Genomic DNA, 57671 nt, shown 5'->3' with positions numbered 1-57671 from the left:
CGACACGGTCGCCGACCCCGACAGCACCGAGCAGGCGACCAACGAGGCGCTCGACCGCAGCCTCACCGCGCAGGCGTTCCGCAGCCTGCCATCACGCTGGCAGGAAGTGCTCTGGTACACCGAGATCGAGCAGATGAAGCCGCAGGCCGTCGCTCCGCTGCTCGGCATGAAGGCCGGCGCGGTGTCGCAGCTCGCCTTCCGCGCCAGGGAGGGCCTCCGCGAGGCCTGGATCCAGGCCCATCTGCGCAGCGCTGCTCCCGGCTCCGACTGCCAGTGGACGATCGAGCACCTCGGCGCATACTCGCGCGGCAACCTTAGCACGCGTGACCACAACCGTCTCGAGGCCCACCTCGACGAGTGCGCCCGCTGCATGATCGTGGCTGCCGAGGCCAAGGACGTGTCGATGCGACTCGGGCTCGTGCTCCTGCCGCTCGTGCTCGGCATCACCGGTTCCGCCGGATACCTCGCCACGCTGCAGGGCAACGGCGCGCAGGTCGCCGCCCTCGCACCGGCCGTCGTGCCGGCCGCGGTGTTCGCCGCCGATCCTGGTGTCGCGGCTGGAGCATCCGGCGCGCTCGCCTCGGCGCACGCTGCCGGTGGCAGCGGTGGTTCCACGGCGGGAGGCGCTGCCGGCAGCGCTGCCGGCGGGACCGCAGCCGGCGGAGGCGCAGCCGCCGGCATGCTCACCGGAATGGGCGCCCTCGTCGGAGTCGGCTCTGCCGCACTCGTGGTCGCCGGCGTCGTCGTCGCCGCGGCGGTCGTGCCGGGACTCGCCGGCGCCGGCCCGTCGGCGTCGCGGCCGAGCGCGGGCGACTCCGACTCCTCGTCGATCGCGTCGGACATCGGACCCGACGCCTCGATGTCGCTGGATGAGCCGGTCATCATCGAGACGCCCGCTCCAGCTCCGACGCCGGACGAGAAGGTCGCGCCGATCGCGGAGGAGGCGGATGCCGCAGATCCTGCGCCCGCTGAGCCGACCCTCCCCGTCGTGGTGCCGCCGACTCCCGTGACGCCGGTCGTCCCGCCAGTGCCGACCGATCCAACGGATCCTGTCGACCCTGTCGACCCTGTCGACCCTGTCGACCCCGTCGACCCCGTCGATCCGCAGCCCACGCTGCCGGAGGGGGCACCGAGCGTGATCGGCGCCGAGGTCTCCCTCGTCGGCCTGACCACGAACTACCGCGTCTCGTTCAGCGGCGCTGCGGGGTCCACCGTGCAGGCGCAGATCGACGGCAGCGGCCCGCGGACGACCGCGCTGACCGGCGCAGAGGGAGCGGACGTCGCCACCGGTGCGATCGACCTGCACCCCACCCTCGCCCAGCTCTGCGGCAACGCAGCCGTCAGCTTCGCCTACATCGCGGGCGACCAGGTCGGCGTGCCGACCACGACGACCCTGTGGGAGCTCGGCCCGATCCCGCCGATCGCCGCGCTGCTCTGCGATCTCGGTCTGGGCGACGAGGCCGCGACCACCGTGCCGGACACCGCCTCCGCATCGGAGCCCGCTGGCGGGACCTCCGATGCCACCGCGTCCGACGCGGTGGCTCCTGCCGCTGATGTCCCGGCCGTCGGCGATGACAGCGCCGCTTCAGCGGCTCCTGAGCAGCAGCCCGCCCCACCGGCGCCGCCCGTGGTCACCGAGCCGCCGGCTGTCCCTGCACCGGCCGAACCTGCACCGGCCGAACCTGCACCGGTCGAGCCGGTGACGGTCGACGACGCCCTCGTCGGCGCAGCAGCACCCGCCGACGCGCTCGCGGACGAGGCACCGGCGACCGCCGAATAGACTGGAGCCATGTCTCCGGATCCCGCTCCCGTACCCGGCGTCGAGCGTCCGGTCATCACGGTTCTCGACGTCGTCCGCGCCATCGTCCTGGTGCTCGCGATCGCTTCACTCGCCCTGTGGGGCTTCGCGACCTGGGCGTTCCCGTGGAACGTCGTGCTCGGCATCGGCGCGCCGGTCGTGGTGCTGCTGGTCTGGGCGCTCTTCCTCTCGCCGAAGCCCGTGCTGCGGGTGCATCCGTACCTCAGGGCCGTCGTCGAGCTGCTGATCTATGTCGGCGTCACGATCGCATGGTGGTCGATGGATCAGGCGCTGATCGGCTCGGCCTTCGGCGTCGTCGCGATCGCGGCAGGCGTCATCAGCGGGCGGCGCGCGCTGTCGTGAGCGTCCTGGCGCAGCTCACGGCGGCCCTCGGCGATCTCGTCGACGTCGACGACGCAGCGCTGGAAGCCGCCAGGGCGGATCGATCGGGTCATGCCGCCGCAGGCCGCCCGATCGCGATCGTGCACGCCGAGACCGTTGCGCACGTGCAGGAGACCATGCGCCTCGCTACGGCGACCCGCACGCCGGTGGTCGTCCGCGGAGCCGGTACCGGCCTTGCGGGCGCAGCGAACGCCGGCACAGGCGAGATCGTCCTCTCGACCATGCGGATGAATGCGCTCACCGAGGTCCGCCCCGATGACCTGCTGGCCGTCGTCGAGCCAGGCATCCTGAACGCCGACCTCAACCGTCAGCTCGCCGCGCACGGCGTGTGGTGGGCACCGGATCCGGCCAGCCGCGACATCTCGACCGTCGGCGGCAACATCGCCACCGGCGCCGGCGGACTGCTGTGCGCGAAGTACGGCGTCGTGCGCGATGCGGTGCTCGGCGTCGACCTGGTGCTCGCGGACGGACGGCTGCTGCATCTCGGCCACCGCAGCGTGAAGGGTGTCACGGGTCTCGACCTGACCTCGCTCGTGATCGGCTCGGAGGGGACCCTTGGCGTGGTCGTCGGCGCCACCCTGAAGCTCCGTCGGCTCGTCGAAGGCGCCACCTGCACCGTGACCGCGACGTTCCCCGATGTCCGCACTGCGGCCGCAGCCTCCGCAGCGGTGACCGCATCCGGCGTGCAGCCCGCGATCATGGAGCTCATGGATGCGGCGAGCCTCGCCGCCGTGCACGCCCTGCTCCTGCTGCCCGCTCCCCCGGCCGGCGCAGCCCAGCTGACCATCCAGACCGACGGCCCTGCTGCGATCGCAGAGGCCGAGACGATCGCGGCGGTGCTGCGCGCCAACGCCGGCACGGCCGCACTCACCCAGGATGCAGCGGAGGGCGAACGACTGCTCGCGATCCGACGCTCGATGCACGCTGCGATGGCCTCGCTCGGGACGACGCTGATCGAGGACGTGTCGGTGCCACGCAGTGCGATGCCCGAGATGTTCGACGAGATCGCGCGCATCGAGCGCGAGTACGGGCTCGTGATCCCGACGGTCGCCCACGCCGGCGACGGCAACCTGCACCCGAACTTCATCTTCGAGGGCACCGAGACCCCTGCGCACGTGTGGGCGGCGGCCGACGAGCTCTTCCGCGCCGCGATCCGTCTCGGGGGCACCCTGACCGGCGAGCACGGGATCGGCGTCCTGAAACGACGCTGGCTGGCCGAGGAGCTCGGCGACGCGCAGTGGGAGCTGCAGCGGCAGATCACGCGCGTCTTCGACCCGCTCGGCATCCTCAACCCGGGCAAGGTCTTCCAGCAGACAGGTGATGCAGATGCCTGACATCCACGTGAGCGCGGCCGTCATCGTCGACGAGCGCGATCGTGTGCTCGTCGTGCGCAAGCAGGGCACCGTGCGCTTCATGCAGCCGGGCGGCAAACCGGAAGCGGGAGAGTCCCCGGCGCAGACGCTCATCCGCGAACTCGAGGAGGAGCTCGGCCTGCAGCTCACCGAGAGCGACCTCACCCCGCTCGGCACATTCGTGTCGGCGGCGGCGAATGAGCCGGGGCACCGCGTCGTGGCCGATGCGTTCTCGGCGTCGATCGACCCGCGCACGGTCACGGTGCAGGCCGAGCTCGCCGAACTGCGCTGGATCACGCCCGCAGACGTCGAGACGCTCCCCCTGGCTCCCCTCAGCCTCGAGCACCTGCTGCCGCTCGCGTGGCCGGCGCTGCGAGGCTGAGCGGGCTCAGATGCCCTGCCAGGCCGGCTTGTTGGCGAAGGTGTAACGGTAGTAGTCGGCGAGCTTCAGGCGCGATGCGGCTGCCTCGTCGACGACGATCGTGGCGTGCGGATGCAGCTGCACCGCGGACGCCGGCAGCATGGCGGTCAGCGGTCCCTCGACGGCATCGGCGATGGCCTGCGCCTTGCCCTCGCCGAATGCCAGGAGCACGAGGTGACGTGCGCGCAGGATCGTGCCGAGCCCCTGCGTGATGCAGTGGCGCGGCACGTCGTCGATCGAGTCGAAGAAGCGTGCGTTGTCCGCACGGGTCTGCTCGGTGAGGGTCTTCACGCGCGTCTGCGATGCGAACGAGGAACCGGGCTCGTTGAAGCCGATGTGACCGTCGGTGCCGATGCCGAGGATCTGCAGGTCGACGCCGCCGGCCTCGGCGATCGCCGCCTCGTAGTCGTCGCCGGCGTGCTGGATGGTCGCCTCGGCGCCGTTGGGCACGTTGATGCGCTTCGGGTCGAGACCGAGCGGCTCGATGACCTCGCGGGTGATGACCGAGCGGTAGCTCTCCGGATGCGCCGGGTCGATCCCGACGTACTCGTCGAGCGCGAAGCCGCGCACGAGCGAGAGGTCGCGACCGTCGCGCTGCTGGCGCAGCGCCTCGTACACGGGCAGCGGCGTCGAGCCGGTGGCGAGCCCCAGCACTGCGTCAGCGCGCTGCGCGATCAGCTCGAAGATCTCGGTGGCGACGAGAGACCCTGCGGCCTCCGCGCTCTCGACGATGACGACCTCAGCCATGGGAAACGATCTCCTTCTCGGTGACGGATGCGCCGACGAGTGCGGCGCCGAATGCTGCAGCGGGTGATCCTGGGGCGAGCAGTTCGATCCGCTCCTCCAGGTGCAGTGAACGCATGAACGGAGACGTCTCGGCGTCGGCGCGCAGCGAGGTGCGGATGCCGAGCTCCAGGCGTTCGCCGAGCGCGGTGAGCCCACCGCCGATGATCACGGTCTCGACATCGGCTGAGAGCACGAGCACCCGCACCGCGGCGGCTGCGCCGTGATGGAGGTCTGCCCGCAGCGCGAGCGCCGTCACGTCGCCCGCATCTGCGGCGTCGAAGATGTCCTTGACCGGCAGCGCACCGGGTCGACCCCACGCGCGCGACAGCGCACCGCCGCCGCAGAAGGTCTCGACGCAGCCGCGCTGGCCGCAGCCGCACAGGCGTCCGTTCGGATCCACCGAGATGTGCCCGACCTCGCCGGCGGTGCCGCGCGCACCGCGCCAGATCCGACCGTCCACCACGATGCCGGCTGCCACGCCGGTCCCGAGGTTGAGGTACGCCATGGAGCCGGTCACGCCACGCAGCACTGCGGCTCCGAGCGCTGCGGCCTTCACATCGTTCTCGACACGGAAGGGCACCCCGAGCGCCTGCTGCGCCCGCACGGCCAGGTCGAGCGACTCGACACCGAGGTTCACGGCATGCAGCACACGACCGGTGTCGGCGTCGACCAGACCGGGGATGCCGATCCCGACGGACCCGATGTCGGACACCTCGAATCCGGTCTCGTCGGCCAGAGCGCCGACGGCGAGCACGATGCTCTCGACGACCGCGTCGTCGCCCCAGCCGGTCGGGCGGCGGAGGCGTCCGAGGATATCCCCTGACGGCGAGACCGCGACCGCGTCGATCTTGGTACCGCCGACGTCCAGGCCCACGCGTATCTGCCGACCGTCGAGGTCGGCGAAATCAGCACCCTTCATCGGATGCCGCTCCCGGTGCGGGTCATGGCGGAGATCACGAGACGCCCAGCTGCGCGGAGAGGACCATCACAGCGGCGCCGCGCAGCACGATGTCCTCCTGACGGGTCAGGCGGATGAGGGTGTCCTCGAAGACCCCCTCCAGTGTTCTGGCATGCAGCGTCTCGATCGCGGAGTCGATCAGGATGCCGTCGAGCAGATCTGCTGGACCCGATACGACGACCTCGGAGAGATCGAGCGCTGCGACGATCGGGGCGATCGCGATCCCCATCCTGGTGCCGGCATCGCGCAGGATCGCGTCACGAGCCGTCGGCTCGTCGGTGAGCGCATCGCGGAGTCGGCTGACGCTGAGCCAGGCCTCGAGGCATCCGTCCTTGCCGCAGGCGCACCGCGGACCGCCGTCGGTGCCGACCACGACGTGACCGATCTCGCCGGCGGCGAAGCGGCTGCCCAGCAGCGGCTGGCTGCCGGTGATCAGACCCGCACCGACACCCCGGCCGATCTTGATCAGCATGAAGTCGGCCTTGGCATCGCCGAAGGTGTACTCGGCGAGCACCGCCGCGTTCGCGTCGTTGCGTGCGAGAACGGGCAGGTCGAGGTCGGCGCCGAGTTTCGCCTCGAGCGGGAAATTCGTCCAGCCGAGGTTCGGAGAGCTCAGCACGAGGCCGTCAGGGCGCACGACGCCGGGGGTGCCGATGCCCGCGCCGAGCAGCGGCTGCGTGGACGCCGCCACCAGCTGCCGTGCGAGATCGAGGATCGCGGCGTAGACCGCGTCGCCGTCGGGCCCGTCGGGTCGCGCGACCTCACGCCGTTCGAGCACATCGCCGTCGAGGCTGAGCACCGCACCGACGAAGGCGCTCGGACCGGAGAGATCGATTCCGATGATCTGGTGTCCGACGCGATCGATGTCGATCAGGATCGGCGGCTTGCCAGGACCGACGGTCTCCCGCACGCCCATCTCGATCACGATGCCGTCTGCGATGAACTCGGCGACGAGATCCGAGATCGTCACACGGGTGAGGCCGGTCTCCCTGGAGAGGTCGGCACGGCTCATGGCCCCGGCGTGATACAGCGTCTGCAGCACGAGTGCGCGGTTGTGTCCGCGCGCGTGTTCGGGAAGCACCTTCGAGCGGGAGCGCAGGTGGCGCCCAGGGCCGAAGGCATGGCTGTTCCCGCCGACGTACTCTGCCGTCATGGCGGGACGCGATTCATCCGAAGCGGACATGTTTGTTAGTAGACCTTACGAACAAAAATTGTGCAACCTCTGCCGCGCGACGCGCGGTGAGGGTTACCGAAACGTTACTTAAGCTGCGAAGCCGTGTCGACCGATTCCCCGGCCCTGGCGACCAGCCTCTCGACCAATCCGGCGACGATCTCCTCCCGAGCCGCGATCGTCATCGGCTTCTCCGGCACCCCGGGACGCCGCTGGTCCGGCGTCGGACCGTCGAGGGGACGATACCGCACACCGGCAGCCGAGAGTCGGATCAGATGGGTGGGCAGTCGTCGCGCGAAGTCCGAGAAGTCCCCCGTGTCCCCGCCTTCCCAGAGGCGCTCAGCGATCGCAGCGAGCCGAGGGAACACGGCGAAGTCGACGCGGTCCCTCGTCGGGAGGTGCTCGGTCCAGACGTTGGCCTGGCCGCCGACCGATCCGTCGGGCACCCGCAGCGTGTACGCGCGCTCGATGGTCAAGGGCGGCCCGACCCTGATGGGTTCCTCCGCCGACTCGGACTGCGCGTAGTCGAGGTAGACCTCGAGATCGGGGCAGGCGACGACCGGGATGCCGCGCCGCAGCGCCTCCTGCATCGCGACCGGCCCTCTCCAGGCCAGGACCCGCACACCCTCGGGCACATCGCCCTCGAGCACCTCGTCCCAGGCGAGCGCCGTGCGTCCGCGGCTGCGCACATGCGCCACGAACTCGGCCGTGAACCATGGCTGCACGTCGTGCGGCGTCGCGAGGCCGAGCTCGCGCATCCGCTCCTGCGCGGCAGCGCTCTCCGCCCATTCGGTGACCGGCACCTCGTCGCCGCCGATCCCGATCCACTCGGAATCGAAGACGTCGCAGAGCGCATCGATCACGGCGCGTCCGAAGGCGAGTGCCTCCTCGGTCGGGGCGAGCGTGCGGGGGTTGACCCCGAACCGTTCCCATGGCGCGGTGACCGGGCCGCCGACATCGGCGTTGCCGAGGTGCGGGTAGGCCGCGAGCGCCGCCTGGATGTGGCCGGGCAGCTCCACCTCGGGCACCAGCGTCACGAACCGCTCACGTGAGTACTCGACCAGGTCGCGCAGTTCGGCGGTCGTGTAGTGCCCCTCGTGCACGCCGGGTTCGACCGTCGCGTGCACGCCGTGCCCGAGCTGCGTCGCCGCGCGGGTCGCGCCGACCTCGGTGAGCAGTGGGAAGCCCGGTACCTCGTAGCGCCATCCCTGATCGTCGGTGAGATGCAGATGCAGGACGTTGAGATGATGATCCGCGAGCACGTCGATCAGCCGTCGGATGTCGTCGGCCGGACGGAAGTGCCTGGCGACGTCGAGCATCGCACCACGCCAGGAGTACGCCGGTGCGCCCTCCCACACGCCAGCGGGCAGGACGGCCGTCTCCGCACCAGGGGCGCGGAGCTGACGAAGCGTCGTGGCTCCGCGGAACGCGCCGGCCGCAGTCGCACCGACGATGTCGATGCCGTGTGCGGTGATCGTCAACCGGAACGCCTCGTCGCCGACGCGACCTGCGGCGAACGCCTCCGCCGCCACTGCCGCGTCCACGCGCAGTCGGATCGGCGGCTCGCCGACGACGACGCGGGCATCGCCGGTCAGCCTCGCGACGATGTGCGCGAGTTCCGCGTCGGCCAGCACCGGGGTGCGGGCGGTCCAGGTGAAGCCGTGCGTCGATGGATCGATCAGGGCATCGATCTTCGGCAGCGTCGCACGGTGCGGGGCCGGAGCCATCCGCAGGGCTCGACCTGGCGTTCGACCGGTGACCTCGCCCGATGCGACGACGGCGACGCCGTTCACCAGCACCTCGATCACACCGATGGGCTGTTCGAGTGGAGACTCGAACGTCGCGCCGGCCGCGATCGTGCGCGGATCGAACAGCACGAGATCCGCCGTCGCGCCAGTGCGGATGACGCCACGCGGCGCATCGCCTCGATCGAGGCCGAGCCGCGCAGCCGGCGTTGCGGACAGATGCCGCACGGCCTCCTCCAGCGTGAGGATGCCGAGTTCACGCACGTAGTGGCCGAGGTAGCGGGGGAACGTGCCTCGTCCTCGTGGATGCGGTCTGGCACCGATCAGGATGCCGTCGCTGCCGGCGGTGTGGCGGGGATGGCGCATGATCTCGCGCACGTTCCCCTCGTCACCGATGTGCATGAGGATGCCGGTGGCTCCCCCGTCCGCGACGATGGTGTCGATCACGACGTCGACGGCACGACGTCCGTCGGACTCGGCGATCTCTGCGATCGTGCGGCCCACGAGATCGTCGAGCGCCGGATCGGCGGTGCCGGAGATCTGGATCGCCGTCCAGTCGGCCCGCTCGCCGTGGAAGCCGTCGCAGCCGATCTCCTCCAGCTCGACCCGCACGCGCTCGCGCCCATCGGCATCGAGGGCGGCGAGCACGCGCACGAGATCGCCGCCCTCGGCGAGCCGGCTCGGCAGCAGCGCCGCCAGCGTCGTCGCGCCGGGGAGGTACGGGTAGGTGTCGAGCGTCACGTCGACGCCGTCGGCGATCGCCTCGTCGACCAGCACGAGCAGCTCGCGCGCCCTGCCCCGGTTCGGGACGAAGTTCATGGTGGCGTGCGTGAGATGGATCGGGCAGCCGGTGCGCCGACCGATGTCGAGCGCCTCGCGGTATGCGTCCAGCGCTCCCCCGCCGTAGCTGCGAGTGTGCGGAGCCCAGTAGCCACCGCGCTCGCCGACGACGGCGCACAGCGCCTCGAGCTCCGCCGTGTCGGCGTACATGCCCGGTGTGTAGGTGAGGCCGCTCGACATGCCGAAGGCGCCTGCATCGAGGGCGTCGCCGAGCAGCTCGCACATCGCGGCGATCTCTTCGGTGGTGGCCGGACGGTTCTCGTGACCGACGACCATCATCCGCAGGTTGCCCTGCGGCACGAGCACGGCGGCGTTCGCGACGGCCGTCTCGTCGATCGCCTGCAGCAGGTCGCCCATGCTGCGCCAGGGCGCCGCTGCCGGCATCCCGTTCCAGCCGGCGATCTGCGCTGGGATGACGGATGCGGTCACGTCGTCGAGCGGTGCATAGCCGAGACCGTCCTGACCGAGCACCTCGGTCGTGACGCCCTGCCGGATCTTCGCCTCGTGCGCCGCTCCGCTGAGCACCGCGAGCTCGCTGTGCGCGTGCATGTCGATGAAGCCGGGGGCGAGCACGAGTCCGCGCGCGTCGATCTCGATCGCGCCGTCCGGCAGCTCGAGCGTCGCGCGCGCAGGATCGTCGCGGCGCAGGATCGCGACGACCCGCGGTCCCTCGACCGCGACGTCGGCGTCGTATCTGGCGCCACCGGTGCCGTCGACGACCACGGCACCGCGGTAGACGCGGACCAGTCCCTCGGCCGCCTTCTCAGCGCTCAGAAGCATGTCGCCACCGCTCCGATCACACGGGGGTCATCCGCATCGGGATCGTCGATCACGGCGACCACGCGCCACTTGTCGAAGGCCGTGCACGGGTGCGAGAGCCCGAGGCGAACGACATCGCCGACGACCACCGACGCTCCGGCGGCGAGCTGCAGGAACGCGTGCTGATCGTTCAGGGCCGTGATCTCGCCGGCCACCGACTGCGGCGTGGGCAGATCGATGTCGAAGGGCACGTCGCGGCGCCCGGCGTCGAGCAGGGCGAGCCCATCTTCCGGCTGCGACAGCACTCGGGACCATGCGTGCATGGCGGAGCGCAGCGGCGCGGTGCCCGTCACTGGTCCGAACGGGGACATCCGGGAGTAGAACCCGTCGTCGTGGATCTGGAAGGCGCCGGAGCGCAGCACCACATCAGCCGTCTCCCGCTGAGAGGACAGGACGGCCGCAGCACGGTCGGGGAACGAGCTGCCCCCTGCGCTGAGCACCGGACGGATGCCGTCGGGGTAGACCAGCTTCTGATGCAGGGCCACGATCGTCTCGAGGTAGGCGTCGACCGCAGCGACCGAGTCAGCATTGCGATCAGGCCCGAACGGCCCCTCGTAGCCGGTGACGCCGGCGAGACGGAGCCCCGGTGCGGCGGAGATCGCCGCGGCGATGCGCTCGCCCTCCTCGACCGTCCGCGCGCCGGTGCGACCGTGCGCGCCGCCGAGCTCGACGAGCACGTCGAGCGGACGGGTCGCGTCGGCGAGTGCCGCCGCGAGGATGTCGACGGTGGCGACCGAGTCCGCCCAGCACAGGATCCGGAGGTCGTGGTCGGCAGCGAGCAGTTCACCGAATCGTGCCGCCGCCGCGGCATCCGTCACCGCGTTGGCGATCAGGACCGTGTGCACACCGGCCTCGATCGCGACCTCGGCCTGCCACGGCGTCGCGAGCGAGATGCCCCAGGCACCGGCATCCAGCAGCCGCTGCCACATCGCAGGAGCCATCGTGGTCTTGCCGTGCGGCGCGAGGTGCACGCCCAGATCACCGGCCCAGCCGAAGACCGTCTTCTCGTTGTGTGCCAGCGCCGCCTCGTGCACCGTGAACACGGGGGTCGGCAGGTCGGAGAGGCGGAGCCCCGCGTCGGCCACCTCCGAGAGCCGGAGTCCGGCAGCCCGAGTCGGGAAGCCCTTCGCCCAGGCACCGAGAACGGGATCGGGAATTTGTAGAGGCATCTAACAAGGCTACTAGGCTGGGATCATGACTGCGAAGACCCGCGTTGCGACCGACGCCGCCCCCGCCCCCGCCCACACGTTCTCCCAGGGCATCCGCAAGGGCCCGTTCGTGCAGGTCTCCGGCCAGGGGCCGGTCGATCCGGTGACGAACGAGTACCTCTTCCCCGGCGATGTCGCGGCGCAGACCACCCGCACGCTCGAGAACGTCAAGGCGATCGTCGAGGCATCCGGCGCGACGTTCGACGACGTCGTCATGCTGCGCGTCTACCTCACCAAGCGCGAGGACTTCCCGATCATGAACGACGCGTACGGCGAGTTCGTGACCGCGCACACCACGAACGGCGTGCTGCCGTCGCGCACCACGGTCTTCACCGGCCTCCCCCGCGAGGAGATGCTGGTCGAGATCGACGGCATCGCGATCGTCGACTGACGGGTGGGCGGGTGCGCCCGCACGACCGTTGCCTCCCCGTTACCTCCCATCACGTACCATTGTCAAATAGGACACGTTTGATGAACCGGGGGGTGAGTGCGTGACCGATCTGATCTCCGCGCAGAATGAGAAGACCGAGTCGTTCGGCGACGGCCTCGCGACGACTCCGCTGACGCCCGCTGAGACATCCGACAACGCGCAGCCGCCGACAGGCGACCAGCCGCTCGCCTGGGCACCCATCGAGCCGAAGCCCAAGAAGCGCCGCCTCGGTCTCTGGATCGGCCTGGGCCTCGGCGTCGTCGCCATCGGCGCGGGTGCCGCATCGATGTTCCTCATCGCCCCCGGCACCACGGTCGCCGGCATCCCGGTGGGCTTCCTGACGCCCGGCGCCGCAGCCGACGCCGTCGACGCGCACCTGGCATCGACCGAGATCACGCTGACCGGCGCAGGCGAGGGGACCGTGCTCTCCGGCACCGACCTCGGCGCCACGATCGATGCGAAGGCACTGGCTGACGAGGCATTCGCGGAACGCCCGTTCTGGAACGTGACCACCTGGATGGGCGACGCGGTCCCGGGCGAGATCACGCTCGACGCCGCCGCCGCGACCAGTGCGCTTCGCGCCGCGGTCCCGAGCAGCTACGTCGACCCGGTCGACGCCGGCGTGACGTTCGACGCAGCGACGCAGCAGTACATCACGACGCCGGCAGAGGCAGGAACCGGCATCGATATCGCCGACCTCACCGCGGCGATCACCGACGCGGTCGCCGGCGGCGCACGCACGCTCGAGTATCCCGGCGGCCCTGCCGAGGCGCCTGCCGCGATCTCCGACGATGACGCGACCACCACGGCCGCGTCGCTGAACACGATGCTCTCGACGGCCGGGTTCTACATCGGCGAAGAGCGCACCGTCCCTGTCACTCCCGATGTCATCGCCACCTGGCTGACGGTCGTCGACGATGACGGACAGCTGCGCATCGAGGCCGACGCCGCCGCGATCCAGCCGAGCATCGACGCGCTGCCCGGTCTCGTCGACCGCGCACCGGTGAACGAGACGAACATCGTCGACTCCGCAGGCACGGTGCTCCGCCAGGAGCAGGCGGGCGCGACCGGACGCACGGTCGGCGACACCTCCGGCATCGCCGAGGACTTCGCCGCGCAGCTGCAGACCGGCAACGGCAACTTCGCTCTCACCGTCTCCGAGACGCCGTTCGAGGTCGTGTCGCTCGCTCGACGCATCGACATCGATCTCGGCTCGCAGCGCGCGACCCTGTACGAGAACGGCAACGTCGTGCAGTCCTGGGCGGTCTCGACCGGCCTCCCCGGCACGCTGACCCCGACCGGCAACTTCAAGGTCTTCGCACACACGCGCATGCAGGACATGGGCTGCTACCCCGGCGCCCCGTACTGCACCGAGGACGTGCCGTGGATCACCTGGTTCACCACGAACATCGGCTTCCACGGCACCTACTGGCACAACAACTTCGGCAATCGGATGAGCCACGGCTGCGTCAACCTGCCGGTCGACCTGGCCAAGTACGTGTACGACTGGTCGCCCGTCGGCCTCGAGGTCGCTGTCCACAACTAGGCGACCGGCACAGCTCGTCGACACGGCTCGCCCGCACACACGAAGAAGGGCGGATGCTTCGCAGCATCCGCCCTTCTTCGTGTCTCCGTGTCAGCTGAGGGCGTCGATGATCCCGTTCAGCGTGACCGACGGACGCATGATCGCAGCGACCAGTGCGGCGTCGGGACGGTAGTAGCCGCCGATCTCGACCCGCGTGCCCTGCACCGCGTTCAGCTCGCCGACGATCTTCTGCTCGTTCTCCGCGAGGGTCGCGGCGATCGGAGCGAACGCCGCTGCGAGGTCGGCATCCTTCGTCTGCTTCGCCAGCTCCTGCGCCCAGTAGAGGCCGAGGTAGAAGTGGCTGCCGCGGTTGTCGATCGTGCCGAGCGCACGACCGGGCGAACGGTCCTCCTCGAGGAAGGTGCCGGTCGCAGCGTCCAGCGTCTCCGCCAGGACGCGCGCCTTCTCGTTGCCAGTGCGGTCGGCGAAGTGCTCGAGCGACGCCGCCAGCGCGAAGAACTCGCCGAGCGAGTCCCACCGAAGGTAGTTCTCCTCGACCAGCTGCTGCACGTGCTTCGGCGCCGATCCGCCCGCGCCCGTCTCGAACAGTCCGCCGCCCGCGAGCAGCGGCACGATCGAGAGCATCTTGGCGCTCGTGCCGACCTCGAGGATCGGGAACAGGTCGGTCAGGTAGTCGCGCAGCACGTTGCCGGTCACCGAGATGGTGTCGAGGCCGTGACGCATGCGCGCCAGCGTGTAGCGCGTCGCCTCCTCGGGCGCGAGGATCGTGAGCGTCAGGCCGTGCGTGTCGAGCAGCGCGAGGCCCTGGTGCACCTTCGCGATGATCTGCGCGTCGTGCGAGCGGTTCGCGTCGAGCCAGAACACCGCAGGCGATCCGGAGGCGCGGGCACGCGTGACGGCCAGCTTGACCCAGTCCATCACCGCGATGTGCTTCGTCTGCGTCGCACGCCAGATGTCGCCTGCGCCCACCTCGTGCTCGATCAGCGCGTTGCCCTCGCTGTCGAGGACCTGCACGACACCGGCTGCGGCGATCTCGTAGGTCTTGTCGTGGCTGCCGTACTCCTCGGCTGCCTGCGCCATGAGACCGACGTTCGGCACGGTGCCGATCGTGGCTGGGTCGAGCGGGCCGTTCGCGATCACGTCGTCGATCACGGCCTGGTAGACACCGGCGTACGAGGAATCGGGGATGACGGCGATGGTGTCGCCCTCGCCGCCGTCCTGGCCCCACAGCTTGCCGCCGTTGCGGACGAGCGCGGGCATCGAGGCGTCGACGATCACGTCGCTCGGCACGTGCAGGTTGGTGATGCCCTTGTCGGAGTTGACGTAGGACAGACGGGGCCCCTCGGCGATGGCCGTGTCGAACGCCGCCGCGATCTCGGAGCCCTCGGCGAGGTTCGAGAGACCGGAGAGGATGGATCCGAGTCCGTCGTTCGGCTTGAGGCCCGCCTCCGTGAGCTTGTCACCGTACTTCGCGAACACGTCCGCGAAGAAGGCCTTCACGACGTGACCGAAGATGATCGGGTCGCTGACCTTCATCATCGTGGCCTTCAGGTGCACCGAGTACAGCACGTCCTCTGACTTCGCCTGCTCCAGAGTCTCGGACAGGAAGGCGTCGAGCGCTGCGGCCGACAGGAAGGTCGCGTCGATGATCTCGCGCGGCAGGACCTTGAGACCCTCCTTCAGCACCGTGACGGTGCCGTCGGCGGCCGTGTGGCGGATGCTGAGCACGTCGTCGCTCGCTGCGACCCACGACTTCTCGTTCGACTTGAAATCGTCGTGCCCCATCGTCGCGACGCGGGTCTTGGATCCTTCGGCGAAGGGCTTGTTGCGGTGCGGGTGCTTCTTCGCGTAGTTCTTCACCGCCAGCGGCGCACGACGGTCGCTGTTGCCCTCGCGGAGCACCGGGTTCACCGCGGAGCCCTTGATGCGGTCGTAGCGCGCTCGCACGTCCTTCTCCTCGAGCGACTCCGGGTCGTCGGGGAAGGAGGGGATGTCGTAGCCCTGCTGCTGCAGTTCGGCGATCGCCGCCTTCAGCTGCGGGATGGATGCCGAGATGTTCGGCAGCTTGATGATGTTCGCCTCGGGGAGCGTGGCGAGGCCGCCGAGCTCTGCGAGGGAGTCGCCCACCTGCTGTTCAGGGGTGAGCTTCTGCGGGAAGGCCGCGAGGATGCGGCCGCCGAGCGAGATGTCCCGAGTCTCGAAGTCGATGCCGGCCTGGCCGCTGAAGGCCTGGACGATCGGAAGGAACGAGGCGGTGGCGAGCGCCGGTGCCTCGTCTGTATAGGTGTAGATGATGGCGTCGTCGGTCACCGGGAGGTTCTCCGTTCACGAGGTCGATTTGTCTCGATACCAAGATACCTGAGCGGCCTCCGGCCCGCGTTCCGAGCGTCCGACACGGCGTCCGGCCATCGTCATCCCTCAGACGGATTTCTTCACGCGATGCGTGTGCGCCCGTGCCCGAGGGGTTAGCCTGGGGTCATGTCCGAACTGCGCATGGTCGAACTCTCCGCCGCGACGATCGTCGCGGTGAACAACCTGTCGCTCAAGCCCGGACAGGAGCAGTTCCTCGCTCCGGTGTCCTACGGCATCGCAGCGACCGTGATCAATCCCCAGACCTCCTGGCAGCGGGTCGTGCTCGACGGCGACACCGTCGTCGGGTTCGTCAGCGCCAATTTCGACGACGAGGCCCCGGAGGAGCACTTCCGCTCCGTGCTGTGGCGCATCAACGTCGACGCCGACGACCAGGGTCGCGGCATCGGCCGCTTCGCGGTCGAGAGCCTGATCGGCGAGGCGCGCAACCGCGGCGTCGACCACGTCGACGTCATCTACGAAGCCGGTGACGACGGCCCGGAGGCCTTCTTCCTCAGGGTCGGATTCACCCCGGTCGGCGAGACCGAGTACTCCGAGGTCATCGCCTCGATCCGCATCGACTCCTAGGCCGGCGGCGGGGCCCCGAATCCCCTCCCCCATCGAGACCCCGTCGCCCTCCTGATCGGCGTCTCCGATGCGGATGGCGATGCGCTGCGCTGGTCATCGGCCATCAATATGTTGCCAGGAACCACAAAAAGCTTGCGCTCACTCGCGCAGGCTGTCTATCATCGCTGAAGGGCCCGAAGCGAAGCGCTTCGACGGCATAGGCAGAGCGACGATGGAGTCACGATGACGACGATTCACGAGGTGGCAGCCGCCGCCGGTGTGTCGATCAGCACCGTCTCCTACGCACTGAGCGGCAAGCGCCCCGTCTCGGAGAAGACGCGACGACGGATCGAGGATGCCGCGCAGTCACTCGGCTACCAGCCGGATGCCGGAGCCCGCATGCTCGCCGGTCGACGCACGAACATCTTCGCGCTCACCGAGCCGCTTCGCGCCGACACCCACGCTCCCACGCACATGGCGTTCGTGCTCGCGACCGCCGTGGCGGCGCGGCGCCGCGGCTACGACATCCTGCTCCTCACCGACGAGCAGACCTCGGAGGGCATGAACCGCGTCGCCGCGAGCAATCTCGTCGACGCGATCCTCGTGCTCGACGTCGCGCCGGACGACGAACGGGTGGAGATCTCCCGCTCCGTCCGCACACCCACGATCTTCATCGGCCTGCCGGACGATCAGCGCGAGCTGACCTGCGTCGACCTGGACTTCGAGGCCGCGGGCCACCTCGCGGTCGACCGCCTGGCGGACGCCGGCAGCGACCGCATCCTGCTGCTCGGCCAGACCGATGTCTCCTATCGCAAGTCGAACTTCCCTCGACGCCTCCTCCGGGGCGTGCAGGAGCGCAGCGATGCGCGGGCGGTCGAGCTGACCTGGACATCGTCGGGTGGGCTCACCACGGAGTCCGCGGTCGTCCGTGCGGCTGTCGCCGCCGCACTCGACGACGGCATCCGCGCCTTCATCGTGCACGCGGTGAACGATGTGCACGAGATCCTCCTCAGCATCCTCGCCGAGCGAGGACTGCGGGTGGGCGTCGACGTGTCGATCGTCTCGGCTGCGGCATCGTTCGACACCGCCATGCTCCCCACACCGATCGACACGATCCCGCTCGTTCCGCAGGATTCGTGCGAACTCGCCGTCGAGATCGCTGTGCAGCGACTCGAGGATCCGCGTCTGCCGGCGCAGATCCACCTGATCCCGCCCACCTACCGCCCAGCCGGCTCGGTCGCTCCCGCACGGGAGTGACACCGGCGGGCCTCGCTTCGCCATCGTCGTTATCGAAACGCTTCGACGATTGCACCTCCCACAACTGAACACCCCGACCCAGTGAAGTGTCCGGCCCCATGGGCCACCGAGAAAGGAGTGCCGACGATGGCACGGAACATCCGCAGGACGAAGACCCTGACAGCAGTGGCCGCCCTCGCAGCGGCGGGAGTCGTGCTGAGCGGCTGCACCGCCGGATCCGACGGCGACAGCGGCGGTGGCGACACCCTCAAGCTCTGGCACTACGAGGGTGCCGACAGCGCCATGGGCAAGGCCTGGGCCGAGGCGATCAAGATCTTCGAGGAGGAGACCGGCGCCAAGGTCGAGTTCGAGGAGAAGTCGTTCGAGCAGATCCAGAAGACCGCGAGTCAGGTGCTCGACACCGACGCGGCCCCTGACCTCATGGAGTTCAACAAGGGCAACGCCACCGCGGGCTTCCTCGCATCGACCGGGCTGATCACCGACATCTCGGATGCCGTCGAGGAGTACGGGTGGGCCGACAAGCTCGCACCCTCGCTGCAGACGACCGCCAAGTACTCGGAAGACGGCGTGATGGGCGGCGACACCTGGTTCGGCGTGCCGAACTACGGCGAGTTCGTCGGCGTCTACTACAACGAGAGCGCATTCGCCGAGGCCGGGCTCGCGATCCCCACGACCTACGACGAGTTCGTCGACGTGCTCGACGCCTTCGTCGCCAAGGGGATCACCCCGCTGGCCGAGGCCGGCGCCGAGTACCCGCTCGGCCAGCTCTGGTACCAGCTCGCACTCATGGAGGGCGACCGCGGCTTCGTGGACGACTACCAGCTGTACAAGAACCCGGTCGACTGGCAGGGCCCCGAGATCACCTCGGCGACCGAGACGCTGCAGGAATACGTCGACAAGGGCTACATCGCCTCCGACGTCTCGTCGGTCAAGGCGGAGGACGCCGGTGTCTCATTCATCAACGGCACCTCGCCGATCTTCGTGTCGGGTTCCTGGTGGTTCGGCCGCTTCGTCTCCGAGGCGACCGGCTTCGACTGGAGCATGACCGCCTTCCCCGGCGCCGACCTCTCGCTCGGCTCCTCCGGCAACCTCTGGGTCGTCCCGGAGAACGCAGCCAACAAGGACCTCGCCTACCAGTTCATCGACATCACGATGCGTCCGGAGATCCAGGCGATCATCGGCAACAACGGCGGTCTTCCCGTCGCCGCCGACACCGCCGACATCACCGACGAGAAGAGCGCCGCGCTGATCGAGACGTTCAACGGCGTCCTCGATGCAGACGGCCTGGCGTTCTACCCGGACTGGCCCGCCCCCGGTTTCTACGACGTGATCGTGCAGGAGCTGCAGGGTCTCATCACCGGCGTGCAGGATGCCGCGACCACCGACGCCAACCTCGGTGAGCAGTACGACGAAGGCACGGCGGACTTCCGCTGATCCGCACTCGCGGGGGCGGCAGCCACGACGGGGCCGCCCCCGCACTCTCCAGGAGTTGAACATGTCTGTCGACACCCGCCAGCGCCGCCGCACGGCGCTCCCACCGGAACAGCCGTCGATCCCGCAGCGCAGCGGCGGCACCGGCGCCTACTGGATCTACCTGCTCCCCGGCTTCGTGCTGCTGCTCGTCATCGTCATCGTGCCGCTGATCTGGAACGTCTACCTCACCTTCACGAAGTGGAAGGGCGTGCGCACCCCCGAGTTCATCGGCCTCGAGAACTGGCAGAAGCTCTTCACGGACAGCGACTTCTGGACCTCGTTCACGAACTCGGTCTGGATGATCCTCGCGATGGTCGTGGTCCCCACGATCGTCGGGCTCATCGTGGCAGCCCTGCTGTTCGACGTCGTCGGCCGCAAGTTCGGCGGCAAGGTCGGCAGCTTCCTGCGGGCGACCTACTACCTGCCGCAGATCCTGCCGATCGCGGTCGCCGGCATCGTGATCGGATGGATCGTCCGCCCCGGCGGCGACGGCGCCCTGAACCAGATCCTCGGCGCCTTCGGCATCCCCGCCTACGACTGGCTGGGGCAGATGCCTTCGGCGCTGATCGTGCTGATGCTCGTGATGGTCTGGGTGCAGCTCGGCTATCCGGTCGTCGTGTTCATGGCTGCACTGCAGCGCGTGGACCCGGAGCTCTACGAGGCGGCCGAGCTCGACGGTGCGAACTGGCTCCAGCGCTTCACCGCCATCACCATGAGCATCATCCGACCGGAGATCTTCGTGGTCACCCTGACCTGCACGATCGCCGCGCTCAAGGTGTTCGGCCCGGTCTACATCATCACCCGCGGCGGACCGGCCGGCGCCACCCTGGTGCCCGCGTACTACGCCTATCAGGAGTTCTTCACGAAGCGGAACGTCGGCTACGGCGCCACGATCGCCACCGTGCTCACGATCGTCGTCGTGATCGTGTCGATCATCTTCATCCGCGTCCAGAACTCGCTCGAGCGCAAGGAAAGGGCGGGACTGTGATGCACGCCACCACTGCCATCGTCACCGGCACGCCGGGGAAGACGCGCCCTCGCGGCGGCATGACCAAGAAGCGGCCGATCGACTGGCTGCTGCTCGCGCTCGTCGTGATCGGCGCGCTGCTCATCATCGCACCGTTCTACCTCGTGCTCGTGAACTCGTTCAAGTCGCCGGTCGACTACGCGACCTCCGGGCCGCTCGCCTTCCCCGAGACGCTCGACTTCGGCGGCATCACCAAGTTCTGGGAGCGTGTGAACTTCCCGGAGAAGGTCTGGAACTCGATCTTCATCTCCGGCATCGTCGCGGTGCTCGCCGTCGTGATCTCGATGCTCAACGCCTTCGCGATCGGGATCGGCCGCGTGCGAGGACGCTCCTGGATCGTGCTGCTGTTCCTGCTCGCCAACCTGCTGCCGCAGGAGGCGCTGCTCTACCCGCTGTACTACATGTTCAAATCGGTCGGCCTGTACGACAACGTGTGGGCGGTCATCATCGTGTTCACGGTGATCCAGGCGGCGTTCGGCACCTACCTGCTCTCCTCGGTCTACGGCACCTTCCCGAAGGAGGTGCTCGAGGCGGCATCGCTCGACGGCGCGAGCCGCTGGCAGATCCTCTGGCGCGTGGTCTTCCCGATCAGCCGCCCGACGCTCTCGGTGCTGCTCATCTTCTTCTTCATCTGGACGTGGAACGAGTTCCTCATCCCGCTGACGTTCCTCGCCTCGAACGCCAACCAGACCGTCCCCGTCGCGATCAGCGTGCTGCAGGGCGACCGCCTGATGGACGTCACCACGACGAGTGCGTCCGCGCTGCTCGGCATCATCCCCACGCTCATCTTCTTCCTCATCTTCCAGCGCACGCTCACGCGTGGCATCACGGCAGGAGCAGTCAAGTAATGAAGTTCACCGACGGGTTCTGGCAGCTGCGCCCCGGCGTCACCGCGCTGTATGCGCAGGAGGCCTACGACATCGCAGAGACCACCGACACCCCCGACGGACCTGGCCTGGTCGTCACCGCACCGACCATGGCGATCGCCAAGCGCGGCGACGTGCTCAATCGGCCGGTGCTGACCACGACCCTGTCCTCCCCGGCCGAGGGCGTGATCCGCGTGCGCATCGCGCACCACGTCGGCGGCCGTCGCCACGACGGGTTCAGGCTGCCGGGTGCCGGCGGCACCGGAGCATCCGTCTCGGTGTCGCAGACCGGTGGGGTGCTGGACGCCGGTGCCCTCGTGGCCAGGATCGCACCCGGTGCTCCGTGGGACCTCTCGTTCGAGGTCGACGGCCGTCGGGTGACCGGCAGCGGCGGGAAGGCGCAGGGCTACATCCAGCTGGCGCCCGGTGCACAGGTCGACCCCGGCGTGGTCGACAACGCCAGGCAGGGCGGCGGCGCGCCCTCGGCATCCGCGTTCGTCCACGAACAGTTGGATCTCGGTGTCGGCGAGCTGATCTACGGCCTCGGCGAGCGCTTCGGCCCGCTGGTCAAGAACGGGCAGTCCGTCGAGGTGTGGAACGCCGACGGCGGCACCTCCTCCGAGCAGGCGTACAAGAACGTCCCGTTCCACCTCTCGAACCGCGGCTACGGTGTGCTCGTGAACGACCCAGGCCATGTCTCGTACGAGATCGGGTCGGAGGCGGTGGAGCGCGTGCAGTTCTCGGTCTCCGGCGAGGTGCTCGAGTACTTCGTGATCGCCGGTCCGACGCCCAAGGACGTGCTGGGCCGATACACCGCGCTGACCGGACGACCTCCAGTCGTGCCTGCGTGGTCGTACGGCCTCTGGCTGTCGACCAGCTTCACCACCGATTACGACGAGCAGACCGTGAACTCGTTCATCGACGAGATGGCCGCTCGCGAGCTGCCGGTGTCGGTGTTCCACTTCGACTGCTTCTGGATGCGCGAGTTCAACTGGTGCGACTTCGAGTGGGACCCTCGGGTCTTCCCCGACCCCGAGGGGATGCTCGCGCGGCTGCACGACAAGGATCTCCGCGTCTGCGTATGGATCAACCCGTACATCGCGCAGCGCTCCCCGCTGTTCCGCGAGGCCGCAGAGCGGGGCTTCCTGGTGCAGCGGTCCGACGGCTCCGTCTGGCAGTGGGACCTCTGGCAGGCCGGCATGGGTCTCGTCGACTTCACGAACCCTGACGCCACCGCCTGGTACCAGGGGCATCTGCGCCGACTGATCGCACAGGGGGTCGACTGCTTCAAGACCGATTTCGGCGAGCGCATCCCGACCGACGTCGTGTGGGCCGACGGCGCCGACCCCGAGCGCATGCACAACCGCTACACCGACCTGTACAACCGCGCGGTGTTCGAGGTGCTCACCGATGTCCGCGGCGAGGGCGACGCGGTGCTGTTCGCCCGGTCGGCGACCGCGGGCGGCCAGAGCATGCCGGTGCACTGGGGCGGCGACTCGACCTCGACCTTCGCATCGATGGCCGAGACGCTGCGCGGCGGACTCTCGCTCGCGCTGACCGGATTCGCGTTCTGGAGTCACGACATCGGCGGCTTCGAGGGCACACCGGATGCCGCGGTGTTCAAGCGCTGGACGGCCTTCGGCCTGCTCGGCTCGCATTCGCGCTTCCACGGTTCCAGCTCGTACCGGGTGCCGTGGGCCTTCGACGAGGAGGCGGTCGAGGTCACGCGTCGCTTCACGCATCTGAAGATGCGACTCATGCCGTACCTGTACCAGCAGGGTCTGGACGCCGCGGCGACCGGTGTGCCCCTGATGCGGCCGATGGCGCTCGAGTTCCCGGACGACCCAGCGGCCGCGTATCTCGACCGGCAGTACATGCTCGGCTCGAGCCTGCTCGTCGCCCCGGTGCTCTCGGGCGACGGCGCGGTCGAGTTCTACCTGCCGTCGGGCGAGTGGACCTCGCTGCTCACCGGCGAGACGGTGTCCGGCGGCTCGTGGCGGAGGGAGACGCACGGCTTCGACTCGCTCCCGCTCTACGTCCGCCCCGGCACCGCGCTCCCCTGGGGTGCCCGCGTCGACGGCCCGGAGTACGACTACCATGACGGACTGCGGCTGCGCGTCTTCGCCGGCGGCACCGGCCCCGCCTCCGTGACGGTCACGAGTCCCGACGGCCGCGCCGAGACCTACAGCGTCGACCTCGAGGAGATCACCGGATGACCGGTCCGCTCAGCCCGCTCGACGACTATCGGGGCTCTGGACTCGTGTTCCCCGATGGCTTCACCTTCGGCTCGGCGACCGCCTCGTACCAGATCGAGGGAGCGGCAGCCGAGGACGGCCGCACCCCCTCGATCTGGGACACGTTCAGCAGGACGCCCGGCAGGGTCTGGAACGGCGACACCGGCGATGTCGCGTGCGACCACTACCATCGCGTCGAAGAAGACCTCGATCTGATGGCCGACCTCGGGCTGCAGGCGTACCGGTTCTCGATCGCGTGGCCGCGCATCGTGCCCACTGCCGACGGCACCGTGAACAGTGCCGGGGTCGGCTTCTACTCCCGCCTCGTCGACGGACTGCTCGAACGCGGCATCCGTCCGGTCGCGACGCTGTACCACTGGGACCTGCCGCAGTACCTGGAGGATGCCGGCGGCTGGACCGCCCGCACCACGACCGACGCCTTCGAGCGCTACGCCGAGGTCATGGGCGCGGCGCTCGGCGACCGGGTGCACACCTGGACCACGCTGAACGAGCCGTGGTGTTCCGCCTATCTCGGCTACGGCCAGGGCGGTCACGCGCCGGGGCGGCACGAACCGGCATCCGCGCTCTCCGCCGTGCACCACCTGAACCTCGCCCATGGTCGTGCGGTCCGGGCGCTGCGCGCGACATCGACCGGCGATCCCGACTACTCGGTCACGCTGAACTTCCACGTGCTCCGCGGGCAGGGCGACGGCGCCGCCGAGGCGGTGCGCCGGATCGACGCGCTCGCGAATCGGGCGTTCACCTGGCCGATGCTGCGCGGCGAGTATCCGGCGGACCTCCTCGCCGACACCGCAGAGGTCACCGATTGGAGCTTCGTGCACGATGGCGATCTCGCCACGATCACGCAGCCGATCGACGTGCTCGGCGTGAACTACTACTCCACCGCGACCGTTCGGCTCTGGGACGGCGTCTCGGAGCAGCAGCGCAACGACGGCCACAAGGGCTCGACCGGTGGCACGGCCTGGCCGGGGAGCGACCGGATCGTCGAGTTCGTCGAACAGCCGGGGCCGTACACCGCCATGGGCTGGAACATCGCCCCCGAGGGACTCGAAGAGCTGCTCGTGTCACTCTCGGAGCAGTTCCCCGAGCAGGCCCTCATGGTCACCGAGAACGGCGCCGCCTTCGAGGACGAGGTCGCCGAGGACGGCTCGATCCCCGATCCCGAGCGCACCGACTACCTGCGCCGGCACGTCACAGCTGCGCACCGGGCGCTCGAGCGCGGCGTCGACCTGCGCGGCTACTTCGTCTGGTCGCTGCTCGACAACTTCGAGTGGGGCTACGGCTACGCCAAGCGATTCGGCATCGTCAGGGTCGACTTCGACACGCTGGAGCGCACCGTCAAGGACTCGGGGCGCTGGTATCGCGATCTCGTGCGCACGCGGACCGTCGAGGGCGAGCCCCGGTCGAGGGCGAGCGACGTCGCGGACTAGCGCTCGTCGTCGCGGTTCCTGCGACCGCGCGCGGTCCATGCGGTGAACGCGGATGCCGCAGCGCCCGCGGCGCGGTCGATGGCCTCGGCCGAACGGGACAGCGCCTCCTGCGCGGCATCCTGCCATCCCGGCACCGCCGGCGCCTCGCCAGCCTTCACCCGCGCGCCGTGCTCGGCGACATCGAGGGCCCTGGCGAGCTGCGCCACGCCGTCGCGATACGCCGAGAACTCGGCAGGGGTCGGACGGTCGCCCGCCTCCCGCCGCAGATCGGTCGCACGGCCCGCCGCACGGAGGTAGGCGGCCGTGGCCGGCTGCTTCACGTCGGTCATGGCGGGGTACGCGATCTGCAGCGCCGGGTCGGTCTCGTACTGCATCCATCGCACGACGATCGCGTCATGGTCTGCGCGCAGCCGCTCGATCGGACGCGGAGCGGATGCCGCAGGGATCGCAGACCTTGCGGCCTGCAGGCGCGCACGCCGTGCGCGGATGTCAGCAGTCGCGGCCTTCACGTTGCGCTCGGCGTCGCGCAGCATCCGACGGGCGCTCGCGAGCTGCTCCGGCGTCGCACGACGCGCTGCACGTTCAGCCGACACGTGCGCGAGGTCGGCCTTGGCGATCTTCACATCCGCTCGCTTCTCGGCGACACCGGACTGCGCGAGCTTCAGATCATGGCGGGCCGCGTCGACCGCGAGTCGTCGCCCGCTCCGCTTCGTCCGCCGCCGCACGCCGATCGCTCCGGCCGTGACGCCGCCTGCCGCGACGGGCGCGAGCCACCACCACTCGGCCAGCAGCATCAACGGGTCCATGCTTCGATGCTACCCAGACCCGTGCGGGCCCGCTCCGGACCGGGCGGTTCCGGTCGCAGACGCAGCAGGTTCTGCGGCCTCGCGCGGGTTCTGCGGCCGGATGGTCGAGATCTGACCGGACAACGTGCACGACCCCGAAGAACTGTCCGCACAGACCCGTCGCAGCAGGGCCTGCACGGTTCACTGATCGTCGAGATCATGCACAGTTGCTGCGCTCGCGACGCCCGGGCATCCTCGACGCGGGGGATCCTGTCGACATGAATCTGCACACCTGGGTCGCAGCACGAGGCGGCATCGCGCACCGAGAGGATGCACGCGAATGGGGGTACTCGCCGTCTCGCGTCCGCGCAGCGATTCGAGCCGGTGAAGTCCAGCGGATCCGTGCGAAGTGGATCGCGACCAGTGAAGCGCCGCCGGAACTCCGTGCAGCGGCTGCAGCATCCGGTCGTCTGACCTGCGTCTCGCTTGCTCGCCGGCGCAGGTGGTGGATCCCCGAAGGCGCGTCATCGACGGTGCACCTGCAGGTCGGGGGAAATGCCCACCGTCACTCGAGTCAGGCCGTTCTGCACTGGTCGGATCCACTGGTCGATCTCGGACCCCGTTCGCTGACGACATCGATCGAGGACGCTCTGGCACACCTCGCACGCTGCTTCCGCTTCGAAGAAGCGATGATGATCTGGGAGTCTGCGATCACGAGAGAATCCCTCGACATCGAGTCGCTTCGATCGGTGCAGTGGCGTGATGAGTCGTCACGAGCGCTCGCTCGCTCCGTCCGCGGCAGATCCGACTCGGGTCTTGAGACGGTCTTCGTCGTACGCCTGCGCGGGTTCGGCGTGCCGATCCGTCAGCAGGTCCGTCTCGCAGGTCACGACGTGGACGCCGTCATCGGAAGCCATCTTGTGATTCAGATCGACGGATTCGCGCACCATTCCACAGCGGCCGATCGCGGCCGGGACGTCGCGCACGACGCGGAACTCCGGATGCGCGGATACACGGTGCTGCGGTTCACGTACGCGCAGATCATGCACGACTGGGACGGCGTCGAGCGCACGGTCTCTTCGGCCGTCGCGCGGGGATTGCACCTCCCGCCCACTGAGCGCAGACGCTGATGACACTCGGAATGCTGCATTTCTTCGGCCACCCGCGCGTTCGGCGGCCATCCCAGATGGGTATGGCCGCCGAACTTCGATTTGGCCGCAGAAATGCCCCGGATGCTGGCGTCAGACCAGCGTCTCCTGCCATGCGGCGTGCAGTTGCGCGAACTTGCCGGTGCCGCCGATCAGGGCAGCGGGGGTGTCGTCCTCGATGATCCGGCCATGCTCCATCACCAGCACCCGATCCGCGATCGCGACCGTCGAGAGCCGGTGCGCGATGATGATCGCCGTGCGGTCGGCCAGCAGGGTCTGCAGCGCGTCCTGGATCAAGCGCTCCGACGGGATGTCGAGCGATGCCGTGGCCTCATCGAGGATCAGCACGGCGGGGTCGGCGAGGAACGCCCGCGCGAACGAGATCAGCTGACGCTGACCAGCCGACACTCGCCCGCCGCGCTTGTTGACGTCGGAGTTGTATCCGTCGGGCAGTGCCGAGATGAACTCGTCGGCGCCGACCGCACGCGCGGCGGACTTGATCTCGTCGAGCGTCGCATCCGGCTTGCCGAGCGCGATGTTGTCGGCGACCGTGCCGCTGAACAGGTAGGCCTCCTGCGTCACCATCACGATCGCACGGCGAAGGTCCTTCGGGTGCAGCGACCGCAGATCGATGTCGTCGAGCGTGACGCTGCCGATCGAGGGGTCGTAGAACCGCGAGATGAGCTTCGCCAGCGTGGACTTGCCCGCACCGGTCGTTCCCACGAGTGCGATCGTCTGCCCCGCTGGGATGTCGAGCGAGAAGTTCGGCAGGATCGTCTTCTCCCCCGAGTACCCGAAGGTCACCTCGTCGAAGCGGACGTGACCGCGGGACTCCCACAGGTCGATCGGCTTCTCGGGGTCCGGAACGGTCGGCCGCTCCTCGAGCACACCCGACACCTTCTCCAGTGCGGCGGTCGCCGACTGGTAGGAGTTCAGGAACATCGCGATCTCCTGCATGGGCGCGAAGAAGTTGCGCACGTACAGCACCGCCGACAGCAGCACACCGACCGTGAGAGCTCCCGTCGAGACGCGGATTCCGCCCCACAGCACGACGAGGCCGAGGGTCAGCGCGGCGACGCCCATGAGCCCCGGCTCGAACGTGCCGAACAGCAGCATCGAGCGACGGTTCACATCGCGGTAGTCGCCGGCGACGTCCTGGAAGACCACGTCGTTGCGCGGCTCCTTGCGGAACGCCTTGACCGCGCGGATGCCCGTCATCGTCTCGACGAACTGGACGATCACCTTGGCGCTGATCACGCGCGACTCGCGGTACACGAGCTGCGACCGCGAGTAGAACCAGCGCATCAGCAGCACGAGCGGCACTCCTGCCAGCGCCAGGATCACGCCCGACTGCCAATCCCAGACCAGCAGCGCGATGAACGTGAAGGCACCGAAGAGCACACCGGAGACGAGGTTGTTGAGTCCGCCGTCGAGCAGCTCGCGGATCGAGTCGAGGTCGCTGGTCTGGCGCGAGATGATGCGGCCTGACGTGTACGACTCGTGGAACTCGAGGCTCAGTCGCTGCGTGTGCAGGAAGATGCGCTTGCGGAGATCGATCAGGATCGCCTGCGTGATGCGCGCGGCGATGATGACGTACCAGGCGATCAGCGCAGCCGCCGCAGCGCCAGCGAACAGGTAGATGCCGCCGATCATGAAGGTCGGCATCCAATCGGCCTGGTCGAGCACCGCAGGGAGCGCCCGGTCGATCCCGATGCTGATCAGGATCGGTCCGGCGACCTGGAGCGCGGTCGACATGACCAGCACCACGGCCGCGACGATGACCTGCGGCCGCAGCGGACGGATCAACGATCCGAGCAGGCGCAGCGAACGGCGACGGATCGCCCTGCTCTCCTCGCGGGTATAGGTGGAGCGGTCCTCGTCCTGGGTACCGGTGATCGCGGAGCTCATGCCTGCACCTCCTTCTCGGTGATTCGTGCTTCGTCGTCGGGTCCGCCGTCTGCTTCCTGGGCTGCTGAGCCTGCTTCCTGGGCTGCTGAGCCTGTCGAAGCACCCGACGCATCGCGGATGATCGGGATCGCACCCGTCCGCGCCGCCTCCTCCGCCTCGAGGCTGGAGATGACGTAGCGGTAGTGCTGGCTCGTGCGCAGCAGCTCGCTGTGCGTACCGACAGCGGTGATGCGGCCGGCTTCCAGCAGCGCGACGCGGTCGGCGAGCGCGACGGTCGACGGACGGTGCGCGACGATCATGGCGGTCGTCTCCGCGAGGACGCGGCGCAGCGCCTCCTCGACGAGCGCCTCGGTGTCGACGTCGAGCGCTGACAGCGGGTCGTCGAGCACGAGCACCTTGGGCGCTGCCGCCACGGCACGCGCGAGCGCGAGCCGCTGACGCTGACCGCCGGAGAGGCTCAGCCCCTCTTCGCCGATGATCGTCTCGACACCGTCGGGCAGCGCGTCGACGAAGGACGCCTGCGCGACCTCCAGCGCTTCGCGCATCACACGGTCGGCCTCCGGGCTGTGCACATCGAGCTCGGCGCGGCCGAGCAGCACGTTCTCGCGGACGGATGCCGAGAACAGGGTCGCGTCCTCGAACGCCATCGCGATGTGCTGACGCAGCTCCGAGAGCGGAAGATCGCGCACGTCGACGCCGTCGAGCGTGACGCGACCTCCGGTGACGTCGTACAGACGCGTGGGAAGCGTGGTGAGCGTGGTCTTGCCGCTGCCGGTCAGACCGACGAGCGCCATGGTCTCGCCCGGGCGCAGCACGAGGTCGATGCCGTCGAGCAGATCGCGCTCGTGATCGCCCGCATCCTGGTAGCGGAAGTGCGCGTTCTCGAACGCGAGCTCGCCGCGAGGCTCCGCGATGTGCACGGGGTGCTCCGGGTCGGTGATCGAGTTCGTCTCAGAGAAGATGTCGAAGACGCGGTCGGTCGCCGTCCTGGCGTCGAGCATGAACGAGAACAGGAACCCGATCGACTCGATCGGCCAGCGCAGCACCACGGCCATCGCGAAGAACGCGAACAGCTGGGCCTCGTCGATCTGGCCCTGCGAGATCAGCCAGATGCCGGACATCAGGCTGAGTCCGAAGGCGATCTGCGGCATCAGGTCGAGCCAGAACCAGATCGACGCGACAGCGCCCGCCTTGCTCATCTCGGTCTCGCGCAGCGTCTCGGCCTGGCGGCTGAAGCGGCTGAGCGCGTGCTTGCCACGGCCGAACGCCTTGAGCACACGGATGCCGTGCACGCTCTCCTCGACGCTGGTCGCGAGATCGCCGGCCTGATCCTGGCTGCGACGGGTAAGCGCGCCGTAGCGCTTCTCGAACAGGTAGCCGCGGATCCACAGCGGGATCGCGGTCACGAGGAAGATCGTCCCGAGCAGCCAGTGCCAGCGGAACAGCAGCACCGAGCCGATGATGATCGTCAGCACGTTCACGACGAGCAGCACCAGACCGAAGGCGAGCCAGCGACGGATGAGGCCGATGTCCTGCATCATCCGGCTGAGCAGCTGCCCCGACTGCCAGCGGTCGTGGAACGACACCGGCAGGGTCTGCAGGCGCGAGTACAGCGTCGTGCGCATCTGGTACTCGACCTCGGTGGCCGGGTTCAGGACGAACTGACGACGCAGCCAGACCATCACGGCCTCACCGAGGGCGAGGGCGAAGACGATGAGCGCGCCGACGACGATCGCGCTGATCTCGCCGGACTGCACCGGTCCGGCCATGATCTGCTCGAGGACGATCGGGATCATCAGGGCGATGATCGCGGCGATGAGCGCGCTGGCTGCACCGCCGGCGAGTCGCCAGATGACCGGCTTCACGAAGGGCTTGAGCCGCCACAGTGCGGCAGGGGTGGACAGGGAGGCGTTGTTCTGCGGGGAAGGCGAGGAAGACATGTCTCTCAGATGAGTTTCGTACGGCGTGCGGTGACGGAAGAACAGACGGATGCGAGCGCGAACCCTGGGGTGCGGCATCCGGAGCGGGCGCGGCTCGGCGCGCGGTATGGCTCTATGGGCGCGGGAGCACCGGGGTCGAGCCGAGAGCTGCGATCGTCGCGACGGAGATCGTGGTCATGGTGTCCTCCTCAGGGGCTCGGCGATGTCGCCCGGTTGACGCGACAGCCCACCAGCCTATGTCTGTGAACCAGCTGAACGCAAGAGGCATTCCCGTTCCGCACGCATCGGACTCATCCCTGCGCCGCCGCCTGCCTCATCGCTGCGCCGCCGCCTCCCGTGCGAGCAGGCTGCCCTTGACCTCGAGTCCCCACGCGAACCCCCCGAGCGTGCCGTCGGTCCGGAGCACGCGGTGGCACGGCACGAACAGTGCCGGCGCATTCCGCGCACAGATCGAGGCAGCTGCGCGAACCGCACTGGGGTTGCCGAGCTGTGTGGCGAAGGAGGTGTACGTCAGCGGCTCGCCCGGCGCGATGCCGCGCAGAGCGGACCACCCGGCGAGCTGCAGGGCCGTCCCCCGCTGGTGCACGGCGACCGTGTCGATCGCGGCCATGTCGCCGGCGTAGAACGCGCCGACGGCCGCCGCGGCATCCGTGTCGCCCTCGCGGAGCGCGTCCGGCCGGAGTGCCGCCGCCAGGCGACCGAGGATGCGCTCGACGTCGTCCGTCCAGCCGGACGAGAGCACGCGCTGCCGGTCATCGGTGAGGATCGTGAAGGCACCGTCCGGAGTGTCGATGGTCTGGATGATGGCGGTCATGCTGTCTCCTTCGAGAGTCGTGGTCGACGCACGGGGGCCGCGCGCCAGAGGTGGGCGCTGAGATAGCTGCGCCATGGGGCCGTCCGCTCGGCCCAGGCGGTCAGTGGGACGGGATCGCCGGGGAGACCGGATGCCGCGGCGCCGGCGCGCAGCGCGACGTCACCGGGGAGCAGGATGTCGGGGTCGCCGAGCACGCGCATGCGCACGTAGTCCGCCGTCCACGGACCGATGCCCGGCATGGCGAGCAGCGCCGCCCGTTGCTCGGCGCCGTCGTCGCCGACCGTGAGCGTGAGCGAGCCGTCGGCGAGCGCGGCCGCGGCTCCCGTGATGGCCCGGATTCGAGCGGCGGGCCCGCGCAGCACCTCGGCGCCGCGCTCGGCGATGGCCGCCATGGTCGGGAACAGGAGTCCGTCCTCGGTCCGCTCCCCCAGCGCCTCGGCGAGCGCCGACAGCGCCGTGCGTGCGGCGACGACCGTGATCTGCTGGCCGACCATGGCCCGGATCAGCATCTCGTGCGGGTCGGCTGATCCCGGCACCCGGATCCCCGGCGTCTGCGCGACGAGCGGCGCGAGCTCCGGGTGCGCCGACAGCGCCTCGTCGATCGCCTGCGGATCGGCGTCCAGGTCGAAGATGCGCCGGACCGTCGAGACCAGCGGGGCGAGGTCGGCGAGCTGGGTGACGCGAGCGCGCAGGTGCAGCCGGTCCGCGGCATCCTGTCGCACCTCGAACCACGCCGGACCGCCGGACATCCGCAGATGTCGCGCGAACGAGGTCGGCGTGGTCTCCTCGACGCCGGGCAGCGCCCGAGCCTGCATCCACGTGAAGATGCCGCCCGCATCGAGCGGTCCTCGGTACGGCAGCACCAGGTCGATCGTGCCGGGCACCACGGATGCATCCATGCGGCGCCGCGCTCTGAGCTCGCCTGGTGTGAGGCCGAACACCTCACGGATCGTCTCGTTCGCCTGACGGATGCTGGCGAAGCCCGCCGCGTAGGCGACGTCGGAGATCGGCATGTCGGTGCCGACCAGCAGCATGCGGGCCGTGTGCGCGCGGTGCGCTCGTGCGAGTGCGAGGGGACCCGCGCCGAGCTCGCCGGCGAGCAGCCGTGTGAGGTGTCTGGGCGAGTAGCCGAGCCTGGCAGCCAGCCCTGGCACGCCCTCGCGCTCGACGACGCCGGCGGAGATCAGGCGCATCGCCCGAGCCGCCGTGTCACCGCGCACGTCCCACGCCGGCGAACCCGGTGCAGCTTCCGGAAGGCAGCGCTTGCAGGCGCGGTACCCGGCTTCGTGGGCGGCCGCACTCGTGGGATAGAAGGTGACGTTCTGCGGCTTCGGCGTGCGCGCCGGGCAGCTCGGCCGGCAGTAGATGCCGGTCGAGCTGACCGCCGTGACGAACTGCCCGTCGAAGCGGGTGTCGCGTGCGCTGATCGCGCGATATCGCTCGTCGAAGTCGGTCACCGGGAGGCTCATGCCTCAACTCTGCCACGCGCCCCCGACCGCGGCTGGCGGAAATCGGACATCACGATGACACGTCGACCACGGCATGATGGTCGGGCCGAAGCCCTCAGCCACGCAGGTAGACCGTGGCCGTCTCCGTGAAGAACTCCCGAGCGGCCGCACCCTGCTCCTTCGGTCCCAGAGCACTGGCCCCGCTGCCCCCGAACGGCACATGCAGGTCGGCGCCGGCGGATGCGGAGTTGATGTGCACCACCCCGACACGGATGTCCTCGATCGCGGCGAGCGCATCGGCGAGGCCGGTCGTGAACACCGCAGTGGAGAGCCCGTACTCGCTGTCGTTCACGAGCGCGATGCCCTCGGCGGTCGACGAGACGCGTCTGACGCCGACGACCGGCCCGAAGAGCTCCTCGCTCCACAGCTCGCCGGGATCCGTCTCGTCGAGTTCGAAGATGGACGGCGGGATGAAGTACCCATCGGCGAGCGCGCCGCTCGCGTACGGCTCCGGCGCGAACACCGCCACCGCGGACGACGAGCGCGCCCTGACGAGCGCCGCCGCGACACGATCGTGTGCACCGGCATCCACCACCGGTCCCATCTCGACCGTCGTGTCGTTGGCGTCGCCGACCACGATGGATTCGGCGCGGATCGCGAGCCTGCGCAGGAACTCGTCGGCGACGGCCTCGTGCACGATGACCCGAGACGTCGCCGTGCACTTCTGCCCGGCCGCGCGGAAGGCGCCGAGCGCCACCTGCTCCACCGCGAGGTCGAGGTCGGCATCCGCCAGCACGAGCGAGGCGTTCTTGCCGCCGAGCTCGCCCTGGAACGGGATGCCGCGGGCGGCCAGCTGCGCAGCGATGATGCGCCCGACGCGGGTGGATCCGGTGAAGGTGACGGCATCGACCTCCGGGTGCGAGACGATCGCCTCGCCCACCGACGGCGCACCGTTCACGAGGTTCAGCACGCCGGCAGGCAGCCCAGCCCGCTCGAGGGCCTCGGCGAATCGCATCGCGAGCAGCGGGACGAAGGTCGCCGGCTTCCACACGACGGTGTTGCCCCACACCAGTGCGGGGGCCAGCTTCCACGCAGGGATCGAGATCGGGAAGTTGAACGGGGTGATCGCACCGATCACGCCGACAGCGCGACGGATGACGAGGATGCGCTCCCCCTGGCTCGGCGACTCGAAGACGCCGCCGCTCTGCCGTTCGACCTCCTGGGCATGGAACCGCAGGATGTTCGCGGCATGGCCCGTCTCGCCGATCGCCTCGATCAGGGTCTTGCCCTCTTCACGGGCCAGCTCGGCACCCCACTCGTCGCGGTGCTCGTCGATGATGTCGGCCGCGCGCGACAGGATCGCCGCACGTGCGCGGGCCGGCGTCGTCCGCCAGCCGTCGAAGGCGCGGCGCGCGGCGGTGAACGCCCGGTCGACGTCATCGCCGGACGCACCGCGCCCAGTGCCGACGATGTCGGACGGACGGCTCGGGTTGACATCGACGAACGCCTCGCCGGCGCCGTCCTGCCAGGTGCCGTCGATGAAGTGGCGCAGCTGGAACTCGGTCATGATGCTCCCTCGATGGTGGTGCCGCGGAATGCGGAGAACCCGGTGATGTGCGCGCCGAGGACGAGCGTGTGGATCTCGTCCGTCCCCTCGTAGGTGCGGACGGACTCCAGGTTCGCCGCGTGCCGGAGCGGCGAGTAGTCGCCGGAGACGCCGTTGCCGCCGAGGATCGTCCGTGCCTCGCGGGCGATGGTGATCGCGGCTCTCGTGTTGCTGAGCTTCGCGACCGAGATCTGGTGCGGTTGCAGCGTGCCGGCATCCTTCAGCCGCCCGAGCCGAAGCGCGAGCAGCTGCGCCTTCTCGATCTCGACGGCCATGTCGACGAGCTTCTGCTGCGTCAGCTGGAACGCGCCGATCGGCTGGTTGAACTGCATCCGCGTGCGGGAGTACTCCAGGGCGGTTCCGTAGCTGTCGCGGGCGGCACCGATCACGCCCCAGCCGATGCCGTACCGCGCTTCGTTGAGGCATGAGAACGGCGCACGGAGGCCTCGAGCCTCAGGCAGCAGCGCGTCGGCTGGGAGCCGCACATCGGTCAGCGCGATGTCGCACTGGATCGAGGCGCGCATCGACAGCTTCGGGGCGATCGGGGTCGCCACGAATCCCTCGGTCTCCGTCGGCACGATGAAGCCGCGCACGCCTTCCTCGGTCTGCGCCCAGATGATCGCGACCTGGGCGATCGAGGCGAGCCCGATCCAGCGCTTCGCGCCGTTGAGCACCCAGTCGTTCCCCTCGCGGCGCGCGAACGTCGTCATGCTCGACGGGTCCGAGCCGGAGTTCGGCTCGGTGAGCCCGAAGCATCCGATGACCTCCCCCCGTGCCATCCTCGGGAGCCACTCCTGCTTCTGCGCCTCGCTGCCGTGCTTGTGGATCGCGCTCATCGCGAGCGACCCCTGCACGGAGACGAAGGTGCGAAGCCCGGAATCCCCTGCTTCGAGCTCCATCGCCGCGAGTCCGTACTCGACGGCGCTCCGCCCTGCGCACCCGTATCCGCTGAGATGCATGCCCAGCAGCCCGAGTTCGGCGAGCTCCGGGACGAGCTCGACCGGGAAGACCGCCCGGTCGTACCAGTCGGCGATGTTCGGGCGGATACGGGCGTCGACGAACTCGCGCACACGGTCCCGCGTGGCCCGCTCGTCGTCGGTGAGGAGCTCGTCGAAGTCGAGCAGGTCGGGAATGGCGTTCATGCTGCTGCCTCCTCGGCGGCGATGGATCGGATGGAGCTCGCCAGGATCTGCACGCCGGTCTCGAGCACGGCCTCGTCGATGACGAGTGGCGGCAGGAGCCGGATGACGTTGCCGTGCGTGCCGCACGTGAGCGTGAGGACACCGGCCGCGTGGCAGGCGGACGAGATCCGCTGGGCGAGGTCGGCGCGCGGTGCGAGGGTCACCGGATCGGCGAACTCGACGGCCATCATCGCCCCGCGTCCGCGTACCTCGGCGACGGCGGCGATCTCGTCGAGCAACGGCTCGAGGCCGTCGCGGATCGCCCGTTCGATGCGATGCACCCGCGGCAGCAGTTCGGGGTCGTCCAGGATCTCGAACACGGCGAGCGCCGCGGCGCACGCCAGCGGGTTGCCGGCATAGGTGCCGCCGAGTCCACCGGCATGCGCTGCATCCATGATCTCCGCACGCCCGGTGACGGCGCTCAGCGGAAGTCCGCCGCCGAGTGCCTTGGCGGTCAGCGTGAGGTCGCCGGCGATGCCCTCGTACTCGCTTGCGAAGAGTCGGCCGGTGCGGCCGAGCCCCGACTGGATCTCGTCGATCACGAGCACGATGCCGTGCCGATCGGCGATGTCGCGGAGGCCGGCGAGGAAGCCGGGCGCCGGCACCACGAAGCCGCCTTCACCCTGGATCGGCTCGACGACCAGTGCCGCGAAGTGATCGGCGCCGCGCTCGACGACGAGCTGCTCGAGCTCGGCGAGGGCGGCCTCTGCTCCGCCGCCGCGCAGCGGGTTGGCGTTCGGCCCTCGCACCACGTCATGGGTGAACGGTCCGAAGGACGTCTTGTACGGGTGGTCCTTCGCCGTCATGGCCAGCGTGAGCAGCGAACGTCCGTGGTACCCCTCGTCGATCACGAGCACGCCGGGACGACCGGTGTGGGCTCTGGCGATCTTCACCGCGTTCTCGACCGCCTCTGCACCGGTGCTGAACAGCGCGGTGCGCTTCTCGAAGTCGCCCGGCGTGTGCGCGTTCAGCCACTCGGCGACGCGCACGAACCCCTCGTACTCGGTCACCATGAAGCAGGTGTGGGTGAACAGCTCGAGCTGCGCGGAGACGTGCTCGCGCACGGTGGGGTTCGCGGCCCCCACGCTGGTGACGGCGATGCCGGAGGCGAGATCGATGAACGTGTTGCCGTCGACGTCCTCCAGGGTCGACGTGCCGGCGCGAGCCACGAAGACCGGCAGCGTGATGCCGAATCCGGAGGCGACCGCGGCTCGGCGCTGGTCGTGGAGTTCGCGCGATCGCGGTCCGGGGATCTCGGTGCGCAGGTACGGGACAGTCGTCATGTGCTCGAGGCTAGAAGCTCGCCACCGCACAGGCGCAGGCAGTTCGCCCAATGGTTGCATCACGGCTGTGCAGAACGCACACTGAATGCATGGTGTCTCTCGGTGAACTCGTGCAGAGCGCGGAGTCCTCGCTCCGTCCGCTCGCCCCATTCGACGGCGCGCGCACGATCTCCGGCGTCCACGTCTCCGAGCTCAGCGACCCCGGGCGCTATCTCGAGGGCGGCGAGCTGCTGCTCACCACGGGCATCCCGCTCCACGGCCAGTCCGCCGCGGCGTACGTCGACCGCCTCGCCGAGCACGGAATCGGTGCGATCGGGATCGGGTTCGGCGAGGGCTGGGACGATGCGCCGGCCGAGCTGGTCGAACGCTGCGGGATCGCCGGCATCCCGGTGTTCGCCGTCCCAGACGGCGTCCCGTTCCTCGACGTCTCCCGCGCGTTCTGGTCGATCGCAGGACGCGGTGGCCAGGAGGAGGCGCTCCGCACCGCCCACGCGCACACCCGCCTGGTCCAGGCGGCGACCGATCCCGATGCGGTCGCCGCGATCATCCGCGTCATGGCGCAGGCGATCGGTGGGTGGGTCGCCTGGCTGCCATGGGGGCAGGGGGCCGGACCGGGGATGCTGTACCCACCGTCTCTGGAGGGCATCCTGCCCGCGGTGCGCAGCGATGTGGAGCGATCACTGCTGCGATCCGGCGTCGAGGCGGCATCGTTCGTCTCGCACGGTTCGACCGTGCTCGCGCACGCGGTCGTCGTCGGCGAGCGCACGCGAGGCGCGCTCGCCCTCGGCGCGAGCCGACCACTCGGTCGCGCCGACCGCCAGCTCGCGCTGACCGCGACCGCACTGCTGCGTCTGCTGACCGCGACGCCCCGAACGGCAGCGCGCGCCGAGGGGTGGATCGCCGAGCTGGCGCTCCGTGGCGATGCCGCGGCCGCACGTGCACTGGCGTCGGCTGCGGATGTGGAGCTGCCGCTGCTCTTCGCCGTGCTCGTGGGCACCCAGGACGACCTCGGATTCCCGTTCACCGTCGAGCGCGGTGACCTGCGCCTCGCACTCCTGCCCGCCGATGAGACCGTGCACGCGAGCTCCGGCACGCTCAGCGCCGCCGTCGGGCTGGACGATGTCCCGGCTGCAGCCGCGCGCACGCTCGCACTCCATCACGCGTCGCCGGGGAGCGGTCTGCGCCGGGCACCGGAATCTCGGGCCCGGCGCTGGGTCGACGAGCTCACGCACGCCGACCCGACCCTGCTGCCCACCGTCGTCTCATTTCTCCGGCATCGACACCAGGCTGAGCGCACCGCGCGCGAGCTCGGCGTGCATCGCAACACCGTGCGCCCGCGCATCCTCGCCGCCGAACGCCTGATCGGCGTCGCACTCGACGATCCCGACGTGGCGGCCGAGCTCTGGATCGCGCTGCGCGATCAGCAGCGCTGAGGTCAGCCGTCGAGCCAGGCGCGCACCTGCGCGTCATGTTCGCCGAGTCGCGGCGGCGCGGTCGCGGTGACCGGGAGCTCGGGCGTCCATTCCAATGGAGACCGGATCTGACGCGAACGGCGTCCGTCGCTGCCGACCGCATCCCACACCGGATCGAGCCCGAGGCGCTCGGCCAGGGCGATGCCGTCGCCGATCGTGTTGACCACTCCGGCCGCGACACCGATTCGATTCAGTCGTTCCGACCATGCCGCGGCAGTGCCGTCGGCGAGCGCGTCCTCGAGTTCCGAGACCAGCGCGTCGCGATGCGCGACCCGATCGGAGTTGCTGAGGAATCGGGGGTCGGCGGCGAGTTCGGGGCGGCCCAGCTCCCCGGTCATCCTCGCGAACTGCGCATCGTTGCCGCAGGCCACCGCGATCGGCGCATCAGCGCATCGCAGGGTCTCGTACGGCGCGATCGACGGATGCCGGTTCCCCAGCCGTCCAGGCTCGACGCCCGCGCCGAGATGCGCCGACACCTGATTCACGAGAGCGGCCTGCAGGCTGGAGAGCAGATTGACCTCGATCCGCGAGCCGAGCCCGGTGCGCTCTCTCCGCCGCAGCGCGGCGAGGATGCCGATCACGGCGTCCTTCCCCGTCAGCACGTCGACGAGGGCCACGCCGGCCTTCATCGCATCGCCGCCTGTCTCACCGGTGATGTGCATCAGCCCGCCGGCGGCCTGCGCCACGAAGTCGTATCCGGGAAGCGCAGCCCCAGCGCCGAGACCGAAGCCGCTCACCGACACCGAGATCAGCTGCGGGTTCGCGGCGGACAGCGTCTCCCAGGCGAAGCCGAGCTTCTCGAAGAGCCCTGGCCGGAAGTTCTCGATCACGACGTCGCTTCGCGCGATGAGCTCGTGCGCCCGGTCACGGTCGGCCCGGTCGGTGAGGTCGAGCGCGACCGACTCCTTGCCGCGGTTGGCCGACTCGAAGTACGTGGTCATGCCGGATTCGGCATACGGCGGACCCCAGGCCCTGGTGTCGTCGCCGGTGCCCGGTCGTTCGACCTTGATCACGCGCGCGCCCAGGTCGGCGAGTGTCATCGTGGCGAGCGGTCCGGCCAGCACGCGGGAGAAATCCGCGACGACGATGCCCTCGAGCGGCGCGGTCATGCACGCACCCGCAGCGCGTGCGCCGTCGAGTCCCTGGCGACGACGGAGATCGGGAACTCGACATCGGTCCCCGTCGTCGCGCGGCCGTCGAGCAGATCGATGAGCAGTTCCGCGCAGGCGACGCCCGAGTCGCGAGGTCGCAGGTCGATCGACGTGATCGAGGGGGTGAGGAACGGGAGCGACGGGTGGTCGACGCACGAGACGACGGTGATGTCCTCGCCTATGGTCCTGCCGAGACGCCCGAGCACGGCGACGACCTCGATCGCGCTGGAGTCCGGTCCGCAGATGATCACGTCGGTCTCCGGATGCTGCTGCAGGAGTTTCTCCGTCGCCGCTCGGACCGCCGGCCACGGGGCCTCGAAGGAGATCGGGGCGATCACCGGATCGAGGCCGCGCGTCGCGCATCCCTTGCGGAATCCGGACACCAGCTGCCGGGACCAGTCCGTCGCATCAGGGGCGACGAGCAGCGCCGGATGCTGCGCTTGCGTGACGTCGACCTCGTCGAACAGCCGCAGCATCGCGGCCTCGTGCGACGACCAGACCACGCCGTCGGGAGCGCCGGCGACCTCGTCCGGCAGGTGCTCCTGCGTGACGATCGGGATGCCCGAGCCCATGAGCGACTGCAGACCGGGGTCGCCGGACAGCGGGTCGCCGATGATCAGGCCGTCGGCCCTGATGGGACGCGAGCGGCCGGACGAGAGCGATGGGCTCACGATGGTCACGTCGATGTCGTGCGCGGCCGCGCTGGTGACGATGCCGAAGGTGAACGCCATGTAGTACGACGACCTCGAGACGACCTCGGGGAGCACGATGCCGATCGTGCCGATGGCGCCGCCGCGCAAGTGCCGGGCCGCCGTGTTCACCGAGTAGCCGAGTTCGGCAGCGGCGGCCAGGACAGCGTCGCGAGTGGCCGAGGAGACCCTTCCTCCCCCGCTGAGCGCGTCGGACGCCGTGGTCTTGCCGACCCCTGCGCGCCGAGCGACATCGATCAATCGGGCACGCCGTGGCTCTTGCATGCGGCCGAGTCTAACCACACTCGGCAAGCCGTAATCCACTCGAAACAGTTCGGGTCTTGCGCCGTAACACGTTCATCGCATACTTTTGCCGGAACGTTCCGGCACGCAGACGTTCCGGCACCGACTTCCAACGGAGACTCCATGAACTGCAGCTGTTCCACGTCCGATCACGTCCAGCGCTCGCGCCGACTCGGAGACGAGTCCGGGGCGCCGTACGCGACGCTCTCGGAGCACGAGCTGCAGCGCGTGGCCGAGATCCTCCGGTCGCACGACTCGCTCGACGAGTCGCACCGCATCGCCTATGTCGGGCTCGACGAGCCCGACCGCACAGCGGTCATCGCCGGACGCCCGGTGCCCCGGCGGGCTCGCGTGCAGCTGCTCGACGTCGACAGCGGACGCGCACGCGCCGTCACGGTCGACCTCGGCACCGGCACGATCGTGAAGGATGCCGACATCGACCCGGAGATCGACGGCCAGGTGCCGCTGCTCCAGGAGGAGCACGGGATCATCCGCGAGCTCATCGGCGCCGACCGGCGCTGGGCCACGGCATTGGCCGCCCGCGGCATCGACGACCCGAGCACGGTCGCGCTGGCCGGTCTCTCCGCCGGCCGCTACCCCATCGAGGGCGAGAGCGGACGCCGACTGGCACGCGTGCTCGGTCACCACCAGCCCACCCCGCAGACCATGCCGTGGGCGCATCCGATCGACGGCCTCGTCGCGTACGTCGATCTCGCGAGCCGCACGGTCGTCGACGTGATCGACGCCGGCGTGATGCCGATCCCGCAGGAGACCGGCGACTACCACGTGCCCGGCACGTTCGGCCCGGAGCGCACGACGCAGAAGCCGATCGTCATCACGCAGCCGGAAGGTCCGAGCTTCAGCTTCGACGGCGACGTGATCTCGTGGGAGAAGTGGTCGCTGCGCATCGCCTACGACATGCGCGAGGGGCTGATCCTGCACGGCATCGGTTTCGAGGACGCAGGTCGCATCCGTCCGATCGTCCACCGCGCCTCGATCGCGGAGATGCTCGTCCCCTACGGCGACCCCGGGCCGGTGCGGTTCTGGCAGAACTACTTCGATACCGGCGAGTACCAGCTCGGGCGACTCGTGAACTCGCTCGACCTCGGCTGCGACTGCGTCGGAGACATCACCTATCTCGACGTGCCGATCGCGGACGCCCGCGGGAACGTGAAGATCCTGCCGAACGCGATCTGCATCCACGAGGAGGATGCCGGCGTGCTGTGGAAGCACACCGAGCAGTTCACGGGTTCGAGCGACGTCCGCCGCCAGCGTCGGCTGGTCATCTCCTTCTTCGTCACCGTCGGCAACTACGACTACGGCTTCTACTGGTACCTCTACCTCGACGGCAAGATCGAGTTCGAGGCCAAGGCCACCGGGCTCGTGTTCACGGCCGCCTACGACGAGCGCACCGGCCGGTTCGCGAGCGAGCTCGCCCCCGGGCTGGCGGCGCCGTACCACCAGCACCTGTTCTGCGCGCGGCTCGACATGGCGGTCGACGATGGCCCTGCCGTGATCGACGAGGTCGACGTCCGCACGCTCCCGATCGACGACGACAATCTGCACGGCAGCGCGATCGGCTTCACGACGACTCGCCTGCGCAGCGAGCAGGAAGGGCGACGCAGGGCGAACGCGACGGTCGACCGCACCTGGCGGGTGAGCAGCGCCACCGCGAAGAACCGTCTCGGCCGACCCACCTCGTACGTGCTGACCCCCGAGGGCAAGCCGGTGCTGCTCGCGCAGCCCGAATCGGTCATCGCTTCGCGTGCCCGGTTCGCGACGGCCGATCTCTGGGTCACCGCGTACGACCAGGAGGAGCGCTACCCCGCCGGCGACGTGGTGAACCAGAGCGCGCCGGAGCAGGGACTGCCCGCCTTCGTCGCGGATGACGCGTCGATCGACGGCGCCGACCTCGTGCTCTGGCACACCTTCGGTCTCACCCACTTCCCCCGCACCGAGGACTGGCCGATCATGCCGGTCGACTCGTGCGGCTTCACGCTCAAGCCCCACGACTTCTTCGACCGGAACCCGACCCTCGACGTTCCGGCATCCTCTTCCGCATGCTCCTGCGCCCACGAGGACACAGGCTCCACCGGATCCGAGCACCACCTGCATCACCTCTCTGTCCGCCCGTCGTCGCACGTCGACTGATCAGTCGTCGCCCGACATCCCGAAGGGAAACACCGACATGCACCGAGCAGCTCGAGCAGGGGTCGCGGCCGCAGCCGTCACGATCCTCGCCCTCACCGGATGCGCCTCAGGCGCGTCACCCGACACCCGACCGACCCAGGATGAGGCAGCGCCGGGCTTCCTCGCCGTCAGCGACGAGAGCGCCGCCGCCGGCGGTGAGCTCGTGGTCCAGGTCGACTACGACACCGCCGAGGCGAGCGGCCTCGACCCGCAGGGAGCGGCCACCGCCCGGTCCTGGATGCTGGAGGGCCTCTCCTACGAGACGCTCACCACGATCGATGAGAACCTCGATGTCGCGCCGAAGCTCGCGACCTCCTGGGAGATGCCGAGCGACACCGAGTACGTCTTCACCCTGGCGGACGACGCGGTGTTCTCGAACGGGCGCCCGATGACCTCGGCGGACGTCGCCGGGAGCCTGCAGCGACTCGTCGACAACCCGACGACGTGGACCGGCCAGCTCGGACCGGTCGCGTCGATCGAGGCGACCGGCGACCTCGAGGTCACGGTGACCCTGTCCACTCCCTACGCGCCGTTCCTCGCCGCACTCGCGAACACGCCGGCGGCGATCCTGCCGATGGCGGAGATCGAATCAGGAGCGCTCGACATCACGACCGAGATGGTCGGCACCGGTCCGCTGGTGGCGACCTCCCACCGTCAGGACGAGGAGTGGACGTTCGAACCCAACGAGCACCACCCGGATGCCGATTCGCTCGGCTTCTCGACCCTGACCATCGACATCGTCGGCGACGAGGCGACCCGAGCCGCGGCGCTCCGCGACGGCTCGGCTGACTTCGCCGTGCTGAACTCGATCGACTCGGCCGAGCTGCTCTCGAACGCCGACGACGTCACGGTCGTCGGTCAGAAGAACACCGACTTCCACTACCTCATGATCAACTCCCTGACCGGTGACGAGGCGCTGCAGGACGAGGACGTGCGCTTCGCGATCAACAGCGCGATCGACCGCTCGGCCATCAACGAGCTCGCGTTCGGCGGATCGACCTCCACGACCGGTGTGACGCCGGCCGGCCTCCCGGATTCGTGCCTCGCCGAAGACCTCCCGTCGGCAGCCCACGACGTCGCTGCGGCGAAGAGCGTGATCGACGGGATCGGTGGACTCGAGCTCGACCTCGTCGTCTACACGGACGAGCCGGTGCTCGCGCAGATCGCGCAGGTCATGCAGCAGAACCTCGCGGAGATCGGCGTCACCGTCGACATCCAGCAGGTCGACTACGCCACCTACACCGCCCAGGTGTACGGCGATCCCGCGGACTTCGACCTCGCGCTGAGCTGGTTCGCCGGCTACGCAGACCCCGCGATGGTGACCACGTGGTGGAACCCGGAGGTCGCCGGATTCTCCGCCGTGTTCATGCAGGGCTCCGACGAGCTCGACGGCCTGATCGCCGACGGGTATGCCACCGAGCCCGGTGCGGACAGGGCCGAGGTGTTCCAGCAGCTCTGCGCTCTCGCCGACGAGCAGAGCGAGATGGTGCCGCTGGTGCTGCGTCCGTCCACGCTCGGATGGAACACCGCCTCGCTGTCCCCGACGCTCACCAGCGACGAGGGCTACGGCAACTTCCTCCGTCACATCACCGAGTTCCGCGCCAGCTGACATGGCCGTCGCTCTGTGGTCGCTCCGGCGCATCGGCGCCGCACTGCTGACGCTCGTCGTCGTCTCGGTGCTGATCTTCGCGTCCGTGCGCCTCATGCCGGGCGACTACACCGACCTCGTCCTGGGTCCGCTCGCCACCGAGGCGCAGCGGGCCCAGGCCGTGGCCGAATCCGGTCTCTCCGATCCGGTGGTCGTGCAGTACTTCCACTGGCTGTTCGGTGTGCTGACCGGCGACCTCGGGTACTCCTTCGTCTCGAACGTGTCGGTGTCCGAGGAGTTCGCAGCCCGCCTCCCGGTCACCGCGACCATCGCGCTGCTGACGATCGTGGTCACGCTGCTCGTCGGCATCCCCCTCGGGTTCCTGGCCGCCATCCGATCCGAGGGCTCCGCCGGCGCAGTCGGCCGGATCGTGAGCGCCCTGGGCATCAGCATTCCCGAGTTCCTGCTCGCCGGGCTCGTGGTCTTCGCGGTCTCCACGCTCGGCCTCGGTGTCTCGGTCGGCCGGTTCGCTCCGTTCGATGTCGATCCGTCCCGCTTCTTCGGCGCGCTCGTGCTCCCGGTGACGGTCCTCGCGGTCGGCTGCGTCGCGGTCGTCGCACGCAACACCAGGGATGCGGTCATGAACGTGCTCGTCGAACCGCACGTGCAGGCGGCCGTCGCCCGCGGCGAGACGCCGGGGTTCATCCTGCGCCACCACGTGCTCCGCAACGCGGCGGCACCGATCCTCACGATCGTCGGCGCACTCGTGGCTGTGCTCCTCGGAGGAACGGTGATCGTGGAGTTCGTCTTCGACATCCCCGGGATGGGCTCCTACCTGCAGACGGCCCTCGGCCGACGGGACTACGCGATCGTGCAGAGCTCCGTGCTCCTCGCGGCGATCGTGTTCATCGCGGCGAGCCTCCTCGTCGATCTCATCGCCAACGCGCTGGACCCGCGTCTGCGCCTCACCGGAGGGAACCGCTGATGACCGTCGCACCCACCGCCACCCACCGCGTCCGCGCAGCGGGCGATGCGACCCGAGGCGCCTGGCGCCGCAGCGACGCCGTGCTCCGGATCGCCGTCGTGGTGCTCGGACTCATCGTCGTCCTCACCGTGATCGCCGTGTTCACCGGCGTCACCGGATCCACCAGCGCGACCGTCGGCGGTCGCCTGGAGGGGCCGTCGGCCCTGGCTCCTCTCGGCACCGACAACCTCGGCAGATCGCTGCTCCCCCGACTCTTCCAGGGCACCGCGACGACACTCGTCGTCTCGATCGTGGCGGTCCTGTGCTCCGCGTTCGTGAGCACGCTGCTCGGGATGCTCGCCGGCTACTACGGCGGCGCGGTCAACGAAGCCGTCATGCGCGTGGCCGATGTGCTCTACGCGTTCCCGGCGCTCGTCCTCGCGATCCTGGTCTCGGCACTCCTCGGACCTGGACGCCCCGCCGCGATCATCAGCATCGTGGTCATCACCATCCCCCTGATGACGCGGGTCGTGCGCATCGCGACGAGGTCGGTCGCCGAGCGCGACTTCATCGTCTCCGCGAAGATCAGCGGCGTGCGCACCCCGGTGATCTTCGCGCGCCGCCTGCTTCCGAACATCTCCGGCACGATCGCGGTGCAGGCGAGCTACGCCCTCTCCGTCGCGATCCTCGTGGAGGGCGGACTGAGCTTCCTCGGCTTCGGGGTGCAGGTGCCGGAGGCCTCACTGGGGCTGCTCATCCAACAGGGGATGCTCTACATGACGCAGACGCCGCAGCTGGTCGTCATCCCCGGCATCGTGCTGGTGATCTCGATCCTGTGCATCAACATCATCGGCGACGGACTCCGTGACCGATTCGAACCGCGAGAGACGAGGTCCCTCCGATGACCGCAATCCGCATCAGCGATCTCGCCCTGGAGTTCACCGGGGCGACCACGGTCCGCGCCCTCGACGGCGTCGACCTCGATGTCGCCGACGGCAGCTCCGTCGCGATCGTCGGAGAATCCGGCTCGGGGAAGTCCACGCTCGCAGCCGTCATCGGCCGCCTGCAGCCGCGGTCCGCGAACATCGTCCGCGGACAGCTCGAGGTCGACGGCATCGATGTCCTCGGCCTGGACGACGACGCGCTGCGGGCATACCGCCGCGACACCCTTGCCTACATCGCTCAGGACCCCATCGGCTCCCTCGACCCGACCATGCGGATCGGCGCGCAGCTGAGGCTCATCCTCCGTGCGGTCGGCGACGACGACTCCATGCCCCGCCAGGTGGAGCTGCTCGCCTCGATGCAGATCGCCGACCCCGCACGTGTCATCAGACTGTTCCCCCATCAGATCTCCGGCGGCATGGCGCAGCGCGTGGCGATCGCCATGTCGATGTGCCGTCGCCCCAAGCTGCTGATCGCCGACGAGCCGACCGCCGCACTCGACAGCCAGGTGCGCGAGGAGGTCATCCGACTCCTGTTCGCCCAGGCGCAGGAGCAGGGGACGACGATCATCTGGCTGAGCCACGATCTGCCTGCGGTCGCGCGATGGTGTGACCAGGTCGCCGTGATGTACGCCGGACGCGTCGTCGAGCGCGGGCCGGCAGCCGCAGTGCTCGGACGCCCTGCGCATCCCTACGCTCGCGCGCTGGCCGCCACCGACCCGTCCAGGGCGCGCCGCGGCGAGCGCCTCGCGAGCATCCCCGGCTCTCCCCCTGTGCTGCACGGCGAGTCCGAGGGGTGCGCGTTCGCCGCACGCTGCGCCCACCGGATCGACGCCTGCGAGGTCGTGCGTCCCGAGCCGGTGCCGCCGCGTCAGAGCCTCTGCATCCGCGCCGCCGAGCTGGTCGAGGCGGATCGTCACGCCGGCCTGATCCAGGACAAGGAGCTGTCCGCATGAGCACGGAGCAGACTGCAGCGGACGCCGGTGCCGCCCCGACGATCGAACTCGACGACGTCTGCGTCTCCTTCACCTCCGGCATCGGAGCCGGCCGACGAGAGGTCAGGGCGATGTCGCATGTGTCCTTCTCCGTGGCACCAGGACAGACCCTCGGCCTCGTGGGTGAGTCGGGCTCCGGCAAGACCACCTCCGGCGCCGTGGTCCTCGGACTGCAGCGTCCGGACTCCGGATCGGTGCGCTTCCAGGGCGCCCCGCTCGCCAGGAGCCTGCGCTCGCGGGCAGGTCGGATGCAGGCCGTGCTGCAGCATCCGCGCTGGGCACTCGATCCGCGCTCCACCGTGCTCTCCTCGGTCCTGGAGCCCGTGCTGGTGCACGAGCGTCGGAGTGCGGCGACCGAGCAGCGCGCACTGGCGATGCTCGACAGCGTCGGCCTTCCCTCCTCGTTCGCCGACCGCCGGCCGCACCAGCTCTCGGGTGGGCAGCTGCAACGGGTGAGTGTCGCGAGAGCACTGGTCACGCACCCTGCGTTCATCGTCTTCGACGAGGCCGTCAGCGCGCTCGACGTGTCGGTGCAGGCGCAGATCCTCAACCTCATCCAGGATCTGCAGGCCGAGCACGGATTCGCCGCCCTCTTCATCTCGCACGATCTCGCGGCCGTGCGGTACATCTCCCACCACGTGGCGGTGATGCGCGCCGGCGAGATCGTCGAGCACGCGCCGACCGAGGTGTTCTACGACCTGCCGAACCATCCCTATTCGCGTCAACTGTTCCAGGAGCTCTCATCGTGACCGACATCCACCGCCTCGCGCCCGTCCTCCCCGCGGGTCCGCGTCGCTCCAACGGCGACTACGCCCTCTCCCCCGTGCACGGCACCGACCGTGGACTCGTCGAGTACGACTTCCCCGGTGTGCTGCTCGGCACCGCCGAGTATGCGGAGGGACCGACCGGGGCGACGGTGCTGTCGATCCCCGCCGGCGCGCGCACCTTCAGCGACCGACGCGGTGGTGCGGTCGGCGCCAGCGGGCTCTACGGCTACAACCACGCGATCTGCCTCGCCGGCGGATCCGTGTACGGTCTCTCGGCTGTCGCCGGGGTGTCGGAGGCACTGTTCGACCGTGCAGAGCACCGGTCCGGCTTCGATCAGCTGCAGCTCGTCTCCGGCGCGATCATCTACGACTACTCGGTGCGCGACAACTCGGTGTACCCGGATGCCGCGCTCGGCAGAGCCGCACTGGACGCGGCGCGGCAGGGCGTGGTCGAGGTCGGCCGGGTCGGCGGCGGCGCCTCGGCGTCCTCCGGCAAGGTCGACCCTGCCAGGGTGGAGTTCACCGGGCAGGGCGTCGCCTTCCGTCAGGTCGGCGACGTGAAGGTGCTCGTCGTCACCGTCCTCAATCCATACGGCGTCATCCTGAACCGGCAGGGGCAGATCATCCGCGGCAACTACGACGCGACCACCGGCGAGCGCCGCCACCCGGCGCTCGACTACGAGGAGGCGATCAGCGAATCGCGGCTCGTCGACTCCATGTCCGGCAACACGACCATCACGGCGGTCGTGACGAACGTGCAGCTGTCCGACGTCGAGCTGAAGCAGTTCGGCCTGCAGGTGCACAGCTCGATGCATCGCGGCATCCAGCCCTTCCACACGCCGCTCGACGGCGACACCCTGTTCGCGCTGACCACCGACGAGGTCGCGCTGCCCGCTGACCCCGGCACCTCGCGCGGTCGACTGTCGCTCAACTCCACCGCGGTCGCGACGCTCGCCGGTGAGACGGCGTGGGACGCGATCCTCTGCGCGGCCGGCTGACCGTGTACGAGTTCGAGAAGTACCCCGCCCCGTCGCAGCACGAGGTGAACGAGCTCGTGCGGCGGCATCCGTTCGCGCTCATCGTGTCGAACGGCGGCGGCGCGTCCGGCGCGCCGACGGCGACCCACACCCCGATCATCATCGAGCGGATGGCAGCGGACGGCGGCTTCGTCGGCGGCGAGCTGCTCGGTCACATCGCGCGCAAGAACCCGCAGTGGCAGCAGCTGTCCGACGGTGACCCGGTGCTGCTGATCTTCTCCGGACCGCACGACTACGTCTCCCCGACGACCTACGCCGACGACCCGAACGTGCCGACCTGGGACTACGCGGCGGTGCACCTCACCGCACGGGTCACGGTGCTCGAGGGCGCGGAGGACGGCATGCACGTGGTGACGCGGACGGTCGAGGACCTCGAGGCGCTCGAGCCGACCGCCTGGGACATGACGAGCTCCCTGCCGACGTTCGAGCGCATCGTCGGCGGGATCGTGTCGTTCCGGTTCGAGATCCTCGAGCAGCGGGCGGTGTTCAAGGTCAGCCAGGACAAGCCGCGCGAGGTGCGGCAACGGGTGGCGGCGGCATCTCGTGCACGCGGCTGCCCCTACGGCGATGTCGCCGAGCTCGTCGAGCGCATCGGAGGCGACGCGTGATCGTGCACGAGTGGACCTCGGAATCGTCCGACGTGCGGAGCGAGGGCCGCCGGTTCGGCGAGCACTGGGCGCCACAGCTGCGTGCAGCGCGTGACGCCTACCTGCGCCTGTTCGAGCAGTCCGGAGTCTCGGCCGAGCGGGCGCGCACGATCGCGGACGAGTGCGGGGATGCAGTCAGTGCCGTAGCACCGGAGATCGCTGCCGAGTTCCGCGGCGTTGCGGAGGGCAGCGGCCTGTCGCTCACCGACGTGCAGCTGCTCACCGCGCGGACCGAGATCCTGGCGCGCATGACCCCCTCGATGGAGTGCTCCACCGTCGTGCATGTGCCGTCGGATGCGACTCCCCCGCGCACGCTGCAGACGTGGGACTGGCACGAGACCCTGTCGAACGAGACGGTCGTCCGCCGGCTGCACGCAGCCTCCGGGGCCCGCGTCGTGACCTTCGCGGAGTTCGGCCAGCCCGCCAAGATCGGCGTCAACGACCGCGGTCTCGGCCTGCACTTCAACATCCTCCATCACCGCAGCGACGGGAGAGGCCAGGGGGTGCCGGTGCACGTGCTGGCCCGGATGATCCTCGACCGCGCGAGCACGGTGGCCGACGCGGCAGACATCGCCCGCAGCATCCCACTGGCTGCATCGAGCGTGTTGACCGTGGTGGCGTTCGACGGCCGGACGCCCGAGGCGGCGTGCATCGAGGTCGCGCCGGCGGGCGTCGCGGTGCTCGCGGCAGAGCGGGGAAGCACGATCGCGCACACGAACCACTTCCTCGACGAGACGCTCGCCGCCGGTGAGTACTCGCCGTACGAGACGACGAGCGTGCCGAGATATCAGTGCCTGACGGATGCAGCGGAGGACGCCCGGATCATCGACGACCGCGAGCGGGCACTGGCGTTCGGCGCCATCCCCGACACGCCGATCTCGGTGCGGGCGCGCCCGGAGCAACCGGAGCACCTGCGCTGGGAGACGAAGCTCACCGTGGCGCTCGACGTCGCGCGCGGTGCGATCGAGTTCGCCGCCGCCGCACCGAGCGACGTCGCGGGCTCGCACTGGCGCAGGGTCGCCGTGCCGGACGATCAGACCGGGTGATGGCCGACGTCCTGCACCTCGGCACGCTCGTGCTGGCGGCGGTCGGCGTCTGCGCGCTCGCGGGTTCGCCGAGCCGTTCGGCCGCGCCGGAGCTCCTGGCCGCGCTGCTCATGCTGCTCGGCATGGCTGACGCCATGACGCTCTCGCTGTTCCCACCGGTGGCCTGGTTCGCGCTCATGCTCGTGGCGGCTCTCGCACTCGCCGCCGTTCGCCGGGCGTCGGCGACCTCGACGGCGCACCAGGGCCCTGCGCCGCTGTCCGCGCACCTCGCGCTGGGACTCGTCGCCACCGGTGTGCTCGTGCTGCTCATGCCCACGATGGCGCCGACGCCGCGCGCCGTGGCCGGGTCGCACGCGCACGCTGCAGCTGCGGCGCTTCCGCAGCTCCTGAGCGCCGCGGTGTGCGGAGGCACGATCATCCTCGCGGTGATCGCCCTCCGCGCTCGTCCGTCCTGGTCGCACCGGGTGCATCACATCACGATGGCGGCATCCACGGTTGCGATGGGCGCGATCGTCGCAACATGAGACGAGGCTCGGGGCGACTGACCCCGAGCCTCGTGTATCAGGCGATGCCGCGTCTCTCAGTGGAAGAAGTGACGCTCTCCGGTGAAGAACATGGTCACGCCGGCCTTGCGGGCGGCGTCCACGACCTCGCCGTCGCGCACGGATCCGCCTGGCTGCACGATCGCGGTCACGCCCGCGTCGATCAGCACCTGCGCGCCGTCGGCGAAGGGGAAGAACGCGTCGGACGATGCGACCGATCCGGCTGCACGGTCACCGGCACGCTCGACCGCGAGGCGGCACGAGTCGACGCGGTTGACCTGGCCCATGCCGACACCGACCGTCGCGTTGTCCTTCGCGAGCACGATCGCGTTCGACTTGACCGCGCGGCAGGCCTTCCACGCGAAGATGAGATTCTCCATCTCCTCATCGCTCGGGCGATCGCCGGAGACGAGCTCCCAGTTCTTGGCGACGGACACGATGTCGGCGGGGAACCGGTCGGCATCCTGCAGCAGCAGTCCGCCGGAGACGAGACGAACGTCCATGCGCTCCTGCTGCCAGTCCTCCGGCAGCTGCAGCAGCCGCAGGTTCTTCTTGGCCTTGAACACCTCGAGCGCTGCCGGCTCGAACGACGGGGCGACGATGACCTCGGTGAAGATGTCCTTCAGGTTCTCGGCCATCTTCAGCGTCACCGTGCCGTTCGCGGCGATCACTCCGCCGTAGGCGGACACCGGGTCGCACTCGTGGGCGCGCAGGTGCGCGCTGGCGATCGGGTCGAGCGCGTTCGGTGCGGTCGTGGCGATGCCGCACGGGTTCGCGTGCTTGATGATCGCGACGGCCGGCTTCACCATGTCGTAGGCGGCACGCAGCGCGGCATCCGCGTCGACGTAGTTGTTGTACGACATCTCCTTGCCCTGCAGCTGCGTGGCCTGGGCGATGCCGTGGCCGCCTGCGCGGGTGTAGATCGCGCCGCGCTGGTGCGAGTTCTCGCCGTAGCGGAGCGTCGCGAGGCGCTCCGCCTGGATCGTCAGGTGCGCCGGCAGATCGCCGTCGGCGTTCAGCGTGCCCTCGGCGAACCACGACGCGACCGCCGTGTCGTAGGCGGCGGTGTGCGCGAAGGCTCGGGCCGCGAGCTCGCGGCGCTGCGACAGCGTGGTGCCACCGTCGGCGATCGCCGCGACGACCGCGGGGTACGACTGGGGCGAGACGACGATCGCGACGTTCGCGTGGTTCTTCGCGGCCGCGCGCACCATGGCGGGGCCGCCGATGTCGATCTGCTCGACCACGTCGTCGCCCTGGGCGCCGGAGGCGACGGTCTCGACGAATGGGTACAGGTTCACGACCACCAGGTCGAATGGCGTGATGTCGAGCTCCTGGAGCTGACGCTCGTGGTCTTCCAGGCGCAGGTCGGCGAGCAGTCCGCCGTGGATCTTCGGGTGCAGCGTCTTCACGCGCCCGTCGAGCATCTCGGCGACGCCGGTGACGGCGGCGACATCGGTGACCTCGTAGCCTGCCTCGCGGATCGTGGCGGCGGTCGAGCCGGTCGAGACGATCTCGGCGCCGGCGTCGGCCAGGGCCGCGGCGAGCGAGAGCAGGTCGCTCTTGTCGCTCACCGAGACGAGGGCGCGACGGATCGGCACCGTGTCGCGTTCGCGGTAGAGCGAGTGGTCGTGGCGGGGGCCGGCCATGATGGGCTCCTTCGTGCGTGAGGGCGTTGGGGGAAGTCGGTCAGGATGCGGAGGTCAATGCGAGCTCGCCGGTCGCGATGCCGCGGACGACGTCGATCAACAGGCGTCGTTCGACGGGCTTGATGCGCTCGTGGAGGCTGTGCTCGGTGTCGCCGGGGACGATCTCGATGCGCTCCTGCGCCAGGATCGGTCCGGTGTCGACGCCGTCGTCCACGACGATGACGCTCGCGCCGGTCCTGGTCGCCCCCGAGGACAGCGCATCGCGCACACCGTGCGCGCCGGGGAACTCGGGCAGGAACGCCGGGTGCGTGTTGATCAGGCGCGGCGAGTAGCGTGCCACGAGCGACGGCGGCAGCAGCCGCATGAGACCGCTGAGCACGACCAGGTCAGGGGACCAGACGTCGATCTGTCTGGCGAGTTCCTCGCCCCAGGCCTCGCGGCTCTCGTGCTCGTGCCACGGGACGGTGAAGCTGGGGATGCCGAACTCCTCCGCGTGGGCGAGGCCGTCGGCTTCGCGGTCGGCGCCGACGACGACCACCCGCGCAGGAAAATCGGGATGGCGAGCAGCCTCGAGGAGGGCGCGAAGGTTCGAGCCGGTGCCCGAGATGAGAACGGCGACCGTGAGCACGCGCCAAGTCTACCCGGGGCCGACGGGCCGCTCCGTCCGTGCGTCAGTCGCGCCGATCGCTGACCGAGCGGCGTGTCAGTCCCGTGGCTCCCCCGGCGGGCGGAACCGATCGAGATCGAGCGGCGCCGTGTCGTCCGCTGATCCGATCGGCACCTCGGCCGTCTCGTCGTCGGCAGGCCACGCGGCGGGTGTCGGCCAGGCCGTCGCGCCGGGCGCCACCTCGTCCCACGACGACACCGTGGTCATCTCGGCGTTCCAGCGGTCTGTGCGCTCCTCGGCGAGCTCGTCCCGGTGTCGGGGCGCGAGCAGCAGGATCGCGGCGCCGAGCAGCACCTCGGCGCCGAGCGCGAGCGCGAACGGCAGCGGAGCCGGCCCGACCTCGGTCAGCCGCCCTGGCCCGATCGAGCCGGATGCCAGCACGGCCACGAGTGCTGCGAGACCAGCGGTCACGACTCCGATGCCGCCGGCGATGGCAGCACGAGGTGCCATGGTGAGCGGCGTGCCCTCCCAGACCAGCCGGGAGCGCACCGCCCACCCCGCGAACGCACCGGCGCCGACCGGGACCAGGATGACGATCAGCATCCAGATCGAGCTGTTCTCGGGCAGCAGACCGAAGATCGGGATGCCGGGGACCACGCCGAGCTGCGTGCCGGCCGGCGAGACCGCGGTGCCGACGCCGACCGCGAACCCGGGGCCGGCGAGCCAGGAGACAGCCCAGACGATCATGGTCGGCAGGTAGACGAGCTGCCCGAGCGTCATGATGACCGCGCCCAGCGCGTCGACGCGAGCGGACTGGAACAGTGCGACGACCTCGCCGCCACGCAGCAGCGTCATCACCGCGACGGCGAGCGCACCGGCACCGAGCACGGCGACCAGCACGAAGGCGGTGCCACGGACGATCGCGGCCGGCACCGGCCCCCAGTCGCCCCAGGAGTCGACGAGATCATGCAGCGCGTCGAGCACACCGCCGTCGCCGTCCTCCCAGGCGATGCGCACGGCGCCGAACAGCGCGCCGACCAGGTACGCGGCGGCGGGCAGCACGATGGCGAGCACGAGCGGGGTCTCGGCCGCCGCCACGTGCGACGTGAACGCGACCAGCGCGCTGATCGCGGCGAACACGATCGCGCCGGAGAGCACCCCGGTCGCCCAGGCGCCCGCCTTCGCGGCCCTGGCACCTGATCGCGCCGCGAACAGCACCGTGAACAGCAGGAAGGCCAGCGGGGTGATCGAAACCGTGAACGCTGCGGCCTCTGCGGGGATCGCGAGGGCGACGATGAGCTCGGGCGGGATCGCCACGTCGATCGGCGCACCGTGGCCGAAGGCCCAGAGCGTGCCGGTGAGCGGCCAGAGGGCACCCCAGTCGGCGGTGATGCCGAATGCGAGGGTCCACAGCAGGGTCAGCGGCGCGAGGAGCACGACGAGACCGACGGCGGCCGCGATGGCGGCGTCGATGGCAGCGAGGAGCGCGACGAGGAGGCGTTGCATAGCGTTTCGAGACTACGACGAGAACCCGAGGGCGACCCGGGGGCGCGCGCGGGTGCGGGCGACACGATATCGTCTCCTCCGGAGGTTCCCCCGATGACAACTGCCCCGTCCCCTGCTCCCGCGACCGCGGAGCCCAAGAACGCATTCGACCGATTCTTCGAGATCAGCAAACGCGGATCCACCGTCGGCACCGAGGTCCGAGGCGGTCTGGTGACCTTCGTCACCATGGCCTACATCGTGATCCTCAACCCGATCATTCTCACCGGCGCCGCCGATGTCGATGGGACGACGCTGGACTTCAGCGCCGTCGGCGCCGCGACCGCGCTGACCGCCGGTGTCATGACGATCCTGTTCGGTCTCGTCACGCGGCTGCCGTTCGGCTTCGCCGCCGGCCTCGGCATCAACGCCTTCGTCGCCTTCTCCGTCGTCGGCCAGGTCACCTGGGCCGAGGCGATGGCGCTCGTGATGATCAACGGCATCGTGATCGTGCTGCTGGCCGCCACCGGTCTGCGCAAGCTGATCTTCGACGCCGTGCCGTTCCAGCTGAAGATCGCCATCACGGTCGGCATCGGCTTCTTCATCGCCTTCATCGGCTTCGTGAACTCCGGGTTCGTCACCGCGACCGGAGCCGCATCGCCCCCGGTCGGGCTCGGCATCGCCGGCTCGATCGCGACCGTCCCCACCGTGCTGTTCGTCGCGACGCTGATCCTCACCGGCATCCTCGTGGCCCGCAAGGTCAAGGGCGGCCTGCTGATCGGTCTCGTCTCCGGCACAGTGCTGGCTGTGATCGTCGAGGCGATCTGGCACCTCGGTCCGCAGATCGGCGCCGACGGCGAGCTCAACCCCGGCGGCTGGAGCCTGACCGTCCCCGCGCTCACCGGCTCGCCCGTCAGCTTCCCCGACCTCAGCCTGATCGGTGCTGTCGACTTCGGGTTCGACTTCAACAAGGTCAGCCTCGTCGCCCTCGTCATGATCGTGTTCACGCTCGTGTTCTCGAACTTCTTCGACGCCATGGGCACCATGACCGGTCTCGCGAAGGAAGCCGGTCTCGCCGACGAGAAGGGCGACTTCCCGCGGATCAAGTCGGCGCTGATCGTCGAGGGTGTCGGCGCGATCGCCGGTGGCGCCACCTCGTCGTCCTCGAGCACGGTGTTCATCGAGTCCGGCGCCGGCATCGGCGAAGGAGCTCGCACGGGCCTCGCGAACGTCGTGACCGGTGCGATCTTCCTGCTGGCGATGTTCCTCACGCCGCTGACCTCGATCGTCCCGACCGAGATCGCCGCCGCCGCGCTCGTGATCGTCGGAGCCATGATGATGGCGCAGATCAAGTACATCGATCTGGGCGACTTCAGCGTGCTGCTGCCGGTGTTCCTCACCGTCACGGTGATGCCGCTGACCTACTCGATCGCCAACGGCATCGGTGCGGGCTTCGTGAGCTGGGTTCTGGTGCAGGCGCTGTCCGGCAAGGCCAGGAAGGTCAGCCCGCTGCTCTGGGTCGTCGCAGCCGGATTCGTGCTGTTCTTCGCTCGCGGTCCGATCGAGGCCCTGTTCGGCGTCGCGGTCTGACGCACGGAATCGGAGAGGGGCGGATGCTGCGGCATCCGCCCCTCTCTCGTGTCAGCGGCACTCCCCCGGCGGCCACACCGAACTTCTGCGGCCTGTTGGGCGCGGGAAGGCCGCAGAACGTGGGATCGGCCGTCGAAGTTCAGCCACCAGGGCATGAAAGAAGGCCCCAGAGTGGAGTCCGGGGCCTTCAGTTCAAGCGTAACTCAGATCAGAGCGCTTCGACAATCGCACGCATCAGGTCAGCGGTCTCGGACGGCGTCTTGCCGACCTTGACACCGGCGGCCTCGAGGGCCTCCTTCTTGGCCTGAGCGGTACCGGCGGAGCCGGAGACGATCGCACCGGCGTGCCCCATGGTCTTGCCCTCGGGTGCCGTGAAGCCCGCGACGTAGCCGACGACCGGCTTCGTGACGTGCGCCTTGATGTAGTCGGCCGCGCGCTCCTCGGCGTCGCCGCCGATCTCACCGATCATCACGATGGCCTTGGTCTCGGGGTCGGCCTCGAACGCGGCGAGCGCGTCGATGTGCGTGGTGCCGATGACCGGGTCGCCGCCGATGCCGATGGCGGTCGAGAAGCCGAGGTCGCGCAGCTCGAACATCATCTGGTAGGTCAGGGTGCCCGACTTCGACACGAGGCCGATCGGTCCCTTGCCGGTGATGTTCGCCGGCGTGATGCCGACGAGCGCCTCACCGGGCGTGATGATGCCGGGGCAGTTCGGTCCGATGATGCGGGTCGTGTTGCCCTTGCTCTGCGCGTAGGCCCAGGCCTCGGCCGAGTCTCCGACCGGCACGCCCTCGGTGATGACGACGAGCAGCGGGATCTCGGCGTCGATGGCCTCGATCATCGCGTCCTTCGTGAAAGCACCGGGGACGAAGGCGATCGACACGTCTGCGCCGGTCTCCTTCATGGCCTCGGCGACCGAGGCGAAGACGGGCAGCTCGACGGCGTTGCCGTCCTTGTCGGTGTGCGAGACCGTGGTGCCGGCCTTGCGGGCGTTCACGCCGCCGACGACCTGGGTGCCGGCCTTGAGCATCAGTGCGGTGTGCTTGGTGCCCTCGCCGCCGGTGATGCCCTGGACGATGACCTTGGAGTCCTTGTTGAGGTAGATCGACATTCTTCTAGTCCTTCAGTCTCAGGCGTTGGCGAGCTCGGCGGCCTTGTCGGCGCCCTCGTCCATCGTGGCGGCCAGGGTGACGAGCGGGTG

General features: G+C 69.6%; 46 protein-coding genes (1 of these 46 running past the window's edge). 26 read left to right on the top strand and 20 right to left on the bottom strand.

Annotation, left to right across the window (positions count from 1 at the left end; translation table 11 throughout):
* The 4 genes in view from V7Z82_RS16990 to V7Z82_RS16975 are tightly spaced (at most 9 nt apart) and all read left to right on the top strand, a layout consistent with a single transcriptional unit that may run on beyond the window.
* Positions 1-1780: the 3' portion of a sigma-70 family RNA polymerase sigma factor gene (locus V7Z82_RS16990; RefSeq protein ID WP_334152912.1), read on the top strand. It extends 311 nt beyond the left edge of the window; only the last 1780 of its 2091 coding nucleotides appear in the window; the start codon falls outside the window, past its left edge; its stop codon occupies positions 1778-1780.
* 9 nt (positions 1781-1789) lie between these two features.
* On the top strand, positions 1790-2161 hold the full coding sequence (locus tag V7Z82_RS16985) for a YrdB family protein (RefSeq protein ID WP_334152911.1): 372 nt from the start codon (positions 1790-1792) through the stop codon (positions 2159-2161).
* On the top strand, positions 2158-3534 hold the full coding sequence (locus tag V7Z82_RS16980) for an FAD-binding oxidoreductase (RefSeq protein ID WP_334152910.1): 1377 nt from the start codon (positions 2158-2160) through the stop codon (positions 3532-3534). The genes V7Z82_RS16985 and V7Z82_RS16980 overlap by 4 nt, the downstream gene beginning before the upstream one ends.
* Positions 3527-3934 (top strand): NUDIX hydrolase, encoded by a 408-nt coding sequence (locus V7Z82_RS16975; RefSeq protein WP_334152909.1) that lies wholly within the window; start codon positions 3527-3529, stop codon positions 3932-3934. Before V7Z82_RS16980 ends, V7Z82_RS16975 begins: the two co-directional genes overlap by 8 nt.
* A 6-nt stretch (positions 3935-3940) precedes the next feature.
* Here the strand turns inward: V7Z82_RS16975 and nagB are convergent, their stop codons facing one another.
* From nagB to V7Z82_RS16950, 5 genes are all read right to left on the bottom strand, one after another.
* Positions 3941-4720, bottom strand: a complete 780-nt coding sequence (gene nagB / locus V7Z82_RS16970) for a glucosamine-6-phosphate deaminase (RefSeq protein WP_334152908.1) — start codon at positions 4718-4720, stop codon at positions 3941-3943.
* A complete protein-coding gene (locus V7Z82_RS16965) occupies positions 4713-5678 on the bottom strand; it encodes an ROK family protein (protein ID WP_334152907.1) in 966 nt (321 codons plus the stop codon). Before V7Z82_RS16965 ends, nagB begins: the two co-directional genes overlap by 8 nt.
* Positions 5679-5712: 34 nt before the next feature.
* A complete protein-coding gene (locus V7Z82_RS16960; RefSeq protein WP_334152906.1) occupies positions 5713-6900 on the bottom strand; it encodes an ROK family transcriptional regulator in 1188 nt (395 codons plus the stop codon).
* A gap of 74 nt (positions 6901-6974) precedes the next feature.
* Positions 6975-10253 (bottom strand): family 20 glycosylhydrolase, encoded by a 3279-nt coding sequence (locus V7Z82_RS16955; protein ID WP_334152905.1) that lies wholly within the window; start codon positions 10251-10253, stop codon positions 6975-6977.
* Positions 10244-11461, bottom strand: a complete 1218-nt coding sequence (locus V7Z82_RS16950; protein WP_334152903.1) for an alanine racemase — start codon at positions 11459-11461, stop codon at positions 10244-10246. The genes V7Z82_RS16955 and V7Z82_RS16950 overlap by 10 nt, the downstream gene beginning before the upstream one ends.
* A gap of 25 nt (positions 11462-11486) precedes the next feature.
* On the opposite strand from V7Z82_RS16950, the gene V7Z82_RS16945 reads away from it, so the two are divergent.
* Both V7Z82_RS16945 and V7Z82_RS16940 read left to right on the top strand, forming a co-directional pair.
* Positions 11487-11891 carry a RidA family protein gene (locus tag V7Z82_RS16945; RefSeq protein ID WP_334152901.1) on the top strand — a complete coding sequence of 135 codons (405 nt, stop codon included), beginning with the start codon at positions 11487-11489 and terminating at the stop codon, positions 11889-11891.
* A gap of 100 nt (positions 11892-11991) precedes the next feature.
* The gene (locus tag V7Z82_RS16940) at positions 11992-13476 is read left to right on the top strand and encodes a L,D-transpeptidase (RefSeq protein WP_334152899.1); all 1485 of its coding nucleotides are present in this window, start codon (positions 11992-11994) and stop codon (positions 13474-13476) included.
* Positions 13477-13566: 90 nt separating this feature from the next.
* Here V7Z82_RS16940 and V7Z82_RS16935 read toward each other — a convergent pair whose 3' ends face one another.
* Positions 13567-15786, bottom strand: coding sequence for an NADP-dependent isocitrate dehydrogenase (locus tag V7Z82_RS16935; RefSeq protein WP_334152897.1), 2220 nt, complete (start codon positions 15784-15786; stop codon positions 13567-13569).
* Between the two features lie 168 nt (positions 15787-15954).
* Between V7Z82_RS16935 and V7Z82_RS16930 the strand changes: the two genes are divergently transcribed.
* From V7Z82_RS16930 to V7Z82_RS16900, 7 genes are all read left to right on the top strand, one after another.
* The gene (locus V7Z82_RS16930) at positions 15955-16413 is read left to right on the top strand and encodes a GNAT family N-acetyltransferase (protein WP_334152896.1); all 459 of its coding nucleotides are present in this window, start codon (positions 15955-15957) and stop codon (positions 16411-16413) included.
* Between the two features lie 222 nt (positions 16414-16635).
* Positions 16636-17649, top strand: coding sequence for a LacI family DNA-binding transcriptional regulator (locus V7Z82_RS16925; protein ID WP_334152895.1), 1014 nt, complete (start codon positions 16636-16638; stop codon positions 17647-17649).
* A gap of 126 nt (positions 17650-17775) precedes the next feature.
* Positions 17776-19083 (top strand): ABC transporter substrate-binding protein, encoded by a 1308-nt coding sequence (locus V7Z82_RS16920; protein WP_334152893.1) that lies wholly within the window; start codon positions 17776-17778, stop codon positions 19081-19083.
* Between the two features lie 61 nt (positions 19084-19144).
* Positions 19145-20110: a carbohydrate ABC transporter permease gene (locus V7Z82_RS16915; RefSeq protein ID WP_334152891.1), complete on the top strand. Its 966-nt coding sequence runs from the start codon at positions 19145-19147 to the stop codon at positions 20108-20110.
* The gene (locus V7Z82_RS16910) at positions 20110-20997 is read left to right on the top strand and encodes a carbohydrate ABC transporter permease (protein WP_334152889.1); all 888 of its coding nucleotides are present in this window, start codon (positions 20110-20112) and stop codon (positions 20995-20997) included. Before V7Z82_RS16915 ends, V7Z82_RS16910 begins: the two co-directional genes overlap by 1 nt.
* On the top strand, positions 20997-23231 hold the full coding sequence (gene yicI, locus V7Z82_RS16905) for an alpha-xylosidase (RefSeq protein WP_334152887.1): 2235 nt from the start codon (positions 20997-20999) through the stop codon (positions 23229-23231). Before V7Z82_RS16910 ends, yicI begins: the two co-directional genes overlap by 1 nt.
* Positions 23228-24700: a GH1 family beta-glucosidase gene (locus V7Z82_RS16900; protein ID WP_334152886.1), complete on the top strand. Its 1473-nt coding sequence runs from the start codon at positions 23228-23230 to the stop codon at positions 24698-24700. Before yicI ends, V7Z82_RS16900 begins: the two co-directional genes overlap by 4 nt.
* Here the strand turns inward: V7Z82_RS16900 and V7Z82_RS16895 are convergent.
* The gene (locus V7Z82_RS16895) at positions 24697-25506 is read right to left on the bottom strand and encodes a hypothetical protein (RefSeq protein WP_334152885.1); all 810 of its coding nucleotides are present in this window, start codon (positions 25504-25506) and stop codon (positions 24697-24699) included. The genes V7Z82_RS16900 and V7Z82_RS16895 overlap by 4 nt on opposite strands.
* Before the next feature lie 257 nt (positions 25507-25763).
* Here V7Z82_RS16895 and V7Z82_RS16890 point away from each other — a divergent pair, with 257 nt between their 5' ends.
* A complete protein-coding gene (locus V7Z82_RS16890; protein WP_334152884.1) occupies positions 25764-26615 on the top strand; it encodes an endonuclease domain-containing protein in 852 nt (283 codons plus the stop codon).
* A gap of 111 nt (positions 26616-26726) precedes the next feature.
* Here V7Z82_RS16890 and V7Z82_RS16885 read toward each other — a convergent pair whose 3' ends face one another.
* From V7Z82_RS16885 to gabT, 7 genes are all read right to left on the bottom strand, one after another.
* A complete protein-coding gene (locus V7Z82_RS16885; protein WP_334152883.1) occupies positions 26727-28541 on the bottom strand; it encodes an ABC transporter ATP-binding protein in 1815 nt (604 codons plus the stop codon).
* Entirely contained in the window at positions 28538-30481 is a 1944-nt protein-coding gene (locus V7Z82_RS16880; RefSeq protein WP_334152882.1) for an ABC transporter ATP-binding protein, read from the bottom strand. The genes V7Z82_RS16885 and V7Z82_RS16880 overlap by 4 nt, the downstream gene beginning before the upstream one ends.
* Positions 30482-30794: 313 nt before the next feature.
* Positions 30795-31295, bottom strand: a complete 501-nt coding sequence (locus V7Z82_RS16875; protein ID WP_334152880.1) for a methylated-DNA--[protein]-cysteine S-methyltransferase — start codon at positions 31293-31295, stop codon at positions 30795-30797.
* Entirely contained in the window at positions 31292-32764 is a 1473-nt protein-coding gene (locus V7Z82_RS16870) for an AlkA N-terminal domain-containing protein (protein WP_334152878.1), read from the bottom strand. The genes V7Z82_RS16875 and V7Z82_RS16870 overlap by 4 nt, the downstream gene beginning before the upstream one ends.
* A gap of 94 nt (positions 32765-32858) precedes the next feature.
* A complete protein-coding gene (locus tag V7Z82_RS16865; RefSeq protein ID WP_334152877.1) occupies positions 32859-34310 on the bottom strand; it encodes an aldehyde dehydrogenase family protein in 1452 nt (483 codons plus the stop codon).
* The gene (locus V7Z82_RS16860) at positions 34307-35491 is read right to left on the bottom strand and encodes an acyl-CoA dehydrogenase family protein (protein ID WP_334152876.1); all 1185 of its coding nucleotides are present in this window, start codon (positions 35489-35491) and stop codon (positions 34307-34309) included. Before V7Z82_RS16860 ends, V7Z82_RS16865 begins: the two co-directional genes overlap by 4 nt.
* The gene (gabT, locus tag V7Z82_RS16855) at positions 35488-36813 is read right to left on the bottom strand and encodes a 4-aminobutyrate--2-oxoglutarate transaminase (protein WP_334152875.1); all 1326 of its coding nucleotides are present in this window, start codon (positions 36811-36813) and stop codon (positions 35488-35490) included. The genes V7Z82_RS16860 and gabT overlap by 4 nt, the downstream gene beginning before the upstream one ends.
* Positions 36814-36902: 89 nt before the next feature.
* Here gabT and V7Z82_RS16850 point away from each other — a divergent pair, with 89 nt between their 5' ends.
* Positions 36903-38246 carry a PucR family transcriptional regulator ligand-binding domain-containing protein gene (locus V7Z82_RS16850; protein WP_334152873.1) on the top strand — a complete coding sequence of 448 codons (1344 nt, stop codon included), beginning with the start codon at positions 36903-36905 and terminating at the stop codon, positions 38244-38246.
* 2 nt (positions 38247-38248) lie between these two features.
* Here the strand turns inward: V7Z82_RS16850 and V7Z82_RS16845 are convergent, their stop codons facing one another.
* Both V7Z82_RS16845 and V7Z82_RS16840 read right to left on the bottom strand, forming a co-directional pair.
* Positions 38249-39394 carry a CaiB/BaiF CoA transferase family protein gene (locus V7Z82_RS16845; RefSeq protein ID WP_334152871.1) on the bottom strand — a complete coding sequence of 382 codons (1146 nt, stop codon included), beginning with the start codon at positions 39392-39394 and terminating at the stop codon, positions 38249-38251.
* Complete coding sequence (locus V7Z82_RS16840) at positions 39391-40410, bottom strand: LacI family DNA-binding transcriptional regulator (RefSeq protein WP_334152870.1); 1020 nt, start codon at positions 40408-40410, stop codon at positions 39391-39393. The genes V7Z82_RS16845 and V7Z82_RS16840 overlap by 4 nt, the downstream gene beginning before the upstream one ends.
* Before the next feature lie 141 nt (positions 40411-40551).
* On the opposite strand from V7Z82_RS16840, the gene V7Z82_RS16835 reads away from it, so the two are divergent.
* The 10 genes from V7Z82_RS16835 to V7Z82_RS16790 are packed head-to-tail and all read left to right on the top strand — an operon-like array spanning position 40552 to position 51127.
* Positions 40552-42579, top strand: coding sequence for a primary-amine oxidase (locus tag V7Z82_RS16835; protein WP_334152869.1), 2028 nt, complete (start codon positions 40552-40554; stop codon positions 42577-42579).
* Between the two features lie 37 nt (positions 42580-42616).
* Positions 42617-44227 carry an ABC transporter substrate-binding protein gene (locus V7Z82_RS16830; protein ID WP_334152868.1) on the top strand — a complete coding sequence of 537 codons (1611 nt, stop codon included), beginning with the start codon at positions 42617-42619 and terminating at the stop codon, positions 44225-44227.
* Between the two features lies 1 nt (position 44228).
* The gene (locus V7Z82_RS16825; protein WP_334152867.1) at positions 44229-45191 is read left to right on the top strand and encodes an ABC transporter permease; all 963 of its coding nucleotides are present in this window, start codon (positions 44229-44231) and stop codon (positions 45189-45191) included.
* Positions 45191-46075 carry an ABC transporter permease gene (locus tag V7Z82_RS16820; RefSeq protein ID WP_334152866.1) on the top strand — a complete coding sequence of 295 codons (885 nt, stop codon included), beginning with the start codon at positions 45191-45193 and terminating at the stop codon, positions 46073-46075. Before V7Z82_RS16825 ends, V7Z82_RS16820 begins: the two co-directional genes overlap by 1 nt.
* Positions 46072-47067 (top strand): ABC transporter ATP-binding protein, encoded by a 996-nt coding sequence (locus V7Z82_RS16815; protein WP_334152864.1) that lies wholly within the window; start codon positions 46072-46074, stop codon positions 47065-47067. Before V7Z82_RS16820 ends, V7Z82_RS16815 begins: the two co-directional genes overlap by 4 nt.
* Positions 47064-47855: an ATP-binding cassette domain-containing protein gene (locus tag V7Z82_RS16810; protein WP_334152863.1), complete on the top strand. Its 792-nt coding sequence runs from the start codon at positions 47064-47066 to the stop codon at positions 47853-47855. The genes V7Z82_RS16815 and V7Z82_RS16810 overlap by 4 nt, the downstream gene beginning before the upstream one ends.
* Positions 47852-48871: a P1 family peptidase gene (locus V7Z82_RS16805; RefSeq protein WP_334152862.1), complete on the top strand. Its 1020-nt coding sequence runs from the start codon at positions 47852-47854 to the stop codon at positions 48869-48871. Before V7Z82_RS16810 ends, V7Z82_RS16805 begins: the two co-directional genes overlap by 4 nt.
* Positions 48841-49518, top strand: coding sequence for an FMN-binding negative transcriptional regulator (locus V7Z82_RS16800; protein WP_334152861.1), 678 nt, complete (start codon positions 48841-48843; stop codon positions 49516-49518). Before V7Z82_RS16805 ends, V7Z82_RS16800 begins: the two co-directional genes overlap by 31 nt.
* Entirely contained in the window at positions 49515-50603 is a 1089-nt protein-coding gene (locus tag V7Z82_RS16795) for a C45 family peptidase (protein ID WP_334152860.1), read from the top strand. Before V7Z82_RS16800 ends, V7Z82_RS16795 begins: the two co-directional genes overlap by 4 nt.
* Positions 50603-51127 (top strand): hypothetical protein, encoded by a 525-nt coding sequence (locus tag V7Z82_RS16790; RefSeq protein ID WP_334152859.1) that lies wholly within the window; start codon positions 50603-50605, stop codon positions 51125-51127. Before V7Z82_RS16795 ends, V7Z82_RS16790 begins: the two co-directional genes overlap by 1 nt.
* Before the next feature lie 56 nt (positions 51128-51183).
* Here V7Z82_RS16790 and purH read toward each other — a convergent pair whose 3' ends face one another.
* From purH to V7Z82_RS16775, 3 genes are all read right to left on the bottom strand, one after another.
* The gene (gene purH, locus V7Z82_RS16785; protein WP_334152858.1) at positions 51184-52791 is read right to left on the bottom strand and encodes a bifunctional phosphoribosylaminoimidazolecarboxamide formyltransferase/IMP cyclohydrolase; all 1608 of its coding nucleotides are present in this window, start codon (positions 52789-52791) and stop codon (positions 51184-51186) included.
* A gap of 40 nt (positions 52792-52831) precedes the next feature.
* Entirely contained in the window at positions 52832-53419 is a 588-nt protein-coding gene (gene purN / locus V7Z82_RS16780) for a phosphoribosylglycinamide formyltransferase (protein WP_334152857.1), read from the bottom strand.
* 75 nt (positions 53420-53494) lie between these two features.
* Entirely contained in the window at positions 53495-54904 is a 1410-nt protein-coding gene (locus V7Z82_RS16775; protein ID WP_334152855.1) for a cell division protein PerM, read from the bottom strand.
* 93 nt (positions 54905-54997) lie between these two features.
* Between V7Z82_RS16775 and V7Z82_RS16770 the strand changes: the two genes are divergently transcribed.
* The gene (locus tag V7Z82_RS16770; RefSeq protein WP_334152853.1) at positions 54998-56470 is read left to right on the top strand and encodes an NCS2 family permease; all 1473 of its coding nucleotides are present in this window, start codon (positions 54998-55000) and stop codon (positions 56468-56470) included.
* Positions 56471-56678: 208 nt separating this feature from the next.
* On the opposite strand, the gene sucD is transcribed toward V7Z82_RS16770, so the two are convergent.
* The gene (gene sucD, locus V7Z82_RS16765) at positions 56679-57581 is read right to left on the bottom strand and encodes a succinate--CoA ligase subunit alpha (protein WP_045252499.1); all 903 of its coding nucleotides are present in this window, start codon (positions 57579-57581) and stop codon (positions 56679-56681) included.
* Between the last annotated feature and the right edge of the window lie 90 nt (positions 57582-57671).

Origin of the sequence: Microbacterium sp. (assembly GCF_036823965.1) — a bacterium.
Taxonomy (GTDB): domain Bacteria; phylum Actinomycetota; class Actinomycetes; order Actinomycetales; family Microbacteriaceae; genus Microbacterium.
Note: the sequence above shows the minus strand (reverse complement) of the source record. Positions and strands in the feature narration are given on the sequence as shown.

Coding starts and splice junctions, on each gene's coding strand:
- V7Z82_RS16985 (WP_334152911.1), top strand. CDS start 1,790: ATGTCTCCGGATCCCGCTCCCGTACCCGGCGTCGAGCGTCCGGTCATC.
- V7Z82_RS16975 (WP_334152909.1), top strand. CDS start 3,527: ATGCCTGACATCCACGTGAGCGCGGCCGTCATCGTCGACGAGCGCGAT.
- nagB (WP_334152908.1), bottom strand. CDS start 4,720: ATGGCTGAGGTCGTCATCGTCGAGAGCGCGGAGGCCGCAGGGTCTCTC.
- V7Z82_RS16965 (WP_334152907.1), bottom strand. CDS start 5,678: ATGAAGGGTGCTGATTTCGCCGACCTCGACGGTCGGCAGATACGCGTG.
- V7Z82_RS16960 (WP_334152906.1), bottom strand. CDS start 6,900: ATGTCCGCTTCGGATGAATCGCGTCCCGCCATGACGGCAGAGTACGTC.
- V7Z82_RS16955 (WP_334152905.1), bottom strand. CDS start 10,253: ATGCTTCTGAGCGCTGAGAAGGCGGCCGAGGGACTGGTCCGCGTCTAC.
- V7Z82_RS16950 (WP_334152903.1), bottom strand. CDS start 11,461: ATGCCTCTACAAATTCCCGATCCCGTTCTCGGTGCCTGGGCGAAGGGC.
- V7Z82_RS16945 (WP_334152901.1), top strand. CDS start 11,487: ATGACTGCGAAGACCCGCGTTGCGACCGACGCCGCCCCCGCCCCCGCC.
- V7Z82_RS16930 (WP_334152896.1), top strand. CDS start 15,955: ATGTCCGAACTGCGCATGGTCGAACTCTCCGCCGCGACGATCGTCGCG.
- V7Z82_RS16925 (WP_334152895.1), top strand. CDS start 16,636: ATGACGACGATTCACGAGGTGGCAGCCGCCGCCGGTGTGTCGATCAGC.
- V7Z82_RS16920 (WP_334152893.1), top strand. CDS start 17,776: ATGGCACGGAACATCCGCAGGACGAAGACCCTGACAGCAGTGGCCGCC.
- V7Z82_RS16915 (WP_334152891.1), top strand. CDS start 19,145: ATGTCTGTCGACACCCGCCAGCGCCGCCGCACGGCGCTCCCACCGGAA.
- V7Z82_RS16910 (WP_334152889.1), top strand. CDS start 20,110: ATGCACGCCACCACTGCCATCGTCACCGGCACGCCGGGGAAGACGCGC.
- yicI (WP_334152887.1), top strand. CDS start 20,997: ATGAAGTTCACCGACGGGTTCTGGCAGCTGCGCCCCGGCGTCACCGCG.
- V7Z82_RS16900 (WP_334152886.1), top strand. CDS start 23,228: ATGACCGGTCCGCTCAGCCCGCTCGACGACTATCGGGGCTCTGGACTC.
- V7Z82_RS16895 (WP_334152885.1), bottom strand. CDS start 25,506: ATGGACCCGTTGATGCTGCTGGCCGAGTGGTGGTGGCTCGCGCCCGTC.
- V7Z82_RS16890 (WP_334152884.1), top strand. CDS start 25,764: ATGAATCTGCACACCTGGGTCGCAGCACGAGGCGGCATCGCGCACCGA.
- V7Z82_RS16885 (WP_334152883.1), bottom strand. CDS start 28,541: ATGAGCTCCGCGATCACCGGTACCCAGGACGAGGACCGCTCCACCTAT.
- V7Z82_RS16880 (WP_334152882.1), bottom strand. CDS start 30,481: ATGTCTTCCTCGCCTTCCCCGCAGAACAACGCCTCCCTGTCCACCCCT.
- V7Z82_RS16875 (WP_334152880.1), bottom strand. CDS start 31,295: ATGACCGCCATCATCCAGACCATCGACACTCCGGACGGTGCCTTCACG.
- V7Z82_RS16870 (WP_334152878.1), bottom strand. CDS start 32,764: ATGAGCCTCCCGGTGACCGACTTCGACGAGCGATATCGCGCGATCAGC.
- V7Z82_RS16865 (WP_334152877.1), bottom strand. CDS start 34,310: ATGACCGAGTTCCAGCTGCGCCACTTCATCGACGGCACCTGGCAGGAC.
- V7Z82_RS16860 (WP_334152876.1), bottom strand. CDS start 35,491: ATGAACGCCATTCCCGACCTGCTCGACTTCGACGAGCTCCTCACCGAC.
- gabT (WP_334152875.1), bottom strand. CDS start 36,813: ATGACGACTGTCCCGTACCTGCGCACCGAGATCCCCGGACCGCGATCG.
- V7Z82_RS16850 (WP_334152873.1), top strand. CDS start 36,903: ATGGTGTCTCTCGGTGAACTCGTGCAGAGCGCGGAGTCCTCGCTCCGT.
- V7Z82_RS16845 (WP_334152871.1), bottom strand. CDS start 39,394: ATGACCGCGCCGCTCGAGGGCATCGTCGTCGCGGATTTCTCCCGCGTG.
- V7Z82_RS16840 (WP_334152870.1), bottom strand. CDS start 40,410: ATGCAAGAGCCACGGCGTGCCCGATTGATCGATGTCGCTCGGCGCGCA.
- V7Z82_RS16835 (WP_334152869.1), top strand. CDS start 40,552: ATGAACTGCAGCTGTTCCACGTCCGATCACGTCCAGCGCTCGCGCCGA.
- V7Z82_RS16830 (WP_334152868.1), top strand. CDS start 42,617: ATGCACCGAGCAGCTCGAGCAGGGGTCGCGGCCGCAGCCGTCACGATC.
- V7Z82_RS16825 (WP_334152867.1), top strand. CDS start 44,229: ATGGCCGTCGCTCTGTGGTCGCTCCGGCGCATCGGCGCCGCACTGCTG.
- V7Z82_RS16820 (WP_334152866.1), top strand. CDS start 45,191: ATGACCGTCGCACCCACCGCCACCCACCGCGTCCGCGCAGCGGGCGAT.
- V7Z82_RS16815 (WP_334152864.1), top strand. CDS start 46,072: ATGACCGCAATCCGCATCAGCGATCTCGCCCTGGAGTTCACCGGGGCG.
- V7Z82_RS16810 (WP_334152863.1), top strand. CDS start 47,064: ATGAGCACGGAGCAGACTGCAGCGGACGCCGGTGCCGCCCCGACGATC.
- V7Z82_RS16790 (WP_334152859.1), top strand. CDS start 50,603: ATGGCCGACGTCCTGCACCTCGGCACGCTCGTGCTGGCGGCGGTCGGC.
- purH (WP_334152858.1), bottom strand. CDS start 52,791: ATGGCCGGCCCCCGCCACGACCACTCGCTCTACCGCGAACGCGACACG.
- V7Z82_RS16775 (WP_334152855.1), bottom strand. CDS start 54,904: ATGCAACGCCTCCTCGTCGCGCTCCTCGCTGCCATCGACGCCGCCATC.
- V7Z82_RS16770 (WP_334152853.1), top strand. CDS start 54,998: ATGACAACTGCCCCGTCCCCTGCTCCCGCGACCGCGGAGCCCAAGAAC.
- sucD (WP_045252499.1), bottom strand. CDS start 57,581: ATGTCGATCTACCTCAACAAGGACTCCAAGGTCATCGTCCAGGGCATC.